A 52,011-nucleotide genomic window follows, 5' to 3' on the forward strand; every position below is an offset into this window, starting at 1 on the left:
TGCGGCGTCGAACGCGTCGTCGGTGCGGCCGGCCTGCCGGTCGACCCACCATTCCACCGCGCGCCGCGCCACCTGCGGCGGCACCGCCGGCGCTCCCGGGGCAGCCATCGGTCAGGCCGCCATCGCGAAGAAGCACTGCGTGCCGGCCTTCACGAGATAGCGTTTCACCGTCGCCAGCGACATGCCGAGTTCGCGCGCGATCTCGGCCTGCGTGAGCCCGTCGAGCTGCGCGAGCAGGAACGCCCGCTTCGCCGCGAGCGGCAGGCCGTCGAGCAAACGGTCGATTTCGAGCAGCGTCTCGAGCACGACGGCCCGCTCCTCCGGCGACGGCGCATGCGCTTCGGGGCGCAACGCGAGCGCGTCGAGATAGGCGCGCTCGATCTGCTCGCGCCGCCAGTGGTTGCTCAGCACGCGCTGCGCGACCGTCGTCAGGAACGCGCGCGGCTCGTCAGCGCCGATCGGCTCGTCGCGCGCAAGCAGGCGCATGAACGTGTCATGCGCCAGATCGGCCGCGCGATGCGCGCAACCGAGCTTCCGGCTCAACCAGCCGCGCAGCCAAGCGTGGTGGCCGGTGTAGAGGGCGTCGATTTCTCGATGGAGAGACAGCTTGTCAGCAGACATGGCCGGGTTCCGGGATGCGCAGGCGTCAACGATCTTGTAAATGAGAATGATTATTATATACAAAACCGGATCGGCGACCGGCGTTTCGGTGCGCGGTGGTGGCTGCTGCGCGCTGGCGGGCCGCGCGGTGCTGTCGGTCATCCTGGCGTAGCACACGCACGGCGTTCCAGACACCAGCGCCAATGATGAGAAATCGGTCATCCAAGCGTGAGGCTGTCGCCAAACGCGCGCCGCGTAATTAACACATTCATTACACCCCGGCCAATTCGATTCATTAAATAGTTATTTGACGGATCGATAACAATATCCCGGCCATCCCGATTCCTCCCTGAATTGCCCGAAATTGTCGCGAGATATGCAAGCCGCAATGGCTAAATCGCGAAATGTCCAATCGATTGATACATAATTTTCAACAATTCAAATCCCTCTATCGCGGAAATCGGAGGACATCCCTGTCTGCGTCAGACCACAAAAGAGAATTTCATTTTTGCCGTTTTAATCGGGCTCGGTAGTCTCCTGCCATTCCGGATCACGAACACAAGCCAATGCGCAAGGAGATGACATGAAACGCACGACCCTCTCGCTGATTTCCATCGCGTCATTCGCGGCGATACCCGTCGCGCATGCGCAGTCGAGCGTCACGCTGTATGGCGTGATCGACACGTCGATCACCTACGTGAACCATGCGCAGGGCAAGGACAACGCGTGGATGCTCGGCAACAGCAGCGCGGGCAACCTGGCCGGCAGCCGCTGGGGCGTGAAAGGCACCGAGGATCTCGGCGGCGGGCTGAAGGCGCTGTTCCAGCTCGAGAACGGCTTCGACCCGAGCAACGGCCGGATGGGCCAGGGCGGCCGCATGTTCGGCCGGCAGGCGTTCGTCGGCCTGACGAGCGACCGCTACGGCACGCTCACGTTCGGCCGCCAGTACGATCCGCTCATCGATCTCGTGCAGGGCATCACCGCCGACAACTATCTGGGCAGCGTGTTCGCGACGGCGGGCGACGTCGACAACTACGACAACAGCTTCCGCGTCGACAACGCGGTGAAGTACACGTCGGCCGTCTATTCGGGCCTGCAGTTCTCGGCGATGTACTCGTTCGGCGGCATCGCCGGCAGCACCGGCGCCGCGAATTCGTATTCGGCCGCCGTGTCGTACAACAACGGGCCGTTCAGCGTCGCGGGCGGCTACTTCCACACGACCAACAGCCCCGCGTCGAACACCCAGCGCAGCGGCTGGACCAGCTCGTCCGACGGCACGTTCGACGGCCCGGTCAACAGCGGCTATGCGAGCGCGCATTCGATCGGCATCGCGCGCATCGCGGGCCAGTACGTCGCCGGCCCGTTCACGGTCGGCCTCGGCTACAGCAACGCGCAGTACCGCCGCGATGGAAGCTCGGTGTTCGGCTCGAACGAGCACTACAACACGGGGCAAGGCTTCGTGAACTACCAGGCAACGAACGCGCTGCTGGTCGGCGTCGGCTACAGCTACACGCGCTCGGGCGGCGACACGTCGGCGACCTATCACCAGGTATCGGCCGGCGCGGACTACAACCTGTCGAAGCGCACCGACGTCTACCTGACCGCCGCGTACCAGCACGCAAGCGGCCAGACCGGCGACGGCAAGGGCGGCTCGATGGCCGCGCAGGCGTCGATCGGTTCGTACGGCTATGCGGGCACGAGCTCGCAGACGATGGTCAACCTCGGCCTGCGCCACCGCTTCTGATGCGAAACGGCCGGCTGCGCGCCGCGCGGCCGGTCGAATCCGCTTTGACCGATACGGCGGCTTCGGCCGCCGTTGTTTCCGGGTCGCCTTTCCATCGCCCTTTTCAACCCGGATATCGACTGCCGCGCGATTTCCATCCGGTTTGATTCAGCACCGATTTCACCGAACGAATGACGCGACGCGTCAGTATTCCGGCGCCGCCACTACGCCGGCATTCGCGCGAATATCCGGCCATTTTTACCGATAAAGCCTCACTGCCCCTCGTGATCGGACGCGATAAAAATGCGTGGCGAACGCATGGGCAAATGCAAAGGAAAGTTTGACGCGAGCCATTTGCGTGCGCGCTATGGCACACTTCGCGTCTGCGTAATTTCCTTGCACCGGGCGGCCGGATTCCGCCCCATCCTGCCATGCCGCGTCAGACAACCCGTTCGATCAGCCGAGATACGCTGAAAATCGCCGCGACGATTGCGATGTCGTGCGCGCTGCACGGTGTCGCGCGGGCCGATTGCCTCGACGACGCGGCCGCGTTCCAGCACGTGAGCGTCAGCCTGATGCGCGGCATCGCGCAGGTCGAGTCGGGCATGAATCCGAACGCCGTCAACACCAACACGAACGGCACGGTCGACATCGGCCTGATGCAGATCAACAGCACCTGGCTGCCGACGCTCGCGCGCGAAGGCATCACGCGGGAGAGCCTGTTCGATGCCTGCACGAATGCGTACGTCGGCGCGTGGATCCTGTCGCAGAACATTCGCCAGCTCGGCGCCAACTGGAACGCGATCGGCGCGTACAACTCCGCATCGCCCGACAAGCGCCTCGCGTATGCGCGCAAGGTCTATGATGCAATCCGGACCATGCCGGATTCGCCGGATACTCCCATGCCCATCCTTCCACCGTCCTTTACGCCACCGCAACAGGTCCAGGCGTACAACCCGTTCGCGAGCCTGAGCGTGTCCGCCCCGCAGCAGGTCACGCGTCCGCGCACGATTTCGTCGGCCCCGCCGCCTCCGCCGCCGCAGGGCGGCCCCGCCGGCCCGGCCGGCTCGTACAACTTCGGATGGACGGTCACGGGTGCGGACCAGGCGAAGCCGACCCAAGTCTTCGACGACGGCGCACGGATCTACGTGCAGTTCAGCGACATGAAGCACGTGCCGGCGATCTTCACCGAGACGTCGTCCGGGCGCGTGCTGATGTCGTGGGAGTTGCAGTTTCCGTATGCCGTCCTGACGCGTCCCGCGCAAACGTTGATCTTCCAGCTCGGGCCGTTCGAGGCGCGCGCGCAGCGTAGCGCGGGCAATGGCGCCGGGATGACGGCGCAGGCCGGGACGGGGGGCGCGGCTGCGGCCACCACGGGATCGAAGAAGTCGGCGAATGCCGTGGCGAATACGGCAGCCAGTCCGGCGGCAACGACGCCAACCGCGGTAAAACGCACGGCGTCGGCCGATGCGCTGTGGTACGTGAATACGCCTTCGACGTCGGGAACCACGACGGCCTCGCCGTCGACCGCGAACATTCCGGCCACGCTGCCCACCGCGATCACGTCGAACACGCCGCCGCCCGCGCCGGCCCAGGTGCCGGCTGCAGCCGCTCAGCCGTCGCGCGCCAGCGCGGATGCGCTGTGGTACATCTCGAAGTAGCGCGCCGCCGATCGCCCGCGTCGCGCGGCGATCATTGCTCGACGGTCGGCGGCAATTTGGGTGCGTTCATGTCATCCACCCATTGCAGTTCGGCCGTGCCGTTCTTCCTGAAATACACGCGCAGATAGCGCGACGTCGACGATTCCGGCTGCGGAATCGTCACGTCGATCGTCTTGTGCTCCGCCTGGACGCCACGCTCGATCTCGTCCAGCGGCTGCGCGAACACCCACGCGAGCTTCACTGTTTGCCCCGGCGTGACCTGGCAGCCGCAGGCGAACCCGCCGCCACCGCCGAAGGCTTCACCGGCTTCCCGCGCGGACGGATTGCCGAAGCATCCCGACTTGTGTTCGTTGTCGAGCCAGAACTCGTGAAGCTTGCGGGTGTACTCGTTATAGCCGGTGACGCAAACGGTGCGAGGCGCCAGCGATGCTGCGCCGTCATGTCGTTCGCATCCGGCCAGCATGCCGACCACGCCCAGCGCCGCCAGTGTCAGCGCGCGGGCCCCTGCCCTGGTCTGCGTCGACAGCCTCGCAAACGCGGCCATCCCGGACACCGCCCGCATGCCGACGACGTTCACCCGCGTACCCGCACGCACGCCGCCCCCCTCACCCACGCCGCACCCAGATCACCTTGCCGTCGCGAATGCCGAGATTGCGGCGTTCCTGCCGGTAATCCATCGTGCCCGGCAATGACGTGCCGTCGCGCTCGAGCACGCGCCACAGGCAGCCGTCCAGTTGCGCCGCCGCGTCGGCCTCGGTCTTGCCGACCAGCGCGTCGTCCGGCCCCGCGTCTGCCTTGCAGGCGGGCGACGTGCGTGCCGGCTCGCCATTCATCACCATGCCGCCCGCGGTCGCATTCTTCGTCTTCATGTCCGTGCATCCCGCAAACGTTGCGCCCGCAACCAGCGCCATCATCATCGCGATCGTCTTGTTCATCGGTTTTCGTCCTTTCGCGCCCGGTGGATCAGGTCCATGTACGCATGCCAGCGCCAACCGGGCGTTGCATGCATGATCGGTTCCGCACGACGCCGGCCGTTTCCGGACGGATGCCGGCCAGCGAGCCGCGGCTTCGCGCCCGCGGGCCGCGCTGCTTCTGCGCACCGGCGTCGCCGCCCCGGCCTGTCGCCGAAGCCGCCTGCATGTTACCGCACGCGGCGCGGCGTGACGCCACGCGCAAGCGCCTGACCGCGCTCGACGCCATGGTCGAACCCAGCGCGCCTTGGGGCCGTTCGCTTCATGCCACTTGACTCGCCAGACGGCTGCTCAGAACTTGTAGGTCGCGCCCACCATGCCGTAGTAGTTGCTGCGCGTCTGGACGATCGGGCTGTCGCCGTAGCGTCCGAGCAGCCGCGTGAACCCGCTGGTCGCATGCACCGACCAGTGCCGCGACATGCCCCAGTTCCACGCGAGCGACAGGGTCGCGCTGTCGACCCCGCCGCTCGTCGAATACGGCCTGAATCCGCTCGCCGCCGACTGCGCGTCGGTCACGCCGTAGAACGTCTGCATGTAGCGCCCCGTGCCGGCATGCACGCTGCCGGTCACGACGATATCGTGACGGCCGGCCTTGAACACCGGCACCGCGAGATCGACATGGCCGGACAAGCCGCGCGACGTATGCGTGACCGGCGCATCGATGGCGACGCTCAGTTCCCCGCCGTCGAGCAGCTGCACGCCCGCGCGCATGCCGACGAGCACCGAGCCGGGAATCTTGCCCATCCCCTTCAGGTGGTCAGAACCCGCGAGGTCGAAACGGTTTTCGTCGGAACGGCCTGCGGCATAGCCGAGCGCCGCCGACACGAACGCGCCGTTCGGCAGGCTCAACCGGTAGCCGGCGCCGGCCGACGTGTCGACGAAGAACCCGTTGCCGAACATCGCGGAGAACGATGGCGCGACGACGGCGCGATACTGGTTGCTGCCCTGGTAGCGCGGAGCAAACCCGCCGCCGAGCGATATCGCGTACTGGTTTTCGGCGTGAGCAACGGCGGCAAGGGTCAGGCCGGCAAGCGGCATGCAATAGCGCAACGAGCGCAGCGAGCAGAAGGATGGACTCACGATGTTGAGACAGGAGTGATGGAGCCCGAAGTCTAGGTACGATGGCGCGGCGACACTGTCCTGAATCTGCGGCAAATGTGTGCTCAATTGTGATCGTTTGTTCCCGATTGTCGTCTCGCGCCCCCGGCGGCCGCCACGCCGGATAGAATTCGCGGGTCGCGCCTTCATCAGCATGGAAACGCTGGACGCGCGCATCCGAGGAGACCATGAACGACAATCCGCTCAAATACCGTGTACTGCTGATCGAGGACGACGACCGCCTCGCGCAGCTCGTGCGCGAATACCTCGACGGCTATGAATTCGCGGTGACGGTCGTCCGGCGCGGCGACCTCGCCGTCGCGGCGGTGCGCGAGCATCAGCCGGCCCTCGTGATACTCGATCTGATGCTGCCGAATCTCGACGGGATGGAAGTATGCCGGCGCATTCGCGCGTTCACCAACGTGCCCGTCTTGATCCTTACCGCGCGCGCCGACGTGTACGACCAGGTCGCGGGGCTCGAAACCGGCGCCGACGATTACGTGACCAAGCCGATCGAGCCGCGTGTGCTCGTCGCACGCGCCCGTGCGCTGTTGCGCCGCGCGCAGCCCGCCGCCGCCGAACCGGCCGCCGACACTCCGCCGCAAGTTCTCGTGTTCGGCGAACTGACGATCTCGCCGCCGAACCGCACGGTCACGTGGCGCGGGGAACTCGTCGACCTGAAGACCACCGAGTTCAACCTGCTGCTGATCCTCGCGCGCGCGGCCGGCACCGTGCTGAGCCGCGACGACATCCTGAAGCAGTTGCGCGGCATCGAATTCGACGGGCTCGACCGCTCGGTCGACTCAGGCATCTCGAAGCTGCGCCGCCGCTTCGAGGACGCGTCGTCGGAGCCGCACCGGATCAAGACGATCTGGGGCCGCGGCTATCTGTTCAGCCCTTCTGCGTGGGACGAGTAAATGCTGCGCCCGTTGATCAAGCTGTATCTCATCGTGATCGTGAGCTGCGCCGCATCGATCATGCTGATTCAATATTCATTCAACCGGATCTTCTACGAGCGTGTGGCGCAAGCCCAGCGCGATTCGCTGACCACCTACGCATTCGTCCTGAACGACTACCTTGAACGCCATCCCGGCGCGCAGCGTGCGCTCGCGTTGCGTGAGCTCGCGCAGCATGGCAACGAGCGATTCGGCTTCGTGACGATGGCCGACGCGCGCAGCCAGTTGAGCGGTGCGCCACTACGCGATCTCGATGCCGGCAGGATCGCGATCAGCTACGATCGCATGCACTACTACATGCCGATGGCGGACGGCTCGGTACTGCATGCGAGCCCGATCCCGCCCGCCGACCTCGACATCCGGATTTACGCATACGGAATGGTCGCGCTCGCGACGCTGTTCGCGGTGGCGCTGTGGATCCACTATCACTGGCGCGACATTCGCCGGTTGCAGGAAGCCGCACGCGCATTCGGCGCCGGTACGCTGTCGACGCGCGTGAAGCTGTCCGGCAAGTCGAACATCTACGAGTTGTCGCAGCAGTTCAACGACATGGCCGAGCGCATCGAGGCGTCGATCAAGCAGCAGCGCGAAATGATGCACGGCATCTCGCACGAACTGAAGACGCCGCTCGCGCGGCTCGAATTCGGGCTCGCGCTGCTCGCCGAGCCTGACGAGACGGGACGGATGCGCGAACGCCGCGACGCGCTGCGGCGCGACGTGCGCGAACTCGACGAGCTCGTCACCGAGCTGCTGACGATCGGCCGGCTCGAACAGGGCGCGAGCCAGCTCGCGCCGATGGAAGTCGTCGTCGACGCGCTGATCGACAGCGTCGCCGGCAACGTCGCGAACGACATCGTCGATCGCGGCATCACGCTCGACGTGTCGGCGCTCGGCGCGCCCGCGACCCACGTATGCGACCCGAAGCTGGTCGCCCGCGCATTGCTGAACCTGATCCGCAACGGCGCGCGCTACGCATCGCGCACGGTGCTGCTCGCCGCCGAGCGCAACGCGTCCGGCGCGCTCGTGTTGAGCGTCGACGACGATGGCCCCGGCATTCCGGCCGCCGAACGCGCCCGCGTGTTCGAACCGTTCCAGCGGCTCGACTCCAGCCGCGACCGGCAGACCGGCGGCTTCGGGCTCGGGCTCGCGATCGTGCGACGCGTCGCGCAGGTGCATGGCGGCGACGTGCGGCTCGAGGATTCACCGCTCGGCGGCGCACGCTTCGTGATCACGCTACCCGCGCTGTCGCTCCCGGACAACCTGTTCGATTTGCCGGATACCCTCGCGCATGCCGACGCATTCGGCGGCAGCCGCGGCATGGCCATCCCGCGGCAATGAAGCGCGCGGCAGGAGGCGCCCCGGCCGCCCTCGCCTGACCGGCGCGCCGCTCAGCGGCGGCGCAGCAGCGCGACGAAGAACAGGCTGCCGAACATCGCGGTCACGATCCCGATCGGCAGATCCTCCGGCGCCGCGAGCGAGCGTGCGGCCACATCGGCCCAGACGAGCAGGATCGCGCCCGTCAGCGCGGCCACCGGCAGCAGCCTGCCATGCTCGGCGCCGACGACGCGACGGCACAGATGCGGCGTCACGAGCCCGACGAAGCCGATCGCCCCGCTCACCGCCACCATCGCGCCCGTCGCGAACGACGCGACGACGAACACCTCGCGCCGCATCCGCGCGCTCGGCACGCCGAGCGTTGCCGCGGCCACATCGCCCGACATCAGCGCATTCAGTTCGCGCCGGCGCGCGTACAACGCGCCGCCGGCGAGCGCCGCGCATACGGCCGGCACCGGCAGCAGATCCCAGCGCGCAAGCCCGACCCCGCCGAGCATCCAGAACAGCACCGACGACGCGGCGCGCTGGTCGCCGAGATACAGCAGCAGGTTGCCGAACGCGGCCATCATGAACGACACCGATACGCCCGCGAGCAGCAGCCGGTCCGATTCGAGCCGGCCGCGCCGGTAAGCGAGCGCGACGACGCAGGTGGTCGCCGCGAGCGCGCCCGCGAACGCGGCAGCCGACAGCGTGAACGGGCCGAATGCCGCACCGGCCATCACGGTGACCACGACGGCGCCGAGCATCGCCCCCGCGCTCACGCCGAGCAGGTGCGGATCGGCCAGGCGGTTCGCGGTCGCGGCCTGCAACGCCACGCCGACCACCGCCAGCGTCGCGCCGACGATCGCGGCCAGCAGCGCGCGCGGCATCCGGATCAGCCAGACGATGCTGTCGTCGCCCGCCCCCGCCGCGAACGCGTCGGCGTCGCCGAACGCCGACACGAGGTGCATGGCGACGATGCGCACCGCCGCCGGCATCGCGATCGGCGCCGGACCGAACGCGGCCGACGCGACGATCGACACGATCAACAGCAGCGCCAGCGCAGGCAGCACCACGCGCATGCCGGGCCGCGCTGCACGCACGTGCACGCTCATCGCGCCGGCCCGGCGAACGCGGCCGGATACAGCGCGCGCGCCAGCGTCTCGACGGCCGCGACGTTCTCGGGGCCCGGCGTCGCCGCATCGTACGGAATCACGATAAAGCGCCGGTCGCGGATCGCGGCCACCCGTGCGAGCGACGGCTGGCTCAGCAGGAACTGTTGCTTCTGCGCGGCCGTCACGGCCGAATAGTCGACGATCACGATCACCTGCGGATCGCGCGCGACCACGCTTTCCCAGCTCACCTGCGTCCAGCTGCGCGGCAGGTCGGCCATCACGTTGCGCGCGCCGGCCGCCGCTAGCAGCGCGGTCGGCATCGCGAGCCCGCCGGCCGTCATCGGCTTGTCGGTGCCGCTGTCGTAGACGAACACGCGCAGCGGCTCCGGATGCCCGATCGTGCGCGACACCGCCGCGAGACGCGTGCGCATCGACGCGACGACCTGCGCGGCGCGCGCGTCGACACCGAAGATCCGGCCGAGATTGCTCAGGTCGCGGAACACGTCGTCGAACGACGCGGCCGACTGCTTCATCACGTGCGAACACGATTCGGTCAGCTCGTACGCACGGATGCCGAACGGCGCGAGCGTCGCGGGCGTCACCGGGCCGCCGACATGCATCCCGTAGTTCCAGCCCGCGAGATAGAAGTCGGCGCGCGCGGCCGCCAGCACCTCGAGCGACGGATACTGGCTCGCCAATTCCGGCACGCCGCGCAGCGCATCGCGCACGCGCGCGGTGCCCGTCTTCCAGCCACCGATCCCGGTGTAGCCGACGAGCCGGTCCTTCAGGCCGAGCACGAGCATCATCTCGGTCAGGTTCACGTCGTTGCTCACCGCACGCGTCGGCGCGCGCTCGAACGTCACGTCGCGATCGCAACTGCGCACAGTGACGGGATAGGCGCCCGCATGTGCGGCCGCGCAGCCGAGCACGGTCGCGGCAAGCAGCCGGCGGAATACAGGCGACAAGGCGGAGGGCAAGACAGGAAACGGCATGGCGGTCATTCCGGATGAAGCGGCGTAATGCGCGGCCGGCCCGTGACGGGATGGCGATCGACGAGCGCGGCGACGCCGAACACGTCGCGCAGCAGCGCTTCGGTCAGCACGTCGGCCGGCACGCCCGATGCGACGACCCTGCCGTGCGCGAGCACGTGGAGCCGTTCGCAATACGCGGCCGCGAGATTGAGGTCGTGAATCGTGGCGAGCGTCGCGATGCCGAGGCGCCGCACGCGCGCGAGTAATTCGAGCTGATGGCGCAGGTCGAGATGGTTGGTCGGTTCGTCGAGCAGCAGCAGTTCGGGCTGCTGAGCGAGTGCGCGGGCCAGCAGCGCACGCTGCTTCTCGCCGCCCGACAGCGACGCGAAGCGTTGCGCACGGCGCTCGACGAGGCCGACGTCATGCAGCGCGGATTCGACGATCCGGCGATCGTCCGCCGTCTCCGCATCGAATGGCCGCTGGTGCGGCGTGCGCCCCATGCCGACCAGTTCGTCGACCGTCAGCCCGAAATCGTCCGGCGTCTCCTGCTGCAGCACAGCGACGCGTTGCGCGACCGCGCGCGGCCGCATGCGCCACACGTCCTGCGCATCGAGCGCGACGCGGCCGGCATCGGGCCGCGCGTAACGGAACACGCAGCGCAGCAGGCTCGTCTTGCCGCTGCCGTTCGGGCCGACCAGCCCGACGAACTCGCCTTTGGCCACGCTCAACGTCACCGAGTCGAGCACGGTGATCGCTCCGCCGGGAGACCAGCTCACGCGTTCGATGTCGAGCATGTGCGTCACGGGAGGCTCGGCGTACCGCATCAGAAGCGCATCGTCGCGACGAGCTCCGCCGAGCGCGACGGGCCGAGCAGCCATTGCTCGCCGCCGTTCGACGTCGTCACCGCATACGTGCGGTTCGCGAGGTTGCGCAAATACAGCGCCAGCTCCGTGCGCGACGTCGGCTGCCAGCGCAGCGACGCGTCGAACACCGTGTACGACGGCACCTGCACGCGGTTCGCGTCGTCGCCGTAGGTCGCGCCGACGTAGCGCACGCCCGCGTTCGCCTGCCAGCGCTCGGCAAACGCCCAGCCGAGCCACAGGTTCGCCGTCTGCTGCGGCACGTTGGCCGGCGCATTGCCGGCGCGCGACACCGTCGCGCTGCCGACCTTCTGGTCGAACGCGTCGTAGCGCGCGCGCAGCAGCGCGACGTTCGCGTCGACCGTCCAGCCTCGCGGCAGCCGCGCGCCGCCCGTCAGTTCGATGCCGCGCGACGATTGCCGGCCGACCTGCTGGCGCAGTGCGGGATTGAACGGGTCGGTGCTCAGCAGGTTGCGTTTCGTGATGTCGTACACGGCGAACGTCCAGTATGCGCGGCCGTCGAGCAGCGTCTGCTTGACGCCGGCTTCCCACTGTTCGCCGGTCGCAAGCCGGTAGCTCGCCTGCGAAGCGGACAGCGTCACGAGCGAGCCGAGGCCCTCCGCGCCCGTCGTGTACTGCGCATACGCGCTGAGCGTCGGCGCGACCTCGAACACGAAGCCCGTGCGCCAGCCGACGTTCGCGAAACGCTTGTCGAAGCCCGCGCCGGTTGACGCCTGCTCGCGGCTGAACGCGATGTGGTCGTAGCGCAGGCCACTCACCCACGCGAGCCGCGGCAGCACTTCGAGCCGGTTCTCGGCGAACACCGCGGCCTGCCGCGCCCGCGTGCTGAACTGCGGCACCGCCGGGTCGGGGCTCGTGAACACGCCTGGATCGAAGCCGTGCACGGGCACCGTCGATTCGCCGCCGTACGGCGAATTGTTGGTCCCGCTGAACGTGATCTGGCTGAATTCCGTGCCGACGACGAAGCGGTTCGCGCGACCGAACAGCGTGCCGTCGAAGCGTGCGCTCAGCCGATCGCCGATCTGCCGCTGGTGGTGGCCGATGTCGAGATAGTCGCTGCGCGTGACGAGACCCGTCGCGGCATCGAGCGCATACGATTCGGCATTGCGCCAGTGGCGGTTCGACGTCAGGTAGTAGAGCTGGTTGTCGATCGTCACGCCGGCCGTCGGCCGGTAGCTGGCCGACAGGCGCGTCCACTGGTCGTAATAGGACATCGTCGCATCGGCGACGTTGTAGTTGACCTTGCGCAGCGATGGATCGAGCACGCCGTTCGGCGCCGGCACGCCATAGTAGGTCGCCGGCATCTGGCGGCCATAGTCGAAGTCGAGCGTCAGCGTGAGCGTCGGGCTCACGTCGAACTTCAGCGCGCCGCCGACGGCCGTCGTATGCGTGTCGGCCCGCTCGGCGAGACCGTTCGCGCGCGCATCGCTTGCATGGAAGCGATACGACAGCTGCGGGCCGAGCGCACCCGTCGTATCGAACGCGGCGCGCTTCGCACCATCCAGGCCGACACCGACCTGCAGCGTCGTCTCGCGCGTGCGCTGCGGCCGCTTCGGCACCACGTTCACGACGCCGCCGATCGCCCCTTCGCCGTACAGCACCGACGCCGGGCCGCGCAGCACCTCGATGCGCTCGACCGACCACGTATCGAACGGGAACGTGATCGTGCCGGCGGCCGGCATCAGCCGCACGCCGTCGAGCAGCGTCATCACCGATTCCTGCCCGCTGAAACCGCGCACGCTCAACGCGGTGCCACCCGTGCCCGGCGCCATCGCACTCGAGAACCCCGCGGTGCGCGTCACCGCGTCGAGCACCGTGCGATCGCCGCGCGCGTCGATCGTGTCGGCCGTGACCGTCTCGACGCTCGCGGGCATGTCGAGGCTCGCGAGCCCGAGCCGCGAGCCCGTTTCGAGCGGTTGCGTCAGCGGGTCGGCCGGTGCGGATTGCGCGCTGACGTGGACCGCCGGCAGCGCATGCCGCTCGTCCGGTGCGGGTGCGGCCGCTTCGGCAGCCAACGCGCCGGAGGTCGCCATCGCGCAACCCAGCAGGGTCGTGCAGCCGCGTGCCGCGCGAACGCGCCAGGCGTCGGCGTTCCGGCGCGACGCGGCGTGGTGCCGCTCCCCGCGCGCCGGGGTGTGTCTGGTTTTCGTCACGTCGTATCGATCTTCGGATGGTGGCGTCGCACGCGGCCGTGCCAGGCAGCCCGGTCCACCGGTGGCGCAAACCTCAGATGATACAATATATCAACTTTGATTCGTCAGGATTTTGTCAGGTTGTCCCGGCCGGGGGTGTGTGCGGCCGGGGCCGTAAGGCGCGCCTACACCGGGCAACTGAACTGCACCCACAACTTGTCGCCCTGCGGCCGGTTGCGCACCGCGAACTCGTGCTGGTACTTCACGACCACGCCCGACGCCGGCCCCCACATGACACGCAGCTGCGGGCCGATCGCGACCGATTGCCCGCGAAAGCCGTCCGGCGCGACCTTGACGCCGTCCTGCGTATGCGGCGAACCGGATCGCGAACACCGGGCTGAACACGTATGCGTTCCTGCCCGTACGTCAGCACGACCTGGTTTCCGGGCCGCGACTGGGAGACGCAATGTAAAGCGCACGACGGCGGCGGAAAAGACGACGTTCGGGAGAACAGTTCTCCGTCACACGGAGAAATACGCGACGGCGCAGCGCCGGCCTGCGATCAGCGGCCGACTTCCTTCCATTTGCGCGCGAGCCCGAGGCGTTCGAAGCGCTCGATCAGGAACTCGGTGAACACACGGATCTTCGCCGGCTGGTGACGGCGGCTCTGGTACGCGATGTTGACGGTGAGCGCCGGCAGTTGCCAGTCGGTGAGCACCGGCACCAGTTTCCCCGCGACGATATCGTCGTGAATGATGTAGAGCGGCTGGATCAGGATGCCGAGCCCGGCAAGCGCCGCGGCGCGGATCACCTGCCCTTCGTTCGCGTCGAGCACGCTCTTGATCGTGACCGACTGCTTCTTCGCGCCGTGGCGGAAATGCAGGACGTACGGATCGTTCGCGAGGTTGTAGACCAGCAGCCGGTGGTCGCACAGCGCATCGGGCGTCGCCGGCGCGCCGTGCTTCGCCAGATACCCGGGCGACGCGGCCAGCACGCGCCGCGTCTCGGCGAGCTTGCGCACGGTAATGCCCGAATCCGCTTCATGCTCGCGCGTGCGGATCGCCACGTCGATGCCGGCCTCGATGAAATCCGGATAGCGGTTCGCCGCGACGATCTGCACGTTCAGGTTCGGGTAGCGCCGATGAAATTCGGGCAACGCGGGCGCGATATAGATCGACGCGAACGATACCGACGCGGTCACGCGCAGCGTGCCGGCCGGGTTGACGCTCGCTTCGTTGACCGCCGCATCGGCCTCCGACAGTTCCATCAGGATCGCGACACAACGCCGGTGGTATTCATGCCCGGCGTCGGTCAGCCACAGGCGCCGCGTGGTGCGCTCGACGAGCCGCGCGCCCAGCCGCTCCTCCAGCGCATTCAGGCAGCGGCTCGCCGCCGCGCTCGACATCCCGAGCCGCTCGGCGGCCTTCGACAGGCTGCCCAGCTCGGCGACCTGTACGAAAAATTCGATCTGCGTCCACTTGTCCATGCGTTCGATTCTTCCACCTGGCGGAGAACAAAACTCCTCCAAACCCTCTTTTTTTCGATCCAAGGCGGAATTAATGTTACGTCAACGCGCTATCCAACGACATCAGGAGACACCCCCTATGCGCAATCTCAACGAAGACACCATCACACAGGCCGTGATCGCGTCGCTGGGCGGCTGTCGCGACGAGCGGTTGCGCACGGTGATGACCAGCCTCGTCCAGCACCTGCACTCGTTTGCACGGGAGACGAAGCTCACCGAGGCCGAATGGCAACGCGCGATCGGCTTCCTGACGGCCGTGGGCCACATCACCGACGACAAGCGCCAGGAGTTCATCCTGCTGTCCGACGTGCTCGGGCTGTCGACCCTCGTCACCGCTCAGAATCACGCGAAGCCGGCCGGCTGCACGGAGGCGACCGTATTCGGCCCGTTCTACGTCGAAGGCAGCCGCGACTTCGGGATGTTCGACGACATCGCGAACGGGGCCTGCGGCGAGCCCTGCTTCGTGTCGGGCCATGTGCGCGGCATCGACGGCCTGCCGATCGCGCACGCTTCGCTGGAGGTCTGGCAAGCCGACGAGGACGGGCACTACGACGTGCAGCTTCCGGCCGACGACGGCTCGGTCACGCACCGCGCGCGCGGCCGGCTGCGCACGGATGCCGACGGCCGTTACGCATTCCGCTCGATCCTCGCCGAGCCGTATCCGATTCCACACGACGGCCCCGTCGGCGCGATGCTCGACGCGCTCGGCCGTCATCCGTGGCGACCCGCGCACCTGCACTTCATGATCGAGGCGCGCGGCTACGAAACGCTGATCACGCACGTGTTCCGCGACGGCGACCGCTATCTCGACTCCGATGCGGTGTTCGGCGTACGGTCGACGCTCGTCGCCGACTGGGTCCGGCACGCGCCCGGCATCGCGCCGGACGGCTCGCGCATGGACACGCCGTTCTACACGCTCGATTACGACTTCGTGCTCAATCCCGCGGAGCGCGCCGCATGATCCGCCACGTCGTGATGTGGAACGTCGCCGGCGCGAGCGAACCCGAGCGCGCGGCGGCACGCACCACCGTCAAGACCGCCTTCGAAAGCCTGCGCGGCCGGATTCCGGGCATGACGCACCTCGAGGTCGGCGCGGATTTCAGCGCGGCCGACTACGCGTGCGACCTGATTCTCGTCGCCGACTTCGCGTCGCGCGAAGCACTCGACGCTTACGCGACGCATCCTGAACACGCACGTGTACGCGACGCGCTGACGGGACTGCGCATCGCGCGCCATCAGGTCGACTACGCAACGGAGTAACGACGCCATGAACTTCATCTACCAGGCCCGCCCCGCCCGCGTGATCTTCGGCGCAGGCAGCCTCGCGCATCTCGAACGCGAAGTGCTGGAACTGGGCGCGCAACGCGCGATCGTGCTCTGCACGCCGGAGCAGCGCGACCTCGCGCAACGCATCGCCGAGCGGCTCGGTGCGCGCGCGGCCGGGCTGTACGACCGCGCGACGATGCACGTGCCGATCGAGATTGCCCGCGATGCGCAGGCGTTCGCCGCGTCGTGCCATGCCGACTGCGCGATCGCGATCGGCGGCGGTTCGACGATCGGCCTCGGCAAGGCGATCGCGCTCGAAAGCAGCCTGCCGATCCTCGCGATTCCGACGACGTATGCCGGCAGCGAGATGACGCCGATCTACGGCCTGACCGAAGGCGGCCTCAAGCGGACGGGCTCCGACGCTCGCGTGTTGCCGAAGACGGTGATCTACGATCCCGCGCTCACCGTCACGCTGCCCGTCGAGCTGTCCGTGACGAGCGGCCTCAATGCGATCGCGCACGCGGCGGAAGGCCTCTACGCGAACAACGCGAATCCGGTGATGAGCCTCGTGGCCGAAGAAGGTATTCGCGCGCTCGCGCGCGGCCTGCCCGGCGTGCGGCGCGACCCTGCCGATCTCGACGCGCGCAGCGACGCGCTCTACGGCGCGTGGCTGTGCGGCATGGTGCTCGGCAACGTCGGCATGGCGCTGCACCACAAGCTCTGTCACACGCTCGGCGGCAGCTTCAACCTACCGCACGCGCCGACCCACACGGTCGTGCTGCCGCATGCGCTCGCGTACAACGCCGCACACGCGCCGGACGCGATGCAGCGGATCGCCCGCGCGATCGGCACGAACGACGCCGCACGCGGCCTCTACGCCCTGGCGCTCGACAACGGCGCGCCGGTCTCGTTGAAGGCGATCGGCATGCAGGAAGCCGACCTCGATCGCGCCGCCGATCTCGCGGCCGCCAATCCGTACTGGAACCCGCGCCCGATCGAACGCGACGGCCTGCGCGTGCTGCTGCAGGACGCCTTCGACGGCAACCTGCCTGGCACGAGCGCGCGCTGAATCGAACACAGTGACGTCGCCATCGTCGGCTACGGCCCGACCGGCCTCGTCGCCGCATCGATGCTGGGCTGCGCCCGCCATCGCGTGATCGTCCTCGAACGCTGGCCGACGCCCTATGCGGTGTCGGCCGTCCGGACGGTCGGCACCGCGCGCGGCATTACGACTTCGCGCCGCCGTTCTCGATTGCGCCGTCGATTTCCGCGTGAGTGAAGCCGTACTTCGCCATCCGCTCGCGGTGATCGGCCGAGCCGAGATACGCGCGAAGCTTCGTGTTCACGGCCTGTACGAGCGGCCCGCTGTTCTGGCTGAACGAAAACCCGCCGACAGGTGCCGCCGCCCCCGCATCACGCTCGTGCGACACGGCCTCCAGCCGCGCGTCCGTGTCGGCGACCGCGCGTGCCCCGATCGCCGTGCTCGCGAACGCGTCGACCTGCCCTGCAAGCACCGCAGCCACCGCATCGGGTTGATCCTTGAAGATGACGATCTGACCGTCGCTCACACCGGCCGCCCTGGCTGAATCGATCTGCACCTGGTCGGTCACGCACGCCAGCCGCGCATCGCTGTGAGCCGCGATGGCCGCGTAGCGCGTCAACCGCTTCGGATTGCCGGCCTGCAGCACGAATCCGTCGCCGATCGCCCATACCGGAACGCTGAACGTCACGTGCCGCGCCCGTTCGGCCGTCACGAAGATCGGCACGTTCATGTCCCAGCGCCCGGCCTGCACGCCCGGCAGCAGCGCGTCGAACGATGTCGGGTGATATTCGATTTCCGTCACGCCGATCGCGCGCAGCACCACTTCGGCCAGTTCGATATCCGCGCCGGTCACGGAACCGTCTTCTCCGGTCCAGTAGAACGGCGGCTCCTCGAGGTACGCAATCCTTACCTTCATGGTGTCACTCCTGACGTTCAATGAGGTTCGCCGCGCCCGGACGCCGGGCACCCGATTCATGCAGCCGCTGCATCCATCGCCCGAGACAGCGCCATCAACGCAGGCGGCAGCCGCTCCAGCGGAAGATACCCGAACCCGAGCCTGAACACGCGGCTGCTTTCGCCGAACCACGTCCCTGATGCTAGCTGCACGTCGTGATCCGGCAACTTCTGCCAGAAGCGCGACACGGCCTGCTCGTCGAAAGCATCCTGACGCAACCGCACGCAGCACAGTGCGCCCGCATCGGGCCGCACCCACTCGACGCGCGCACGTTCACGTTCGCACCAGCCCGACACGATATCGAGCGCGCCCGCAAGCAGACGGCGCCGAGGCGCGAGCACGTGTTCACGGTGGCGCAACACGGTCGCAGCCAGTGTCTCGTCGAGCACCGAACCCGAGATCACGGTATTCAGCTTTGCAACGAGCAGACGCGCCCGAAGCGCCGCGTCGGCCACCGTGAGCCACCCGGTCCGCAGACCGGGCGCGCCCAGCGCTTTCGACACCGACGAACCCGTGACGATGCGCGGATCGACTGCCGCGAAACTGGCTGCCACGGCGCCATCGCCATAGCTTGCTTCGCGATAGGTCTCGTCAATGAACAGTATGGCCTCCGGACACCGTTGCGCCATCAACGCCAGCAATGCATCGATCTCGGCGCGCGATGCCTGTACGCCGCCCGGATTCTGCGGAGACGCGATGCTGACCAGCCGCGTCTTCGACGACAGGTTCGCGTCGAACTGCGCAAGGTCCAGCCGGTAGCCGTTCTCGAACGACAGCCGCACTTCCCTCACCGTCGCGCCGGCGCCGATCAGGCAGTCGCGACTCGGCGGAAAGCACGGCGTCGCGAGCACGGCCTCGTCGCCGGGACGGCACACTTCATAGGCCAGCAGAAACAGCCCGAGCGCGGTGCCTTGCGTCGTCACGATCTGCTCGGCTGGCACCTCGCAGGAATCGGCAATCGCATCGCGCAGCACGGCGGCACCCGCCGACTGACTGTAGCCGAGCTTCAGGTTGCGGACCGCTTCGACGCCGGCCAGATCCAGCAGCTCGCCGACCGTCAGGTCCTGCGACGTGCTCTCCGCCAGGTTGAAAGTCCGGTTCACGTCGAGCAGCGAGATGATTTCGTTGTACGGAAACCGTCCGCGCCACACGCCGGAATGTGCTTGTGTCGTCTGCATGAGCAAGCCTCGCAATGGTCGATCGATGGATCGAAACACCGCCATCGTAGCGTTCGCACAAAAACCATAACAGCCACAATTTTCTGCCGATTGGACCGACACAATTATGCGTGGCGAGATCGCGTCGAACGGCCGATAATCGGACACTTCCCTGCCGCTGGTACCCCATGGAAACGCAGACATCATTCCGTTACAGGCAGCTGGCCGACCTCATTGTCGGCATGATCGAGAACGGTACGCTGGCGCCGGGCACCCGGCTGCCGTCCGTGCGTGCCGTCAGCGAACAGCAGCGCATCAGCGTCTCTACCGCGCTGCAGGCATACCGCCTGCTCGAAGATCGCGGCGTACTCGAATCGCGGCCCCAGTCCGGCTTCTATGTCACGGCCGCGCGCGGCGGCACGCTCGCATTGCCGAGCGCGTCGCGCTCGCGCGCGAAAGCATCGACGGTGTCGATCAGCGGTGCGGTCGCCGCGATGCTCGAACATGCGGCCAACTCGGCACTCGTGCCGCTCGGATGCGCGGTGCCCGATCCTGCGCTGCTGCAATCGAAGCGGCTCGACCTCGCCCTCGCGCGCGCGGCGCGCCAGCATGGCACGCGCTACAACGTCTATTGCGCGCCCTACGGCGAACCGGCACTGCGCCGCGAAATCGCGCGGCGGGCCATGCGCTTCGGGCATCCGCTGTCCGCGGACGACATCCTCGTTACGAATGGCTGCACCGAAGCATTGACGCTCGCGCTGAATGCCGTGGCAATGCGCGGCGATACGATCGCGGTGGAATCGCCGACCTATTTCGGTCTGCTTCACACGCTGGAGGCACTGGGGCTGAAGGCGCTGGAGTTGCCGACCGACCCGCTGCGCGGCGTCGACGTCGGCAGGCTCGCGCAGCGGCTCGAATCGGAATCGATCGCCGCCTGCGTGCTGTCGTCGAGCTTCGGCAATCCGCTCGGTTCCGCGATGACCGAGGACGACAAACGGGCGCTGCTTGCGCTGCTCGCGCGCCATCGGGTGCCGCTGATCGAAGATGACGTCTACGGCGACATCCATTTCGGGCGGAATCGGCCGCGGCCGTTCAGCGCACTCGCCAGCGATGCCGATACGATCTACTGCAGTTCGTTCTCGAAGAGCCTCGCCCCGGGATACCGGATCGGCTGGATCGCGGCGCGCGCGCGCACTCAGCAGGTGATGGAACGCAAGCTCGCGCTCAGCCTGTGCAGCCCCGTGTTGCCACAGGTTGCGCTGGCCGACTTCCTTGCGAGCGGCGCATACGATGCGCACTTGCGCCGCATCCGGCGCGTGTTCGAGGAGAACCTGGCGCGGATGGCGCGCACGATCGAGGCCAGCTTTCCAGCCGGCACGAAAGTGAGCCGGCCAGCCGGTGGTTTCGTGCTCTGGCTCGAACTGCCGAGGCGATTCGATTCACGCGCGCTGTTCGATGCCGCGCTCGAACAGGGTATTTGCTTCGCGCCGGGCGACATCTTCTCCGCCAGTCGGCGCTTTCGCCATTGCCTGCGCCTGAGCGCGGGGCACGTGTGGAACGCACACATCGAGAACGGCGTCCGGTGCCTGGGCCGGCTCGCACAGGCACAACTCGCGCGCTAAGCGCGCGGCGACCACCGCCCCGCAATCGCGCCGCTCAACCGCCGAGCTTGAACGACGGCAACTGCTGCCCGAGCCGCGCGCCCATTTCGGCGCCCAGCGCCTGCAGCCCATTGAACGGCCGGATCATGACCTCGAATTCGACGATCCGCCCTTCGTCGTCGAAGCGGATCATGTCGATCCCCTTCAGCGCCTTGTCGCCGATGGCCGCGCTGAACTCCAGCACCACGCTCTTGCCGTCGTCGGTGACGAACTGGCGGTGATAGGTGAAATCCTCGAGGATCGTGATCACCGTGCGCAGCGCCAGCAATAGCGCGGGCGCCGGCCCGTACGGCTTGAACGCCATCGGCGAACGGAACACGGCGTCCGGATGGACGATCGATTCCAGTGCGCCAAAATCCTTGCGTTCGATCATCGCGTGCCACGTGTCGAGCGATTGCGCGACAGCAGGTTGAAGATGCAGCGGTGCGTTCGTCATCGAAGACTCCAGTATCGTCGGGCGGAAAAGAAACGAATCGGTCTCAAAGGGTGGCGGCAAGCGTCGTGCCCTGGTGAATCGCGCGCTTCGCGTCGAGCTCGGCCGCTTCGTACGCGCCACCGATCACGTGCACCTTGCGCCCGGCGGCCTCCAGTTGCTCCGCCAGTTCGCGCAACGGCTCCTGCCCGGCGCAGATCACGACGTTGTCCACCGGCAGCGTCTGCTCGACGCCGTCGATCGTCACGTGGAATCCTTCGTCGTCGATGCGCCGGTAGGTCACCGCCGACGACATCCCGACGCCGCGCGCCTTCAGCGCCGTGCGGTGAATCCATCCGGTGGTCTTGCCGAGCCCGTCGCCGACCTTCGATGCCTTGCGCTGCAGCAGATGGATTTGCCGCGCCGCCGGCTCGGGGTGCGCATGACGCAAGCCGCCTGCGTTCGCATACGACGGGTCGACACCCCACTCGGCGAAGAAGCGGTCCGCATCGACGTGCCCGGCGCCCGCACGATGCACGAGATATTCCGCGACGTCGAAGCCGATCCCGCCGGCGCCGACGATCGCAACATTGCGGCCCACTGCCTTGCCGTCGCGCAGGACATCGAGATAGCCGAGCGCCTTGGCGTGCCCGACACCGTCGATCGGCGGCGTGCGCGGCACGATGCCCGTCGCGATCACCACTTCGTCGAATTCGTGTTGCAGCAGCATCTCGGCGGTCGCACGCGTATTGAGGTGGAGCGTCACGCCCCGCAGTTCGATCTGCCGGCGGAAATAGCGCAGCGTCTCGTTGAACTCTTCCTTGCCGGGCACCTTCTTCGCGATATTGAACTGGCCGCCGATCTCGGCGCCGGCTTCGTACAGCGTCACCGCATGACCGCGCTCGGCCGCGGTGACCGCGAAGCCGAGGCCTGCCGGCCCGGCGCCGACCACCGCGATCCGCTTGCGCCGCTGTGCGGGGCGAATCACGAGCTCGGTTTCATGGCACGCGCGCGGATTCACGAGGCACGACGTGATCCTGCCGCTGAACGTGTGGTCGAGGCAGGCCTGGTTGCAGCCGATGCACGTGTTGATTTCGTCCGCGCGCCCTTCCCGCGCCTTGCGGACGAACTCGGCATCGGCGAGAAACGGCCGCGCCATCGACACCATGTCGCAATAGCCGTCGGCCAGCAGTTGCTCCGCGACTTCCGGCGTGTTGATCCGGTTGGTCGCGACGAGCGGGATGCCGACCTTGCCCATCAACTGCCGCGTGACCCAGGCGTAAGCGGCGCGCGGCACCTTCGTCGCGATGGTCGGAATGCGCGCCTCGTGCCAGCCGATGCCCGTATTGATGATCGTTGCACCGGCCGCTTCGATCGCCTGCGCGAGCCGGATCACTTCGTCGAGCGTCGAGCCGCCTTCGACGAGATCGAGCATCGACAACCGGTAGATGATGATGAAGTTCGTGCCGACCCGTTCACGCACGCGCCGCACGATCTCGACCGGGAAGCGGATGCGGTTCTCGTAGGCGCCGCCCCATGCGTCATCGCGATGGTTCGTGCGCGCGGCGATGAATTCGTTGATCAGATAGCCCTCGGACCCCATGATCTCGACGCCGTCGTAGCCCGCATGCTGCGCGAGCACCGCGCATCGGACGAAATCGGCGATCGTCTCGCCGACTTCTTCGCTGGCGAGCGCATGCGGCGTGAACGGATTGATTGGCGCCTTCAACGCGCTCGGCGCGGCGAGTGCCGGGTGATACGCGTAGCGCCCGAAATGCAGGATCTGCAGCGCGATCTTGCCGCCCTCCGCATGCACCGCGCGCGTCACGACACGATGACGCTCGGCTTCCGCTTCGGTCGTCAGCATCGCGCCGCCGGGCGCCGGACGGCCCCGCTCGTTCGGCGCGACTCCGCCCGTGACGATCAGGCCGGCCTCGCCGCGCGCACGCTCCGCATAGAACGCCGCCATCCGCTCGAAGCCGTTCGGCGCTTCCTCGAGGCCCACATGCATCGACCCCATCAGCACTCGATTCCTGAGCGACGTGAAGCCAAGCTCGAGCGGGGTCGTCAGATGCGGATAACGCGACGTCATGGGGTGTCTCCATTTTTTATGCAACAAGTTGCACAGATAGTAGTCGACCACCTTCGTTTATGCAACCCGTTGCATAAACGCATCCGTCTTCTTGTACTGTGGCCCCGATATGGCAAGATGCGGTTCATTCCGAGGCCGCCTCCGATCCGACATGTCCCTGCCCCACGCCCTCCTCACCGCTCTCGCCGAACGCCCGGGTTCCGGCTCCGAACTCGCCGACCGCTTCGATCGCTCGATCGGCTATTTCTGGCAGGCGACGCATCAGCAGATCTACCGCGAGCTGGGGCGTCTCGAGGAAACGGGCTGGATCGAATCGCTGCCGGCCGAATCGGGGCGCGGCCGCAAGCGCGCGTACCGGATCCTGCCGGCCGGCAAGAAGGAGCTGCGGCGCTGGATCGCCGAACAGGAAGACCCGACGCCGCTGCGCGAGGCGTTGATGGTGCGCCTGCGTGCGGAAGCGGTGCTCGGCCCGGCCGGCCTCGAGGACGAAATCAGGCGGCGCATCGCGTTGCACCAGGAGAAGCTCGACCTGTATCTGCAGATCGAGGCACGCGATTTCTCGGAAGCGGTCGATTCGCGCACGAAGCGCCTTCGGCACCTGGTCCTGCAGGCCGGCATCGCGAACGAGCGGTTCTGGGTCGAATTCTCGCAGCATGCGCTCGACGTGCTGCGCTTGCCGAAAGACTGAACGACTGATGGAGGACATGACGATGACGCAGAAAACCGTGCTCTGCTACGGTGATTCGAACACGCACGGCACACGCCCGATGACGCGTGCCGGCGTACTGGAGCGGTTCGCGCGCGAAGAACGCTGGACCGGCGTGCTGGCGCACACGCTCGGCGCGAGCTGGCGGGTCATCGAAGAAGGGTTGCCCGCGCGCACGACCGTCCATGACGATCCGATCGAAGGCCGGCACAAGAACGGCTTGTCGTATCTGCGCGCGTGCCTCGAAAGTCACTTGCCCATCGATGTCGTCGTGCTGATGCTCGGGACCAACGATCTGAAGACACGCTTCTCGGTCACACCCGCCGACATCGCGACGTCGGTCGGCGTGCTGCTTGCCGAGATCGCTGCGTGCGGTGCCGGCCCGTCCGGTACGTCACCGAAGCTCGTGCTGATGGCGCCTGCGCCGATCGTCGAGGTCGGCTTCCTCGGCGAGATCTTCGCGGGCGGCGCCGCGAAGTCGAGGCAGCTCGCGAAGCGGTACGAACAGGTGGCGAGCGATGCCGGCGCGCACTTTCTCGATGCCGGCGCGATCATCGAGGTGAGCCCGGTGGATGGCGTTCACTTCGCGGCCGATCAGCATCGTGCGCTCGGGCAGCGCGTCGCGGCCCTTCTGCAGCAGATTGCCTAACCCGCACGAGCGCTGAACCGCAACCGCGCGGCGTGTGCCGGAACGCGGCACGCCGCGCGCGAAAAGCCGGTCACGCGTCCGGCAGGATCACCACCTTGCCCTTCACCTGCCGGTTGGCCATCCGCGCGATCGCATCGGCCGCATCGGCCAGCGACACGCGCTCGGTGATCGCGGGTCGCACCTTGCCGGCCGCGAACCATTCGGCGAGCAGGCGCATGTTCGCGACATGCTGCTTCGGATCGCGGCGCACCGCATCGCCCCAGAACACACCCAGAATGTCGCGCTCCTTGAGCAGCGCCAGGTTCAGCGCGAGCTTCGGGATCTCGCCGGCGGCGAAGCCGACCACGAGGAACCGGCCACGCCACGCGGTCGCGCGCAACGCCGCTTCGCTGTAGGCACCGCCCACCGGATCGTAGACGACGTCGGCACCGCGCCCGCCGGTCAACTCGTCCACTCGGCGGCGCAGGTCTTCGGTCGCATAGTCGATCGTCTCGTCGGCGCCCGCTTCACGGCACAGCGCCAGCTTGTCCGCACTCGACGCCGCCGCGATCACGCGCGCGCCGAGCGCCTTCGCGATCTCGATCGCGGCGAGGCCAACGCCGCCCGCCGCGCCCAGTACGAGCAACGTCTCGCCCTCTTGCAGCCGCGCCCGCTGCTGCAACGCGTGCAGTGACGTGCCGTACGCGAGCACGAGCGCCGCGCCCTGCTCGAATGTCATGCCCGGCGGCAGCGCGGCAATCTGGTGCACGTCGGCCACGCACTGCTGCGCAAACCCGCCGTGCCCGGTGAACGCGACGACCGAATCACCCGGCCGCCACGCGGTCACGCCCTCGCCCACCGCGTCGATCACGCCGGCAAATTCCGCGCCCGGCGAAAACGGCAGCGCCGGCTTCACCTGGTACAGCCCCTGGACGATCAGCGCGTCGGGGAAATTGAGCGACGCGGCCTTCACCTGAACCCGGACCTGGCCCGCGGCCGGTTCGGGAATCGCCACGTCCTCGATGCGCAAGCTGTCGATCGGGCCGAATGCAGTACACAACAGGGCTTTCATGTTCGTCTCTCTCCTTGTGCGGCGCCGCCGCGCGTCGAGTCATCCCGCGGGACATGCCCGCATGGCCGGTTCACGCCGAATACGCAACAGCCGACGGAATCGGCATCCGCGACATCGTCTGCATTCCGGAATTTTGGTGAAGCCATGATCAGAACCACGCGTCGCGCATGTCGAGCGTCGTCGTGTCGACGCTCGCGAGCAGATCGAGCTGCGCATCCACTTTCGGCAATTCCCAGTTGAAGAAATAACGGGCCGCCGCACGCTTGCCGTCGTGGAAATCGTCGGCGTGCCCGTGCGCGGCGAGCGTCACGTCGAGCCACAGCCATGCAACGACGAGATGGCCGAACGCTTCCAGGTAGACGCTCGCGTTCGCGAGCCGCGCCTGCGGATCGCCGATCGCGCCGAGTTGCCGTGTGACCTCGACCAGCCGCGCCCACCGCTTCGCCAGCGCATCGGCCTGTTCGCGCAGGCCGGCATCGAGCGTCCGCGCGCGTTCGACGGTCGCGCCGATCCGCGCATCGAGTGCGTGCAGCAACGCACCATCGTCCTGTGCGACCTTGCGGCCCAGCAGGTCGAGCGCCTGGATCCCATGCGTGCCTTCGTGAATCGGATTGAGACGATTGTCGCGATAGAGCCGCTCGACCGCGTAATCGCGCGTGTAGCCATAGCCGCCGTGCACCTGGATCGCGAGGTCGTTCGCAGCGAGACACCACTGCGACGGCCAGCTTTTCGCGATCGGCGTCAGGATGTCGAGCAGGCGCGTGGCATCGGCGCGCACGTCCGCATCGTCGTGCGCGCGTGCTTCATCGACTCGCTTCGCGCAATACAGGATCAGCGCGAGACCGCCTTCGACGTAGGCCTTCTGCGCGAGCAGCATGCGCCGCACGTCCGGATGTTCGACGATCGGCGCCTGCGGCGCGGCGGCATCCTTGCCCGCCGGCCCGAGCGGGCGCCCTTGCGGCCGGTTGCGCGCATAGTCGAGCGCGTGCAGATAACCCGTATAGCCGAGCGCCACCGCGCCCGCGCCGACACCGATGCGCGCTTCGTTCATCATGTGGAACATGTAGGCGAGGCCGTGGTTCGGCTGGCCGACCAGATAGCCGATCGCGCCCGCACGCCCTTCGGGACGGTAGCGCGTACCCTCGCCGAAGTTCAGCAGGCAGTTGGTGGTGCCGCGGTAACCCATCTTGTGGTTCAGCCCCGCGAGCACCACGTCGTTGTGCTCGCCCAGCGCCGCGCCGTCGGCGCCCGGCAGGTACTTGGGCACGATGAACAGCGAAATGCCGCGCGTACCGGGCAGCAGCCGGCCGTGTTCGTCGGGAATCTTCGCGAGCACGAGGTGGACGATGTTCTCCGTCAACTCGTGTTCGCCGCCCGAGATCCACATCTTGTTGCCGGTCAGCCGGTAGCGCGGGCCGAGCGGCGAGTCGCCTTCGAAATCCGCGCGCGTCGCGATGTCGGACAGCGACGAACCGGCTTGCGGCTCGGACAGGCACATGGTGCCGAAATAGCGCCCTTCCAGCTCCGGGCGCGCGAACGCGTCGATCTGCGCGGCGCTGCCGTGCGCGACGAGCAGGTTCGCGTTGGCGGCGGTCAGGAACGGATAGGCGGACGTCGCGATGTTCGCGGCCTGGAAGAACAGGAACGATGCGGCTTCGACCAGCTTCGGCAAGCGCATGCCGCCGAGCGCTTCGTCATGGCCCGCGGCGATCAGCCCGGCGTCCGCGAAGGCGCGCACGGCCGGTTCGACGTCCGGGATCAGCGTCACGCGCTCGCCGTCGAACTGCGGTTCCTCGCGATCGCCACGCGCCGCATGCGGCGCGAACAGGTCTTCGGCAATCCGCTCGCTGGTGTCGAGCACCGCGTCGAACGTCTCGCGACTGTGCTCGGCGTAACGCGGCAGCGCGACGAGCGCTTCCGCGTCGAGCCAGTCATACAGCAGGAACGCGAGATCGCGTCGCGACATCAACAAGCTCATCGTGCTGCCTCCCGGGGCCGGCTTCGTCAGCCGAATGAAGGGTTGCCTGACTGAAAGTGCTGGCAGGAATTTAGCACGGTCGTTCTAAAACGACAACGACGGATCCGCTAGTCCGCGTAACCGGGATTGCGCCGATCGAGCCGGCGCAGCAAGCCGGGCCAGACGAGCGCCCCGGCGCCCATCCCGCGCGTCACCGCGGCGATCTGCTGCTTGATGCCGTCGAGAATCGGTTGCGCGATCGGCAACAGCGCCGAGCCGCCCGCCTGCGCACGGACCTGGATCATGCAGGCCGCTTCGAAGAAATACATCGCGACGAACGCGTCCGCCGGCGTCGCGCCGACGGTCAGCAGGCCATGATTGCGCAGCATCAGGTTCGTGTTGGCGCCGAGGTCGCGCACGAGGCGCGCCTTCTCGCCCTCGTTGAGCGCAATGCCCTCGTAGTCGTGATAGCCGAGCGACGCCAGCACGCCGAGCGACTGCTGCGACAGCGGCAGCAAGCCGCCTTCCTGCGCCGACACGGCGACGCCGTTGATCGAATGCGTATGCATCACGCACAGCGCGTCGTCGCGGGCCGCATGCACCGCGCTGTGGATGGTGAAGCCGGCCGGATTGATCTCGTAAGGTGATTCGGACACCTTGCGTCCGTCGAGATCGACCTTCACCAGCGACGATGCCGTGATCTCGTCGAACATCATCCCGTACGGGTTGATCAGGAAGTGATGCTCGGGGCCGGGCACGCGCGCGGAAATATGGGTGAACACGAGATCGTCCCAGCCGAACAGCGCGGTGAGGCGGTAAGCCGCCGCCAGGTTGACTCGCGCGTCCCATTCGGTGGGGGAAACTGCCTGCTTCACGCTGACATCGGATGAGGCCACGTCGACACTCCTCGTTCAAGGATGGATGCGTACCGGGCCGCACGATGCGGCCCGGCCTGGGGATTGTGTCACCCTGCCCGGGGCTTCGCGAGCTGATCGGCAACCGGCAGGCTGCGGATGCGCGTGCCGGTCGCCGCGAAGATCGCATTGGTCAGCGCCGGCGCAACGGGCGGCAGGCCCGGCTCGCCCACGCCGCCGAGCGGTGTCGCAAAGTCGTCCGGTGCGACGAGATGCACGCGGATTTCGCGCGGCGTCTCGTTCATGCGCAGCACCTGGAAGCCGTTGAAGTTGCTCTGCTCCGGATGGCCGTCCTTGAACGTGATCTCGCCGTGCAGCGCGATGCCGAGCCCCATCACCACCGCGCCCTCGAGCTGCGAGCGTACCCGCTCCGGATTGACCTGCGGCCCGCAGTCGATCGCGATGTCGACTCGCGGCACCGTGATCTTGCCGTCGGCATCGACCTGCACCTCGCACACCGCCGCCGTGTACGACACGAAGCTGCGATGCGCGGCGATCCCGAGCCCGTGCCCCTTCGGCAGCTTGCGCCCCCAGCCGGCGCCGCGCGCGACCGTCTCGACCACGCGCCGCAGCCGGCCGGTATCGATCGGATACAGCGCCGGATCCTCGCCGTAATTCGTGTTCTTCACCGTGATGTGCGGCTCGAAACGCCGTGCAGGCCCGATCAGGTCGAGCAGGAAATCCTTCGGGTCGCGACCGGCCGCGTGCGCCAGCTCCGATACAAAACTCTGGATGCCGAACGCATGCGGGATGTTGTAGACCGAGCGGAACCAGCCGATCCGCGTGTGCGCTTCCGCGGCCGGATTCTCGATCCGTACGTTCGGAATCGCGAACGGCAGGTCGGCGATCCCTTGTGCGAGTTCCCCCGGCTGCTCATGCACGACACCGGCCCTGAACGTCGACTGGATCGACGGCGCGACCGTGCGATGCTGCCACGCGACCACTTTCCCCGACGCATCGATCCCGCCGTCGAACGCCTCGAGCGACACCGCGTGAAAATAGTCGTGCGCGATGTCGTCCTCGCGCGTGAACGTCAGCTTGACGGGCGCGCCGACCGCCTTCGACAGCAGCGCCGCCTCCACCACGTAGTCGGGCTTCGACTTGCGGCCGAAACCGCCGCCGAGCAGCGTCACGTTGACCGTCACGCGATCCGTCGGCAACCCGAGCGCCTTCGCGACCTCGTCGCGCGTGGTCTGCGGCGCCTGCGTGCAGGTCCACACTTCGCAGCGGCCGTCGGCCACGCGCGCGACGGCCGCGGGCGGCTCCATCGTCGCGTGCGCGAGATGCGGGATGTAGTACGTCGCACGCACGCGCTTCGCGGCGCCGGCCAGCGCCGCCGCCGCGTCGCCGTCGTTGCGGATCACGTCCCCCGGTTGCGCGGCAGCCGCTTCGAGCGTCTGGCGATACGCGGCGGAATCGTAGTTCGCGTTGGGCCCTCGCTTCCAGTCGATCTTCAGTTGCGCGCGCGCCTGGATCGCCGTCCACGTATCGCGCGCGACGACGGCCACGCCGCCGAGCGGCTGGAAACCGGACGGCAGCGGTGGTTGCGCCAGCTGCACGACCTTGACGACACCCGGCAGCTTCTCCGCCGCCGATGCGTCGAACGACGCCACCGTGTCACCGTAGGCCGGCGGTCGCGCGACGACCGCATACAACATCCCGTCGAGCCGCGTGTCGATCCCGTAGTGCGCGCGGCCGCCGACGATGTCGCGTCCGTCGATCAGCGCCGTCTTGCCCTTGCCGATATAGCGGAATTCGGTCGGCGCTTTCAACGCCACGCCTTTCGTATCGGGCACCGGCAGCGCGGCTGCCTTCGCGGCCAGTTCGCCGAAGCCGAGCTTGCGTCCGGTTTTCGTGTCGACGACCTCGTGCACCGTCGCCTTCACCTGACGCACGTCGACGCCCCACGTCGCTGCCGCGGCCTGCTCGAGCATCGTGCGCGCGGCCGCGCCCGCGCGGCGCAGCGCCGCGAAGCTCTGGCGCAGGCTGCGCGAACCGTCGGTGTTCTGGTTGCCGTAGCGCGGCTCGTCGCCGACGGCCTGCGCGACCTTCACGCGCGCCCAGTCGGCGCCCAGCTCGTCCGCCACCACGAGCGCGACGCTCGTCCGCACGCCCTGCCCCATCTCGGAACGGATGCAGGTCACGGTGACCGTACCGTCCGGTGCGATCGCGACGAACAGGTGCGGATCGTCGCGCAACCCGTGCGGCATCCCCGCGCCGCCATACTGCGGATTCGCGCTGACGGGTGGCTGCACCGATGTCGCCGCGTGGACGAGCGACGGCACGCCGAACGCGAGCAGCAGCCCGCCGGATGCGAAGCCGAGCAGCAGCGCGCGACGGCTTTCGTTATGGACGGAGAGTTCCGGCGCGCTCATGCGGCACCTCCGCGGCGTACGGCCAGGCGGATCGCCGCACGAATGCGCGTGTAGGTGCCGCAGCGGCAGATGTTGCCGGACATCGCATCGTCGATGTCAGCGTCGGTCGGATGGGGATTCGTCTTCAGCAGCGATGCGGCCTGCATGATCTGCCCGGACTGGCAGTAGCCGCACTGCGCGACGTTCAGTTCCTGCCAGGCCTGCTGCAACGGATGATCGACGTCCGTCGACAGTCCCTCGATCGTCGTCACGCGCTTGCCGGAAGCGGCCGCGACCGGGGTGATGCACGAGCGGATCGCCACGCCGTCGAGGTGCACGGTGCAGGCGCCGCACAGCGCCATGCCGCAGCCGAACTTGGTGCCGGTATGGCCGAGAACATCGCGCAGATACCAGAGCAACGGCATGTCGGGATTGCCGTCGAAGTGTTGCTCGCTACCGTTGACGGTCAGCGTGATCATCGTTCACCTCCTGGTCGAGGCGCCCGCATCGCACCACGGGTGCCGGTGGGGATTCGAACGGCGGCGGGTGCGCTCTGCTGCGCCGGTCCCGCGCCGTCTTGTGGACTGCCCCGCCGGCAGGACCGGCGGTCAATGCGTCGTGATCGGCGCGGCGGGCTGGGGATGGCCATCGGGCATGCGATCCGGATGGATAGCGGGCACGCACCCGCCCGGATTCTGCCCCATGCAAACCGTCACGCCGGCAACGCGATCATGTCGGAACTGCCAGAAAGGGCGACCCGGATCGCGGCACCTGCGTGCCATGTCCGGCCCCGGCAGCTTCGACATTGCTCACGGGAGCCAGAATCGTATGCGGAATCGCCCGGGCTCCAACTCTAACTGATGTGCGGCAGTTTTGCGTCGCCGGTGCATGTCGGCACGGGCGAGTGACAAACCGGGGAGAGGTTGAAAGGGAATCGATGACGCATGACGCTCGTCACGCGAGTGGGACCCACTGACGCGCCCGTCCCGGCGGGCGATGAGGGGGCGACGCTGGTGCGTCACATGGCGCTGACGTCGAGCGCCAGTGCTTCAAGCCGATTGCACGCGCTTCAATGGATTGCCAACGCCGGCCGGGAACGATGCCGCGCCGGGCTACCCGGTACGATTCCCGACCAGCGTGGCCTCGATCGGCGCTCCAGTGATTGCGGGCACCCCGCTCGTACGGCATGCGGGTGCCCAGCCACGCTCACGGCGATCTCAACGCCTGCAACCCCAGCGTGAGCGCATTGAACGGCATCTCCGACGACCGCATCGAAAAGGTCGTTGCCTTCGCGGGTGCCCCCGGATTACGCATCAGCGCGTGAACGATCCGCTCGCTCGCGTGACCGTCGCCGTATGGATTGCTCGCCCGCGCCATTTCCCCGTACGCGCTGTCGCTATCGAACAGCCGTGATGCCTCCCACACGATCCGTTCCTGATCGGTACCGACGAGCCGCGCGGTGCCGGCTTGAATCGCTTCGGGCCGCTCCGTCGTCTCGCGCGTAACCAGCACCGGCTTGCCCAGCGCCGGCCCTTCTTCCTGAATGCCGCCCGAATCGGTGATGATGAAATGCGCGCGAGACATCAGGAATACAAACGACAGATACTCCTGCGGCTCGATCAGGTAGATGTTCGGCAGGTGGCCGAGCCGGGTGCGCGCCGGCTCTCGCACGTTCGGATTCATGTGCAGCGGATAGACGAACTGCGCGTCGGGATAGCGGTTCGCGAGCGTGCACAGCGCATCGCAGAAATTCTGGAACGGCTCGCCGAAACTTTCGCGACGATGCCCGGTGATCAACACGACGCGCCGCGACGGTTCGAGAAACGGAAACTGTCCCGCAACCTTCTCCGACAACGCCGTGGTGTGATCGAGCATGCGCTTGACGTCGTGCAGCGCATCGATCACGGTATTGCCGGTCAGCACGACCGCCCCGCCCGATACGCCCTCGCTGAGCAGGTTGTCCCGTGCCTGCCCGGTCGGTGCGAAATGCCACGACGACACGGCATCGGTCACGCGGCGGTTCAGCTCCTCCGGCCAGGGCGACCAGATGTCACCGCTACGCAAGCCGGCCTCCACGTGCCCGACCGGCAGATAGCGGTAAAACGCCGCGAGACTGACCGCGAGCGTGGTCGTTGTATCGCCGTGGACCAGCACGACGTCCGGACGCAATTCGTCGAAGACGATGCCGATTGCCTGCAGAATGCCCGTCGTCACGTCGGTCAGCGTCTGACTTCGGCGCATCACGTTGAGATCGTAGTCGGGCTTGATGTCGAACAGCGTCAGCACCTGATCGAGCATTTCGCGGTGCTGCGCGGTCACGCATACCCTGGCGTCGACACCGGCTTGTGCCTTCAAAGCACGCACCAGCGGTGCCATCTTGATGGCCTCCGGCCGAGTCCCGAACACAAGCAAAATCTTTTTCATCGTTATCCTCGTTGAACCGTTTCGCGCTGAATGAACCTGCTCGCGGTGCGAAGCATGTATTCAGGCGGCGCCTCCCGTACTCGCACACGGTCGACACGCTGCGGTGTCGCGGAGCGAGCACGCCACCTGGTTCGCGCGGTCTGCGCCACGCGAATCGTCGTACTACCGGCGTCCCGTTGCCACTTGATCAGTCACGTCATGAGTCGTTCCTCGCTTGGCCAGGCGTCCCGTCTGTTCGTCACGTCTTTTCCTTACAGCAATATTCAAACCAGCCGCCCTGCGACCGTGTCCAGTTCACACTGCATGCACCGCGCACCCACCGTGCGCGACGGAATGTTTCACAACTGCTACGTGTGTCGCAGCGCCACCCAGGCGCGATACAGGCAAATATCCGGGCAGTCGCACGGTCCCTTCGACGACGTCGTCCGAGGAATCTCGAATGCATGCCGAGCGTCCGTTGCGCATCGAATCGCTCGCATCCGTCGAAACGCGTTGCGCTTCCTCGCTCCGCCACTTTTGTCTGTGCAGCCGACGGCGCGAGCGATCGTCTGGCCGTGGTCATGCTCGACGGATCAATTCGACACGCAAAGTCATTCACGTCGCACGAATCGACGGGGTGGGAAATGTTGCGAATGTGTAACGCGGATCCGGAACGGGGTTGTCGCATCGGCGTCCGGCCCATGCAACGCACGCGCCCTCATGGAATGCGCCGGCATTCCGGTCGATGCACACGCAACGAACGACTCGATGCGCATCGGCGCGCGGCGTCGCACTGCCAAGGCGGCGCAGGTTCGGCAGACAATTCGCTCGACGCTCGACACGTACATGCTGCGACGCCGATCACGTGCGGGCATCCGGCCGGGGGGGGCACACTGATTCTTCGATGAATCAAAAATCTCCGCCGTCGTTCGCGCCATGCGCGCACCCTCCACCCCCGCTCCTTGCTGCGCGTGGCATCGCGGCCGATGGCTCACGCCTTGCTTGATGACGGACACGTGTGCCCCGAAACACTCGCCCGGCAGCGGACGAACGAGGGCGCCCGGGCAACGAAACAGGAAGGAAACGCGACGCGTCCGCGTGGGGCGTATGACGAGTGCTCCAGCGTGCCGACGCGCCCTGTCGAAGTACGCGTGATCCACGAGCCTGGTTCCCGCTCCGAAGCAAGGAACCGGCCCGTGAACGCAAACATAGGTACCAGCCTCGGGTTCACCCGCACTACGGTGACCCGAGCCACAACGTCGACACGTCAGCCAGGCGCGACACGGCCAACGCCGCGCCCGGCGACGATTGCACAGGACCACCGCGCAGGAGCCCAAGACCATGAACCGGCCCGCGCTTTGCCCGACCGTACGCTCGCGCGTAGCGGCCACCGTCGCGCTGTGTCGCCTGTGGCACGTCGCCTGCTGTATCGCTGCGTGCGGTTTCGCGCTGCACGCGAGCGCCGCCGAACTTCGCCTCAACGGGCTGTACCAACGCGCCGACGGTGCGATCACCGTGCGCCTGAACGGCGTCGGCATCGACCCGTATTTCGCGGCGAAGGCGCTGCTCGCCGCGTCCGACGCGCAACTTGATGCCCGTCAGGCTGCACTCGCGTGGATCGCATGGCTGCTGCCGCGCCAGCGCCAGGATGGCGGCTTCGATCGCTACTGCATGAAGAATGGCCGCTACCGCGCATGCGCCGACGCGGAAACCGACGACGCGATGATGGCGACCTGGATCGAACTGCTCGCCCGCTTCGCGCCGCCCGACGGCTTGCCCGCCGCGTGGGAACTCAGCCTGAACCGCGCCGGTTCGCACCTGGACACCCTGCTCGACAAGCCCTCCGGCGTCTATCAGATCTCGTCGTCGCTGCATGTCTCATTGCTGATGGACAACGTCGAAGTACACAGCGCGTTCCAGGCCCTCGCCGCGTACTACGTCCGACGCGCCGACTACACGCATGCGGGTCCGTGGAGCCAGCGTTCCGACCAGCTGGCATCCGCGATCCTGAAGGTCTTCTGGCGCGGCACCGGATCCGGCTTTCGTGCGAGCACGCAGCAGATCAGCGATACGAGTTTTTATCCGGCGAAGATCGCGCAGATCCTCCCGCTCCTTTCCGGTATTCAGGTACCCGAACAATCTGGCGAGACGATCTACGCGCAGTGGATGCGGAAGTACGGCAAGAGCTGGCCGCAACTCGCCAACACCGATTATCCGTGGAGCTTGATCGCGCTGGTTGCGCTCAAGATGAACGATTGGGGCACCGTCGCCTGCTGGCAAGCACGATCGGGCCCATACCGGCACGGCGCGCACTGGAACGTACTGGAGGAGTCGCTTTATCTGGCATTCGAACACCGGACGGCCGCGCCCGTCATCCCCGCTCGATGCGGATTCACGACGGCAGCGGCAACCGCATCGCGCTGACGCAACGGCGTGCGCGATCCATGATGACTGACAGGTAGGAGACGTGTGATGTGTGGCATCGTCGGCGCAGTCGCGCAACGGGACATCGTCCCGATTCTGATTGAAGGTTTGCGTCGCCTCGAGTACCGCGGCTACGATTCGTGCGGCGTGGCGACGATCGTCGACGGCCAGGCGCGTCGCGAACGCAGTGTGTCGCGTGTCGCCGATCTCGACGCGCACGTGCGCACCACCGGCCTCGCCGGCAGCACGGGCATCGCGCACACGCGCTGGGCGACGCACGGCGCACCGGCAACCTGCAACGCGCATCCGATCTTCTCGCGCAACGAAATCGCGCTCGTGCACAACGGCATCATCGAGAACCACGAAACGTTGCGCAAGCAACTTTCTGACGCACACTACGAATTCGACGGCCAGACCGACACCGAAGTCGTCGCGCACCTGATCCACAGCCAGTATCGCGGCGACCTGCTCGCCGCCGTGCGTGCAGCGACATCACAGCTTCACGGCGCGTACGCGATCGCCGTATTCAGCAAGCACGAGCCGCAGCGGCTGATCGGTGCGAAGGTCGGCTCACCGCTCGTCGTCGGCTTGAAGGACGGCGAATGCTTTCTCGCCTCCGACGCGCTCGCGCTTGCCGGCATCACCGACCGCTTCATCTTTCTCGAGGAAGGCGACATCGTCGAGTTGACGCCGGGCGGCGTGCGCATACTCGATCGCGGCGGCGCGCCGGTCGAGCGCGCGGTACAAACCATTTCCTCTGCGCAGGCCGCGGTCGAACTCGGACCGTACCGGCATTTCATGCAGAAGGAGATTTTCGAGCAACCGAAGGCCGTGGCCGCGACCCTCCCGGATGCGGGGCTGTTCGACCCGGCCGTATTCGGCCCCGACGCCGCGCGGGCGTTCGAGCAGATCGACAACGTGCTGATTCTCGCGTGCGGCACGAGTCACTATTCCGGCCTGACCGCGCGCCGCTGGCTCGAAACGATCGCGCGCGTGCCCGCGCAGGTCGAGATCGCGAGCGAATACCGTTACAGCGACGCGCTCGCGATACCGAATACGCTGGTGGTGAGCGTGTCGCAATCCGGCGAGACCGCCGACACGCTCGCCGCGCTCAAGTACGCGCAGGCGCTCGGCCATATCGACACGCTGGCGATCTGCAACGTGCCGACCAGCGCGATGATGCGGCAGACCGGCCTGCGCTTCCTGACGCGGGCCGGCCCTGAAATCGGCGTCGCGTCGACCAAGGCGTTCACGACGCAGCTGGTCGCGCTGTTCATTCTCGCCGTCACGCTCGGCCGGCTGCGCGGCTACGTCGACGATGCGCAGCTCGCGCGCTACACGATGCAATTGCGGCGGCTGCCTGGTGCGCTCGAGGATGTGCTCGGGCTCGAGCCGCAGATCGAGCGCTGGGCGGCGGAATTCTCGCAACACGAGAATGCGCTGTTTCTCGGGCGCGGGCTGCACTACCCGATCGCGCTCGAAGGTGCGCTGAAGCTGAAGGAGATTTCGTATATCCACGCGGAGGCGTATCCCGCGGGTGAGTTGAAGCACGGGCCGCTGGCGCTCGTGACGCACACGATGCCCGTCGCGACGATCGCGCCGAACGACGCGCTGCTCGAGAAGCTGAAGTCGAACATGCAGGAAGTGCGGGCGCGCGGCGGGCAGCTTTACGTGTTCGCCGATGCCGATACGCGGATCGACAACAGCGAAGGCGTGTCGGTGCTGCGGATGCCGGATTACTACGGGCTGTTGTCGCCGATCCTGCATGTGGTGCCGTTGCAGTTGCTCGCATATCACGCGGCGTGTTTGCGTGGCGCGGATATCGACAAGCCGAGGAATCTGGCGAAATCGGTGACGGTCGAGTGAGGGGGTTGGGTAAACCGGGGGCGGACTGGTGAAGGTCTTCGAGGGATCAAGCTGGCCCGCCCTACACAATTCGAACGTGTGACCTACGTTTTGGAAGGCCGTTGCTCGTGTCGCGCCGCGTCTTGCTGGGTGCAGCTTGCATCCAACTCGCCGGACCTGCACGACTTCATCAGGCATGCTGTCGCTAGGGGAATGCGCCGGGGCGAGCTAGCGTCCCTTTGCTGGGAAAACATAGACATGGAACGGCGTGCCGCGTAATTGCCAGTCACGAAAACGGACACGCCGTGAACCGTACCGCTGTCCAGCGTCGCTACGGCCGTGCTATAGGCCCGCAGGGACACCGGGTATGTCGTGCCCTTCGCCGTCATTGCGAACGCCCTTACGCGAGCTTTCTGCCGTGCAGTATGCAGTGTGGCGAGCGCAGAAATTGCGCAAGTAACGAGGATGGACAATCGGCAGATCAAGCGCGACCGATCTCCTGACGCCGCGCACCTTCACCGGTCCACCAGCCCATCGCCATCGCTGAATTGTCCAGCGCACATCGGCTCCGCAGTCCCGCGCAGAAATCTCTATCGAGTTTTGGCCTGGAGCGGGCGACCAACTATGAGCGCGGCGTCATAACGCAGGCGACACTGGTCGATTGTTCGGAAGGCATCGAAATACATGCGAATGCTCCGCCGTGGTTGAATGCTGAAACCGGCTGCCCTATGGACGCGTCGGCATCGCCCCTCATAAGGCTTAGAGACGCGAGAAAGTCCGTATTCGCTTTTTTATCCGAGCCCGGATTCAGCATGTTATTGACTATGCCCACGGCACCGACAAAGTGCATAAGATTGACGGGATCGGATCGGTCCCCTACCACGCCAATCCTTGTAATCTTGTCAGCACTGTTGACGTAGAGGTGAATTCCGAGCTGGCTCTCAAAGTGCCCATTCGCCAAATCGAGCTTCTTCAGTTCAGCTATCCCTCGTTGAAAACGTTCGTCATTAAGCGTTACTTCGATTCCATCTTTTGTCTTGCTCATCCGCCGGATCGTATCATTCCCGTCGGCCGTTGCCAGCTCGTCATACTGCTTTCGGAATGTCTCTGGTTTAAGGTCGATCCAAACGTCTGCTGACTGCGGCTGCGCGCTAACAGCCGAAACTGCTGGCGCATTAGGGCTAGACACTGGCGATACCGTAGGCGATTGGTCCGATTCACTACACGCAGTCAGAGCAACGACAGCCGAGCATACCAACATCAACGCTTTCACGATTCCCCCGTAATATGGTTTCGAATTATCCGCTCACAGTCTGACTCAATTGCGCAACATACCGCAACTTCCAATTCAAACCCGGGAAAAATGATGGTGGACGGCAATGCAGCGTTGATCGCGTTCATTGGCGTGCTCGCTGGCGGCTACCTCAACATTTCTTGGCAGAGGACTATTGCCGGTTTCGTGACGGTACTAGCTGGGGAATTAGCCTCACACATGGCGGTATTTCCCCATGCTGCGGGACATGTTGAATGGCATGATTGTGGCGATTGAGCAGGGATAGCGCCTTTGCCATAGCGTTTTCCGACCACGAGAAAATGAGCAATGACGAAATTAAGGCGCGGCTTACAGGATGCCTTGACACGGTCAACAGAGGAGACCAACGCCTTCATGAACTGATCGCCAACCTTAAGGCATTCGCCAACCAGCAGTACTTGGATGCCAGAACAAATCTGGCTGCGCGCAATATTCTCGTCAATAGGCTGACTTCGGTCTGCGATTGGTACGCAACATCGCGAGCAAACTAGAATGCGAGCACACTCTGAGCATGGTGAGTGCAGTTCCGCGCGCTGATCGGGGCACAATCAAACGGTGCGCTCGACTCGAAACTCGTTGATCTTTCAGGAAATTGCTGGCCCGCCCTACACGATTCGAACGTGTGACCTACGGCTTAGAAGGCAGCACCAATCTTTTCCGAGTTCGTCCTATGAGATCCGGTCATCCGTACAAATATCGTTACGAAACAATCGCTTAAACAAAATTTACTTCCCTTGTGTTCCGCCGAATTTCGCGAGCTTCCGCCTGATTAGTGTAGACCTAGTGTAGACTTGAACCGTCGCTTTGCCAGTCGGAGTGGAGGCGAAAATGCTGACGGAACGGACCATTGCTGCGGCTGTCCAGGAAGCCCGTCGATCGGGAAAAGTGCGCTGGTTGCATGAGTCGCGCGGGCGAGGACAAGGCGCGTTGTCGCTTAAGATCGCCGCATCGGGTACGGCCGCGTGGTACTACCGGTACGCTGTAGAACGGAAGAACAAATATTTCCCACTCGGCGCCTATGGTGACCAATCCGATCGACTGACCCTCGCCGACGCACGGTTCCGCTGCAGCGAGGCAGCAGCGAAGCGCCAGGACACACTTGATGGCAATTTACATGCTAGCGAGCGGGCCAAAGTGACTGCGGAGCGCACGCGGAGAGAACACGAAGCACGTGCAGCAACTGAGGCCGCGACCGAAGCCCTGGCAAAGGCAAAGTTCACGCTCAAAGCCCTGATGGACGCTTACGTTTTGCATCTGAAAGGCGCAGGTAAGCCGAGTGCCGGCGATGTCAGACGGATGGTCACTCTGCACGTTTACGAGGCATTTCCGAAATATGCATCGTCACCGGCGAAAGACTTGACGCGAGAGCAAGCAACCGAAATTTTCCGAAAGTTGGTTGAAGCCGGCAAAGGCCGAACGGCGGGTAAAGTACGCACGTCTCTACATGCTGCTTATGAGCTGGCACTGGGGATCGATGGCGATGCGGCCGCTCCGTCAACCATGACAGGATTCGGAATTGCATTCAATCCAATCGCGGCAACGAAAGCTCTGAACCAGTTCAACCGGGCGGGTCAGCGCCATCTGTCCGCTACCGAGTTCCGAGCGTTCTGGTCCCGTGTTTCGGCAACAGAAGGGCTTGCAGCAGAGGCGATAAAGGTCGCCGTGCTCTGTGGCGCGCAGCGCATTGCGCAACTCTTGCGAGTCACCCGACGGGACTATGACCCCGATGCAGCAATCCTGACACTATTCGACCGCAAAGGGCGGCGGCAAGTGCCACGCCGTCATGACATCCCATTGCCTGCGGGAGCTGTCGCTATCGTCAGACAATGTTTCTGCCTGATCGAGAAGGACGCGGAGGACCAAAGGATATTCGGCACGACGGTGCCCGATACCGTGAGCGACGTAATATCGAAAATTTCCGCCGCAATGGTTACCAGCGGCGAAGCTGTGGCGGGGTTCGGGTGGACCGATATACGGCGCACGGTCGAAACACTTCTGATCGAGGAGTTACGTGTGTCGAAAGATCTACGTTCACAGATTCTCTCTCACGGGATTGGCGGCGTTCAGAACCGGCACTATGACCGTGCTGACTATACCCGCCAGATTCGGCCCATCTTGGCTCGCTGGGCGGCGTGGATCACAAACAAGAAAGGCAAAGGCACGAAGCTCGTATTCCGAGTCCAACCCGGACGCAAAAGGCAACTGAAAAACCACCGTACCCAAGCGAAGCTGCAATGAGAGGAAGATCGATCCCCTTGCGATATAGTCGATCCGCGAACGTGCGATGCCCAGCCAGCGCGTGTTCCTCGTCGATGTCAGCCCGCGAATGCAAACGGCGAAAAACCTGGCTCAGTGCGCCGCAAAAATAGCTGATCTTGCTGCTTGATGCTTTCCGATTTTCGAGAGTCGCTTATCCCGTCCCATCGCCACCCAATCTCATGGGGCAAGCGGCTCGTCAAAAGGCGCCTGACCGACCGCGGGTCGTTTCGATACGCTTTTGCCGACGTTCGACGGGTGTACTTTCGGTGGTCTCAGGTCGGCGACTTTCGCAACGCCCCGCTCGTTATAGCCAGCGCCAATCCGGTGGAAATTAGGGAATCAATCCAGCGACTATCTTTGCGATGTCGGCCAGCGTCTGGCCGTTGGTAGGGCCTTTTTTTACGTTGAATTTGAAATCAAGCTTCCCGTCCGTGCGATGAATCTCGATCTCAACGGACGTCTGCAGCCACGCGATCAGTGCCCCCAAAACTACCGCCCCTGAAATTGCCAGTTCAACCGATTTTTGTGAGTCGGTAGGCGGATTTTCTATGGACTCTGCAGTGGCCTTCTGCGTCTCAGGGTCGGTCAACAGCAGTTCCAGAACTTGCCGAGCTACTGCCGGTTCCCATCGATCATCAGCGAGAATGGATTCCGAACCACCCGAAGTAACAGCCTGCTGTTCAAGCAAGGAGGCGATTGCAGCACGCGCCTCCGATGAAGTCGCGATCGTCGAGGCTTCCGAGTGCGGCAGTTGTTCACGCAGATCAGTCGTCACCTGGCTCAAGATTCTCAAGACAGCACGATCGTCGAATTGTTCGATTGGATTTTGCACGCTACCTCCAACTTCCGATTAAGCTAAACGGCGCCCAATGATAAGGGTGTGCCAGATTACCACCGCATTCGATCAACTCTTTCTGTGCAACCTGGAGGGCCTTCCATTTCGGCAGTCCTCGCACAGACCAGTTCCGGTAAAACCGGGAAAGCAATTCACCTGACGACGATTGATCCACGTTCCACATGGCCAGCAGAGCAGATCCGGCACCCGCGCGAAGAAGTGCCCTGGCAAATCCCTCCAGTTCGTCGCCGGCATTGCGGTCACGCTGCAAGCCAGTCGAGCACGCGCTAAGCGTCACCAGTTCGGCTTCCAGTTCCACACGCATCAGGTCACGCACAGTAACGATAAAAGACTGCCGCTCCATGAACGAAAGCCTCGACAGATCGCGCGGCGCTTTCAACTCCCCGTTGGTTAGAACCAGTCCCGAGCTCGGTGGATTTCTGGCGTTGAAATAGGCGTGGCAGGAAATATGGACCACGCGCTGTCCGCGTAGCCCTGAAATAATCGCCTCGCGGTTCGCGCCCTCCACTCCCACGGCAGTTTGCAGCTCCCAAAAGTCCGGGTTAAACAGTGCCACATCACCTTCAAAGCGTTCGGGATGTGTATCGTCTGCGGACGAAACCCCAGCCACCAAAGCACGCTGCTTTCGTCCAAAAGGCGCGATGTTGGTGTTTGCTCGCTGCGCCATGTTCCATGCAATGCTTAGACTGGGTGTATATACGACTGCATGCTTTTCTGCAAGGTACTGCCCTCCTGGAAGCTGAAGGGCGTGTAGAGGTATGGTGTGCAGGGGGCCGTGGGGCGCCACGCAAATCAACTCGACTCCTTCCAGACAGGTGAATAGCGGACTCACGGCTGCGCTAAGGCGATCAAGAAAGTCGAGTTTCCGCCTGAACGGCATGTCACCGCGAATCGGAGGGTATGGCGGAAATTCCTCAGGCGCTCCATTGAAAGCGCGCTGTAGGTAAAGTGCTGCATGGGTTACGTCGGTTTCGCGCAGCGGAATCGAAATCATGATCGGCTCGTCGCAATCCGTTCGCATAACGAAGCAATAAGTCGCATCGATCCCCACGAAGAACGAGACAAGAGCAGTCTCGACCGTCGAGGTAGCGCGCAATGCTTCGTGAATCTCTTCAAACGTGTATGGCTCGTTCGAGCGTGCCCGGACATAGTTTGGGGCGCTTGTCCGCATGCGCTCCCAGCAGTCCTTCAACGCCTGCCTTATGTGGCTGAGCTTCTCATAGCGTTGCTCTTCGGATCGGACCTCCTGCTCCTGCCACTTCCGTTGCTCGGCCAGCAGTGCCGATTCCATCTCCCGGAGTTCGATTGGAACGACGGCCGGTGGCGCGAAAGTCGCGGCGCCCGCTACATGGGCCAGCAGGCTCCTCGCCTTCGCTGACTCATGTAGATCGAATGCGAACGTCTGAGGCGAGCGGTGTTCGACTGCCCGAGCGGACGGCGAACCCAGCAGTTCGAGCAGTGCGCCGTAGACTGGGCGTACCGAACCAGCGATCTCCCCTAGCCGGGCGTCGATAAGCGTCTCATCCATTTGCCGTTCTGCGGCCTTCAATCTTGCGAGCAAGAGCGCGAATGCCTCCGGCCAGCACTCTGCGCGTGCGGCGAGCAACCGAGCATATTCCATGCTGACAACAAGCAGTCCTGCGATTTCGGAATCGCCGCTTCGCGATTCCAACAGCGCGCGGCACTCAGCCATCGCCTCGTCGATCTGCCCGGCCTTCTTCAGCAGCGCAGCGATTTGCTTCACAAGCAATGCTTCGAGAAGGGGGTGCGCTTGATCACGCACCATATGGCGGACTCTTCGGATAAATTCCACCTCTTCCGCAAAGTCGCCTTCGACTTTATTCTCATCGACAAGGGCGAGTTGAACCTGGGCAATCAAAGTCGCATCTCGACTCTCCAACGCGGGGATCATAGCTGCCACATAGGAGGCTTCTGCCATATCCGGATTTCCCAGTTCCTTTTCGCAGTCGCCGAGCCCCAGGAATGTGATCACCTCGCCGGCCTTGTCGTGCGAATTGATCTTGGCATGCAACGCCTTGCCGAACTCGGCGCGAGCGGCCCCGTAGTTCTCCATATCGAGCAACGCGTGTCCCAGATTGTTGTGTGTCGACGCCACCATGCGAAGGTTGCCCCATCGCTCAGCCATGTGCAGGACGTCCAGGAACGCATGATAGCCTTCCCGGGGCATTTTCCGTTTGAGCAGTGATGCTGCGGCGTTCGTCATTGCGCTGAACTGCTGTGATCGGTCTCCCTCGTCCGCGGCAATTTTGGCAGCTTTGGCATAATCCATCGCTCCGATCTCGTAACGCCCCAGATCTTCGTAGAGCAGTCCACGAAAATTCAGCGCTTCGCTCATTTTTCCCGGGGATTTATCCGCAACCGCGATTAGCCGGTTCACCGCATCCAGCGCCTTCGCAGTCTGGCCGAGCGCCCGGTAGCACGATGCAAGACCGTTGGCAAAGCTAGCCACGATTAACGCGCCATCCGCAGTGGCGCCAGCGAGCGCGAGCCCCTCTTCGAGCATTACGCACGCGTCCTGGTACCGGTTCATCGCTCGATACAGTCCCGCTTGCGCGCCCATGACAGTCAAACGGATGTGCGGATCGTCAAGGTCCGTCGCCAATGCCGACGCATGTTGAAAATGACGTTCGGCATGGGATATCGCCTTATTCTGACGACAGAAAGCGCCCCACATAAGAAGCCCAGTTACTATTTCGTTGCGGTCGCCAATCGCTCGTGCAATCAGATACATCGCCAGGCAAGCTTCTTTGCTGGGCGAGGTCGGCCCCGCCGAAACCACTGCCGCTCGTGCAGCGTTGAGCAGATCACCGTTCACCCATTTTCGATGCATAGCGAGAGCCGTACGCATTTGAAGCGCATTTTGCGTATTCAACAGAAATTCCAATAACGATGACGTTCCGCTGATGGAATCCGCTTCCGGAACGGGCCCCGGCAGGTAAGAACCGATGAGAGTCTTGACGTAATCGAGCAGTTGCACCTTAGCGCTGTAGCCCTCTCGTTGCCATTCAGCAGCAAGATTCGCCATAACGCGCTCAAGCGTAGGTGGATGCAAACCGGGCATGGTTGCGACGGATTGGCGGATCTCCCTGACCGTTGGCAGAAAGACGAGGTTCCGCACGAAGCTGCCGTAGCTGGCTTCCTCGGCTTCGCGAGCTAGGTCTTCTCGATATCCGAGATAAGATTCCATGCGTCGCTCCTTTCCTGTTCGTTAGTCGCATATCTGGCAGCTAATTCCAGATGTGCGCGCCCTTTCACATGGTCGCCGATGTAATAGAAAATCTGTCCGATATTGAAATGGAGGCTATGCGAAGGCTCATCCACATCGTAGAGAAGATATGCCTGCCGTGCCACTTCCTCGCGGTCGCCACTTACCATTAACGCAAATGCGTAATGCATTCGATAATCGGGGTTTTGTGGATATTGCTCGACGATGTGGCGCAAATCGGCGAGCGCCGGCTCACGCAGGGCTGCATCGTCGCCCATTACGAGTTGTAGTAGATGGGAGACGCGCTGTCCCATGTCGCGGCCCCAGTTGGAGGGGTCCTCACGCGACGTCTCCGCGAGCAACTTGAGAACTTGTGAGTCCGGCGCCAGTTTTTCGAGCCGCCGCATTGTCTCGTCTAGCCGGCTTTCGGGGTCGCTTCTTAGATAGGCGTTGACCAGATGCTCCAGCACCCCAACGTCTTGCGGATGTACCAAGACAGCCGCCTCAAGGATCTCACGGCTCTTGTCCAAATAGCCGGCACGCATTTCGAGCTGGGCTGAGCGCCAGAAAATTCTCGCAAAGCGGAGAAAGTCCTCAGCAGGGCAGCCCTCGAATGCCGTGGCTTCGCGCAAGGCTTCAATCTGCCGTTTCTGTAGCTCGATGTCGGCCTCGGTCAAGCCGATGAATTGCTCGTACCCATCGAGCTGCTGGCGGCCCGTTTGCCGGCTTTCCTCGGTGCTGCCGTGTTCGGCGAGATACTTCAAATGACGGCGGCAAAGCGCGACCTGCGCAACCTGGGAGTACGCCGTTGCGAGACTCAGACGTATATGGTCAGCGTCGGGATACAGCCGAATCAGCTGATCGAAAATGGAAATTGCCTCGTCAAATCGTCGTGCATTAAACAACGCCACCGCGACCTCATTCCAGTCGCGCTTATCGTTGGACTTCTCGGCGCGCTCAGCCAGCTTCGAGATCTCGGCATCCTGCTCGAGTGGGTCACCTGCCCCGATGCTTTCCATCGATAGATCTCCCGCCGCTTTGAATGGACTCGAGCTCGATTGCCTATGGCCATATGACGCACCGGCATGGCGTTGCTCCCGGATACATCACAAGAGCTTGCCCCGCCCACCAGTGTCGCAATTCGTGGACGCTGATGACTGGGCTTCGTCCACGTTTCGACAGGCGGGAGTGTGCATCGGAAACCATTCCATGCTAGACCACGATGCGTTCGAGATCCAGGACGAGACGTATTTCTCACAATTTCCGCAACAGTATCGAGCGGTCAAAAATAACAAAACATCAAGATTGGAAACTGGGGATGGACGCTGAAGTTGAAAGCGCGCGGCTGGCAAGAGTAACTAATGATGCGAAAACCGATCTGATACGCCGAACGTCTGTTTCTAGGGAAATGATATGAACGCCTCCCACCCGTGAGCGGCAGGAGCGAAGATGAAGGTGGACTCTCACGGGCCGACGGCATCAGAGTGCCCAAGGTGGAAGATCATGACGATTCTTCACAGGCAAACCGGAGGGTCCGAAATGAAGCTTACGACAGTGGGTGTGGACATTGCAAAGAACGTGATGCAGCTCCATTACATCGACGCGGAGACCGGCGAGATCGTGAACAAACCCGTGAAACGGGCAGCGTTTCTCGAACATTTTGCGAACCGGTCGCCGTGCCTGATCGGAATGGAGGCGTGCGGTGGTTCACAACACTGGGCTCGCAAGCTGATCGCGATGGGTCATCAGGTGAAGTTGATGCCGGGGAAGTTCGTCAAGGCGTTCGTGATGGGCAACAAGAACGACGCGACTGATGCGCGAGCAATCTGGATGGCGGCGCAACAAGCGGGCAAGTCGGTCGCGGTGAAGACGGAAACTCAGCAGGCGGTACTGGGGTTGCACCGGATGCGCGAGCAACTGGTGAAATTCCGCACGATGCAGATCAACAGCCTGCGTGGCTTGCTAACTGAATACGGTGAAGTGATGGGCAAGGGGCGGGCTGCACTCGATAAAGCGATGCCGGATGTCTTGGAACGGCTGGTGGACCGTTTGCCGAGAATTCTACTCGACACACTGCGGGAGCAATGGAACGGTTTGACGGAACTGGATAAGCAGATTGCCGAAATCGAACGGCGTCTACAGGCGTGGCTGAGAGAGGACAAGGCGTGCAAGGCAATTGCTGCGATACCGGGCGTCGGCCTGCTGACGGCAACCGCGGCAGTCGCAACGATGGGAGATGCGAAGACGTTCAAATCGGGGCGTGAGTTCGCGGCCTGGATTGGATTGGTCCCGCGGCAGACGGGCACGGGCGGCAGGGTCCAGTTACTGGGGATCAGTAAGCGAGGCGATATGTATCTACGCAAGGTATTGGTCCACGGTGCCCGCAGCGTGCTGTGTCTCGCGAAGGAGCCTGGGCCATGGGTCGAAGGGATCAAAAAGCGGCGCCCGCTAAATGTAGCTGTCGTGGCGCAAGCGAACAGAATGGCCCGGACCATCTGGGCAATCCTGGCGCATGACAGGGTGTATGAGAAGGACTACGTGAGTGTGAAACCGGTTTGACCGGTGAGCGTTGCGTAGAAGGAAGATCAATTTTTACAGGATGACACGTCGAAAGGTTGCGCTGGCAATCGTATGTAATGACAAGACAGGTCGGACCGGGACTCGCCAAGCCTGAATCAGTGGCAGAGCTTCGAGCTCGCTAGGGAAATGAGGCGCGAGTCAGCGGATTTCATAGTGGGCCGCAGCGAATCGGGCTGCAACAAGCCCGGATATAAAGCTGCAACCCATCCTGTCGCAGTCAGAACACACGAAAAACCGTCGCAAACGGGAGGCGTTCATATAAAACACTGATTTATCCTGACCTGCTCCCCGCGTTTAGTACGGTGACAGTGTAGAGTCCGTTCCAAGAGAGGAACGGCAATGAAAAAGCGATTCACCGAAGAACAAATCATCAGCATCTTGAAGGAAGCTGAGGCTGGCCTGAAGCCGGCGGAGCTGTGCCGCAAGTACGGCATCTCCGAAGCGACCTACTACAACTGGAAAGCGAAGTTCGGCGGGATGACGGTCTCCGAAGCGCAGCGCCTGAAGGAACTGGAGCAGGAGAACAACAAGCTCAAGCGCCCGTTGGCCGAATCAATGCTCGACAACGCCGCGCTGAAGGACCTGCTGGCCCGAAAGTAGCAAGCCCGCAGGCCAAGCGCGAAGCGGTCCGAATCTTGATGACCGAACGCGCCATGGGTGTTACCCGGGCCTGCGGGCTGGTAGGGATTTCGCGCTCGCTGTTCCACTACGAATCACGTCGCCGATCTGACGACGAAGCGCTGACTGGCCGGATGATGGCCATCGCCGCGCAGAAGCGCCGCTATGGCTATCGCCGGATTCACGTGCTGCTGCAGCGGGATGGCTGCTTCGCCAACCACAAGCGCATATGGCGCCTGTACAGCAAGGCGGGACTGAGCATGCGCAAGCGGCGACGCAAGCGTATTGCGGCTGTCGAGCGCACGCCGCTGCCGTTACCAACAGGCCCGAATCAGAGCTGGTCGATGGACTTCGTTTCTGACGGGCTGGCCTATGGTCGGCGGTTTCGATGCCTGAACGTGGTCGACGACTACACGCGCGAATGCTTGGTCATCGAGGTCGATACTTCGCTGCCGGGCTTGCGAGTGCAGCAAGTGCTCGAGCGGCTCAAGGAGATGCGAGGCTTACCCGCTTCCATCACGGTCGACAACGGGCCGGAGTTCGCTGGTAAGGTGCTGGGCATGGGCCTACGAGGCCGGTGTCACGCTGTCGTTCATTCGGCCTGGCAAGCCGGTGGAGAATGCCTATATCGAGAGTTTCAATGGGCGGTTCCGCGATGAATGCCTGAACGAGCACTGGTTCGTCTCAATGCGCCACGCCAAGCGGCTGATTGAGGAATGGCGTATCGAGTACAACACCGAGCGGCCTCATAGCTCGCTCGGCTATCTGACGCCCGTGCAGTTCGCCCGGGCGCACGACGCGAAGCAACAATTTTTAACCTCGGACTCTAACTGCAGTTCGGACTAAAACCGGGGGCAGGTCACTTGGAACGTATAAGGTGCTCGGACGGGTAAGCCAGTACATCGTCGCCGAGCGCCTGATCCATGTCCGTCGCGCATGGCCGGTCATCTCTTCCCAGGCTGTGCTCAACTACGGAGACGATCGAGGGACGGTACCCGTCCCTCGTGAAGGATGGTTGTACCAGTCCGATGACCACGACTTTGGCTTGATCAATCCCGACGTCAAACTCAAAGGTCATCTCGAGATTGGCAATGAAGAAGAGGTCCTGTCTGGAAACTGGAGTGAACGTTACGATCGATGGACGCTGCTTCTCGCCGCGCTACCTCCGGTGCTATCGCTGCTGGCATTGCTGGCCTTTGCGGCCACAGCCGGTGGCCTCGAGCATTGGATCTCCAACGCCCTGATCGGCGCCGAAACCATCTTGCTGCTGCTGGGCGCGGGTGTCGTCTGGTGGATTCGCAAGGATCGTTGGCTGTTGAAGTCGAGCATCGTGTCGGGCCAGGCGCTGTGCCGCCGCTTTCAGGCGGCAGTCGAGTTACTGGGCGAATCCGCTTCGAACGACTTTCCCGGAATGTCATTGTGGCGATGCGCACAATCCCAAGGGGGCGTCGAGACCGAAGCCCAAACGGCTCCAGGCGCAACCCAACGCAGCGCCAACACAGATCGCTACGCGCAGCTGAAGGCGGAGATTGGCTCGACGCTCGACGAACTCGAGGAAGGGATCGGGCAGTATCACAACAGAGAACGATACACCGGCTGGACAACGTACATCGCGTTCCTGATCATTCTGCTGGTCAATCTCGACTTGCTCGCGGTGGCGCATCGTCCGCTCGTGGAACTTCTCGGCATCCGGTTGCCCGCACTGATCTCCGCGATCCACGTATTCAACTTCAGGCGTCGGACGGCCGATCGCATCGGCGCCATGAAAGAATTCAAACTGCAGCTCCGCTTCATACAGACACGCTTGTTCGCAACGGCTTCCCAAACTCAGCGGACAAACGACGTTGAACGGGATCGAGCGGCAACGTTGAGGCTTCTGTGTGCGATCGTCGCACAACAGAGCCAACGGGAGTTTTCCTTCGCGCTGGCGAACGAGGCGAATTTCCCCGTGTAATTCACGTCGGATCAATGTGATCCGAGGTAATGAAGTCGGTCAAGTCAGCCTCTCGTAGGTTGCCGTTCTTTCTGGAGAAACCTCGCCGACGATACTGCGGGCCAAAGTCAGTCTCAGAGTGATGTAACTTTGCACGAATGCGACTCAACTCTCAGCCTGCTCGGACAGTTTGTGTGGGTCCGGCACGAGCAGTACGCGCTGCATTGCTGGGTCTGCTCGTCGCCGCGCTGGCGAGCGCATCTACCGCTCGGTGTTTAGCAGGTTATCAATCGACAGTCCGCTGTTGTAAAATGCCGGCGCACAGCATCGGGGCGCCGATCCGTCAGTCCACTGGCCGGCTGCCGGAGTGTGAGAATGAGCCCCGAACTGCAGTATCTTCAGGCCAAATTTGCCGCGTTGATGTCATATGGGCTGACCGTCCGCGTACTGGAGGAGGTGTTACCGCTCGGGCACGTTCTGGCGGCCACCACGATCCGGCGTCAGGTCGCCGCGCTGGGCCGTCGCATCGAGAACACGGGTGCCGATGCGATTGCGGTTGAGCAACGGCCACATACATAACTCACTGCAGGCCGGCCCGACACTCATCAACACAGCCCAGTGCGCGCCGTCGGCATCGACGGCGGTTATATCCGGCTCGCTGGACACAGCAGCCGGCAGGACGGCTGGTTTGAATTCATCGTCGCAAAATCACTGCGCGATGACAGTCGCGGACACAGCTTCACATACGTTCATACACTCGAGCACGAGCCCATCGATCGCATGCTGGCGTTTCTCTCTCAGGAAGGTGTCGGCGCGGGTCAGCCAGTGACTTTCCAGTCCGATGGCGGCGACACGGTGCGCCGCGCCCAGATTGACTTCGGCGATTGTGGTGAGAACATACTCGACTGGTTCCACGTCGCCATGCGGATACAGAATCTCGAACAGATGATCAAGGGGCTGCCGATATGCGACGAATGGCTGTGCGGCGATGCGCTGATCCGTACGCTGCATCGGGCCAAATTGCACCTCTGGCGCGGCTGCCCCTACCCGGCACTGAGATGACTCGAAAGCCTAGGCTGGGAGCTCGCGGCTGATGGCAGTCCTGAGGAGGTCAAGCTGGTCGCCAGACCGGAGGAGTTCATCGGCTACCTCGAGAACAACCAGAACTTTATCGTGAACTACGGGATCCGCTACCGCCACGGCGAGCCGATCACTTCAAGTTTCGTCGAATCGGCGGTCAACCAGATGGTCAGCAAGCGTATTGTTAAGAGGTCAGTTCAAAAACCCCGTGAGGGGGCTGTTTACTTCCTCGGCGAGCTGTTAACCTTGGGCACCAGAACAACGGAAGCCCAAGGATGGAAGCGCCGATCATTGACGACGAACTGTGGATAC

Annotated in this window: 40 protein-coding genes and 4 pseudogenes; 19 read left to right on the forward strand and 25 right to left on the reverse strand. The window is 64.5% G+C overall.

Annotation, left to right across the window (positions count from 1 at the left end):
* Positions 1–108: pseudogene (locus F3J15_RS37830) on the reverse strand (iron dicitrate transport regulator FecR); the annotation flags it as partial.
* Between the two features lie 3 nt (positions 109–111).
* Positions 112–621 carry a sigma-70 family RNA polymerase sigma factor gene (locus tag F3J15_RS23935; RefSeq protein WP_166894452.1) on the reverse strand — a complete coding sequence of 170 codons (510 nt, stop codon included), beginning with the start codon at positions 619–621 and terminating at the stop codon, positions 112–114.
* Between the two features lie 562 nt (positions 622–1,183).
* Between F3J15_RS23935 and F3J15_RS23940 the strand changes: the two genes are divergently transcribed.
* Together F3J15_RS23940 and F3J15_RS23945 are read left to right on the forward strand one after the other, a co-directional pair.
* Positions 1,184–2,344 (forward strand): porin, encoded by a 1,161-nt coding sequence (locus F3J15_RS23940; protein ID WP_166894454.1) that lies wholly within the window; start codon positions 1,184–1,186, stop codon positions 2,342–2,344.
* Between the two features lie 410 nt (positions 2,345–2,754).
* On the forward strand, positions 2,755–3,984 hold the full coding sequence (locus tag F3J15_RS23945) for a transglycosylase SLT domain-containing protein (RefSeq protein ID WP_166894456.1): 1,230 nt from the start codon (positions 2,755–2,757) through the stop codon (positions 3,982–3,984).
* Between the two features lie 31 nt (positions 3,985–4,015).
* On the opposite strand, the gene F3J15_RS23950 is transcribed toward F3J15_RS23945, so the two are convergent.
* The 3 genes from F3J15_RS23950 to F3J15_RS23960 form a co-directional block, all read right to left on the reverse strand.
* Positions 4,016–4,579 (reverse strand): hypothetical protein, encoded by a 564-nt coding sequence (locus tag F3J15_RS23950; RefSeq protein WP_345891964.1) that lies wholly within the window; start codon positions 4,577–4,579, stop codon positions 4,016–4,018.
* A 10-nt stretch (positions 4,580–4,589) separates the two neighbouring features.
* Positions 4,590–4,919 carry a hypothetical protein gene (locus F3J15_RS23955; RefSeq protein ID WP_166894458.1) on the reverse strand — a complete coding sequence of 110 codons (330 nt, stop codon included), beginning with the start codon at positions 4,917–4,919 and terminating at the stop codon, positions 4,590–4,592.
* A gap of 327 nt (positions 4,920–5,246) precedes the next feature.
* Positions 5,247–5,993, reverse strand: coding sequence for a MipA/OmpV family protein (locus F3J15_RS23960; RefSeq protein ID WP_166894507.1), 747 nt, complete (start codon positions 5,991–5,993; stop codon positions 5,247–5,249).
* A 248-nt stretch (positions 5,994–6,241) separates the two neighbouring features.
* Between F3J15_RS23960 and F3J15_RS23965 the strand changes: the two genes are divergently transcribed.
* Together F3J15_RS23965 and F3J15_RS23970 are read left to right on the forward strand one after the other, a co-directional pair.
* Positions 6,242–6,970, forward strand: coding sequence for a response regulator (locus tag F3J15_RS23965; protein ID WP_166894460.1), 729 nt, complete (start codon positions 6,242–6,244; stop codon positions 6,968–6,970).
* A complete protein-coding gene (locus F3J15_RS23970; RefSeq protein ID WP_166894462.1) occupies positions 6,971–8,347 on the forward strand; it encodes an ATP-binding protein in 1,377 nt (458 codons plus the stop codon).
* Between the two features lie 50 nt (positions 8,348–8,397).
* Here the strand turns inward: F3J15_RS23970 and F3J15_RS23975 are convergent, their stop codons facing one another.
* The 6 genes and pseudogenes from F3J15_RS23975 to F3J15_RS24000 form a co-directional block, all read right to left on the reverse strand.
* Positions 8,398–9,438 (reverse strand): iron ABC transporter permease, encoded by a 1,041-nt coding sequence (locus F3J15_RS23975; RefSeq protein ID WP_166894464.1) that lies wholly within the window; start codon positions 9,436–9,438, stop codon positions 8,398–8,400.
* Positions 9,435–10,439: an ABC transporter substrate-binding protein gene (locus tag F3J15_RS23980; RefSeq protein WP_166894466.1), complete on the reverse strand. Its 1,005-nt coding sequence runs from the start codon at positions 10,437–10,439 to the stop codon at positions 9,435–9,437. The genes F3J15_RS23975 and F3J15_RS23980 overlap by 4 nt, the downstream gene beginning before the upstream one ends.
* Positions 10,436–11,233 (reverse strand): ABC transporter ATP-binding protein, encoded by a 798-nt coding sequence (locus F3J15_RS23985; RefSeq protein ID WP_166894468.1) that lies wholly within the window; start codon positions 11,231–11,233, stop codon positions 10,436–10,438. Before F3J15_RS23985 ends, F3J15_RS23980 begins: the two co-directional genes overlap by 4 nt.
* Entirely contained in the window at positions 11,233–13,323 is a 2,091-nt protein-coding gene (locus F3J15_RS23990) for a TonB-dependent receptor (protein WP_166894509.1), read from the reverse strand. Before F3J15_RS23990 ends, F3J15_RS23985 begins: the two co-directional genes overlap by 1 nt.
* Before the next feature lie 284 nt (positions 13,324–13,607).
* Positions 13,608–13,790 (reverse strand): annotated as a pseudogene (locus F3J15_RS23995) (transporter); the annotation flags it as partial.
* A 194-nt stretch (positions 13,791–13,984) separates the two neighbouring features.
* On the reverse strand, positions 13,985–14,908 hold the full coding sequence (locus F3J15_RS24000; RefSeq protein ID WP_089430918.1) for a LysR family transcriptional regulator: 924 nt from the start codon (positions 14,906–14,908) through the stop codon (positions 13,985–13,987).
* 118 nt (positions 14,909–15,026) lie between these two features.
* Between F3J15_RS24000 and F3J15_RS24005 the strand changes: the two genes are divergently transcribed.
* Genes F3J15_RS24005 through F3J15_RS38230 form a run of 4 tightly spaced genes read left to right on the forward strand, consistent with a single transcriptional unit; the run spans position 15,027 to position 17,492 of the window.
* Positions 15,027–15,908, forward strand: a complete 882-nt coding sequence (locus F3J15_RS24005; protein ID WP_089445379.1) for an intradiol ring-cleavage dioxygenase — start codon at positions 15,027–15,029, stop codon at positions 15,906–15,908.
* Positions 15,905–16,207: a Dabb family protein gene (locus F3J15_RS24010; protein ID WP_166894470.1), complete on the forward strand. Its 303-nt coding sequence runs from the start codon at positions 15,905–15,907 to the stop codon at positions 16,205–16,207. The genes F3J15_RS24005 and F3J15_RS24010 overlap by 4 nt, the downstream gene beginning before the upstream one ends.
* A 7-nt stretch (positions 16,208–16,214) precedes the next feature.
* A complete protein-coding gene (locus F3J15_RS24015; protein ID WP_166894472.1) occupies positions 16,215–17,282 on the forward strand; it encodes a maleylacetate reductase in 1,068 nt (355 codons plus the stop codon).
* Positions 17,283–17,492: an FAD-dependent monooxygenase gene (locus F3J15_RS38230; RefSeq protein ID WP_345891566.1), complete on the forward strand. Its 210-nt coding sequence runs from the start codon at positions 17,283–17,285 to the stop codon at positions 17,490–17,492.
* On the opposite strand, the gene F3J15_RS24025 is transcribed toward F3J15_RS38230, so the two are convergent.
* Complete coding sequence (locus tag F3J15_RS24025) at positions 17,440–18,171, reverse strand: transporter substrate-binding domain-containing protein (RefSeq protein ID WP_166894474.1); 732 nt, start codon at positions 18,169–18,171, stop codon at positions 17,440–17,442. The genes F3J15_RS38230 and F3J15_RS24025 overlap by 53 nt on opposite strands.
* 56 nt (positions 18,172–18,227) lie before the next feature.
* Positions 18,228–19,388 carry a pyridoxal phosphate-dependent aminotransferase gene (locus F3J15_RS24030; protein WP_166894476.1) on the reverse strand — a complete coding sequence of 387 codons (1,161 nt, stop codon included), beginning with the start codon at positions 19,386–19,388 and terminating at the stop codon, positions 18,228–18,230.
* Positions 19,389–19,555: 167 nt separating this feature from the next.
* Here F3J15_RS24030 and F3J15_RS24035 point away from each other — a divergent pair, with 167 nt between their 5' ends.
* Positions 19,556–20,989, forward strand: a complete 1,434-nt coding sequence (locus F3J15_RS24035) for a PLP-dependent aminotransferase family protein (RefSeq protein ID WP_166894478.1) — start codon at positions 19,556–19,558, stop codon at positions 20,987–20,989.
* A 34-nt stretch (positions 20,990–21,023) separates the two neighbouring features.
* Here the strand turns inward: F3J15_RS24035 and F3J15_RS24040 are convergent, their stop codons facing one another.
* Entirely contained in the window at positions 21,024–21,464 is a 441-nt protein-coding gene (locus tag F3J15_RS24040) for a nuclear transport factor 2 family protein (RefSeq protein ID WP_166894480.1), read from the reverse strand.
* Positions 21,465–21,507: 43 nt separating this feature from the next.
* Complete coding sequence (locus F3J15_RS24045; protein WP_166894482.1) at positions 21,508–23,532, reverse strand: NADPH-dependent 2,4-dienoyl-CoA reductase; 2,025 nt, start codon at positions 23,530–23,532, stop codon at positions 21,508–21,510.
* A 151-nt stretch (positions 23,533–23,683) separates the two neighbouring features.
* Here F3J15_RS24045 and F3J15_RS24050 point away from each other — a divergent pair, with 151 nt between their 5' ends.
* The gene (locus F3J15_RS24050; protein WP_205190935.1) at positions 23,684–24,220 is read left to right on the forward strand and encodes a PadR family transcriptional regulator; all 537 of its coding nucleotides are present in this window, start codon (positions 23,684–23,686) and stop codon (positions 24,218–24,220) included.
* Between the two features lie 22 nt (positions 24,221–24,242).
* Complete coding sequence (locus F3J15_RS24055) at positions 24,243–24,887, forward strand: SGNH/GDSL hydrolase family protein (RefSeq protein WP_166894486.1); 645 nt, start codon at positions 24,243–24,245, stop codon at positions 24,885–24,887.
* A 70-nt stretch (positions 24,888–24,957) separates the two neighbouring features.
* Here the strand turns inward: F3J15_RS24055 and F3J15_RS24060 are convergent, their stop codons facing one another.
* The 6 genes from F3J15_RS24060 to wecB form a co-directional block, all read right to left on the reverse strand.
* A complete protein-coding gene (locus F3J15_RS24060) occupies positions 24,958–25,938 on the reverse strand; it encodes an NADPH:quinone oxidoreductase family protein (protein WP_069247686.1) in 981 nt (326 codons plus the stop codon).
* Positions 25,939–26,086: 148 nt separating this feature from the next.
* Positions 26,087–27,916, reverse strand: coding sequence for an acyl-CoA dehydrogenase (locus F3J15_RS24065; protein WP_166894488.1), 1,830 nt, complete (start codon positions 27,914–27,916; stop codon positions 26,087–26,089).
* 107 nt (positions 27,917–28,023) lie between these two features.
* Positions 28,024–28,791 carry a class II aldolase/adducin family protein gene (locus F3J15_RS24070; RefSeq protein WP_166894490.1) on the reverse strand — a complete coding sequence of 256 codons (768 nt, stop codon included), beginning with the start codon at positions 28,789–28,791 and terminating at the stop codon, positions 28,024–28,026.
* 68 nt (positions 28,792–28,859) lie between these two features.
* Positions 28,860–31,184, reverse strand: coding sequence for a xanthine dehydrogenase family protein molybdopterin-binding subunit (locus tag F3J15_RS24075; protein WP_166894492.1), 2,325 nt, complete (start codon positions 31,182–31,184; stop codon positions 28,860–28,862).
* Positions 31,181–31,642: a (2Fe-2S)-binding protein gene (locus tag F3J15_RS24080; protein ID WP_089445366.1), complete on the reverse strand. Its 462-nt coding sequence runs from the start codon at positions 31,640–31,642 to the stop codon at positions 31,181–31,183. The genes F3J15_RS24075 and F3J15_RS24080 overlap by 4 nt, the downstream gene beginning before the upstream one ends.
* Positions 31,643–32,369: 727 nt before the next feature.
* Positions 32,370–33,587, reverse strand: a complete 1,218-nt coding sequence (gene wecB, locus F3J15_RS24085) for a UDP-N-acetylglucosamine 2-epimerase (non-hydrolyzing) (RefSeq protein WP_089445365.1) — start codon at positions 33,585–33,587, stop codon at positions 32,370–32,372.
* 1,320 nt (positions 33,588–34,907) lie between these two features.
* Here wecB and F3J15_RS24090 point away from each other — a divergent pair.
* Both F3J15_RS24090 and glmS read left to right on the forward strand, forming a co-directional pair.
* Positions 34,908–35,990 carry a hypothetical protein gene (locus F3J15_RS24090; protein ID WP_089445364.1) on the forward strand — a complete coding sequence of 361 codons (1,083 nt, stop codon included), beginning with the start codon at positions 34,908–34,910 and terminating at the stop codon, positions 35,988–35,990.
* A gap of 48 nt (positions 35,991–36,038) precedes the next feature.
* A complete protein-coding gene (gene glmS, locus F3J15_RS24095) occupies positions 36,039–37,856 on the forward strand; it encodes a glutamine--fructose-6-phosphate transaminase (isomerizing) (protein WP_089445363.1) in 1,818 nt (605 codons plus the stop codon).
* A 601-nt stretch (positions 37,857–38,457) separates the two neighbouring features.
* On the opposite strand, the gene F3J15_RS24100 is transcribed toward glmS, so the two are convergent.
* On the reverse strand, positions 38,458–38,880 hold the full coding sequence (locus tag F3J15_RS24100) for a hypothetical protein (RefSeq protein WP_144020638.1): 423 nt from the start codon (positions 38,878–38,880) through the stop codon (positions 38,458–38,460).
* Between the two features lie 321 nt (positions 38,881–39,201).
* Here F3J15_RS24100 and F3J15_RS24105 point away from each other — a divergent pair, with 321 nt between their 5' ends.
* On the forward strand, positions 39,202–39,384 hold the full coding sequence (locus F3J15_RS24105; RefSeq protein ID WP_143750883.1) for a hypothetical protein: 183 nt from the start codon (positions 39,202–39,204) through the stop codon (positions 39,382–39,384).
* 591 nt (positions 39,385–39,975) lie between these two features.
* Complete coding sequence (locus F3J15_RS24110) at positions 39,976–41,385, forward strand: integrase family protein (RefSeq protein ID WP_166894494.1); 1,410 nt, start codon at positions 39,976–39,978, stop codon at positions 41,383–41,385.
* 352 nt (positions 41,386–41,737) lie between these two features.
* Here F3J15_RS24110 and F3J15_RS24115 read toward each other — a convergent pair whose 3' ends face one another.
* Genes F3J15_RS24115 through F3J15_RS24125 form a run of 3 tightly spaced genes read right to left on the reverse strand, consistent with a single transcriptional unit; the run spans position 41,738 to position 46,507 of the window.
* Entirely contained in the window at positions 41,738–42,238 is a 501-nt protein-coding gene (locus F3J15_RS24115; protein WP_166894496.1) for a hypothetical protein, read from the reverse strand.
* A 1-nt stretch (position 42,239) separates the two neighbouring features.
* On the reverse strand, positions 42,240–45,470 hold the full coding sequence (locus tag F3J15_RS24120) for a CHAT domain-containing protein (RefSeq protein ID WP_166894498.1): 3,231 nt from the start codon (positions 45,468–45,470) through the stop codon (positions 42,240–42,242).
* Positions 45,437–46,507 (reverse strand): tetratricopeptide repeat protein, encoded by a 1,071-nt coding sequence (locus F3J15_RS24125; RefSeq protein WP_166894501.1) that lies wholly within the window; start codon positions 46,505–46,507, stop codon positions 45,437–45,439. The genes F3J15_RS24120 and F3J15_RS24125 overlap by 34 nt, the downstream gene beginning before the upstream one ends.
* 520 nt (positions 46,508–47,027) lie before the next feature.
* Here F3J15_RS24125 and F3J15_RS24130 point away from each other — a divergent pair.
* The 4 genes and pseudogenes from F3J15_RS24130 to F3J15_RS24145 all read left to right on the forward strand — a co-directional run.
* Complete coding sequence (locus F3J15_RS24130; protein WP_166894502.1) at positions 47,028–48,047, forward strand: IS110 family transposase; 1,020 nt, start codon at positions 47,028–47,030, stop codon at positions 48,045–48,047.
* A 360-nt stretch (positions 48,048–48,407) separates the two neighbouring features.
* Positions 48,408–49,532: pseudogene (locus tag F3J15_RS24135) on the forward strand (IS3 family transposase).
* A gap of 31 nt (positions 49,533–49,563) precedes the next feature.
* Positions 49,564–50,640 (forward strand): hypothetical protein, encoded by a 1,077-nt coding sequence (locus F3J15_RS24140; RefSeq protein WP_166894504.1) that lies wholly within the window; start codon positions 49,564–49,566, stop codon positions 50,638–50,640.
* A gap of 238 nt (positions 50,641–50,878) precedes the next feature.
* Positions 50,879–51,891: pseudogene (locus tag F3J15_RS24145) on the forward strand (ISKra4 family transposase); the annotation flags it as partial.
* Between the last annotated feature and the right edge of the window lie 120 nt (positions 51,892–52,011).

The organism is Burkholderia sp. Ap-955 (assembly GCF_011753045.1).
Classification (GTDB): Bacteria; Pseudomonadota; Gammaproteobacteria; order Burkholderiales; family Burkholderiaceae; genus Burkholderia; species Burkholderia lata_D.

What these genes read in the sequence shown, in the direction of transcription:
- F3J15_RS23935 (WP_166894452.1), bottom strand. Translation starts at nt 621, where the DNA reads ATGTCTGCTGACAAGCTGTCTCTCCATCGAGAAATCGACGCCCTCTAC.
- F3J15_RS23940 (WP_166894454.1), top strand. Translation starts at nt 1,184, where the DNA reads ATGAAACGCACGACCCTCTCGCTGATTTCCATCGCGTCATTCGCGGCG.
- F3J15_RS23945 (WP_166894456.1), top strand. Translation starts at nt 2,755, where the DNA reads ATGCCGCGTCAGACAACCCGTTCGATCAGCCGAGATACGCTGAAAATC.
- F3J15_RS23955 (WP_166894458.1), bottom strand. Translation starts at nt 4,919, where the DNA reads ATGAACAAGACGATCGCGATGATGATGGCGCTGGTTGCGGGCGCAACG.
- F3J15_RS23960 (WP_166894507.1), bottom strand. Translation starts at nt 5,993, where the DNA reads ATGCCGCTTGCCGGCCTGACCCTTGCCGCCGTTGCTCACGCCGAAAAC.
- F3J15_RS23965 (WP_166894460.1), top strand. Translation starts at nt 6,242, where the DNA reads ATGAACGACAATCCGCTCAAATACCGTGTACTGCTGATCGAGGACGAC.
- F3J15_RS23970 (WP_166894462.1), top strand. Translation starts at nt 6,971, where the DNA reads ATGCTGCGCCCGTTGATCAAGCTGTATCTCATCGTGATCGTGAGCTGC.
- F3J15_RS23975 (WP_166894464.1), bottom strand. Translation starts at nt 9,438, where the DNA reads ATGAGCGTGCACGTGCGTGCAGCGCGGCCCGGCATGCGCGTGGTGCTG.
- F3J15_RS23980 (WP_166894466.1), bottom strand. Translation starts at nt 10,439, where the DNA reads ATGACCGCCATGCCGTTTCCTGTCTTGCCCTCCGCCTTGTCGCCTGTA.
- F3J15_RS23985 (WP_166894468.1), bottom strand. Translation starts at nt 11,233, where the DNA reads ATGCGGTACGCCGAGCCTCCCGTGACGCACATGCTCGACATCGAACGC.
- F3J15_RS23990 (WP_166894509.1), bottom strand. Translation starts at nt 13,323, where the DNA reads ATGGCGACCTCCGGCGCGTTGGCTGCCGAAGCGGCCGCACCCGCACCG.
- F3J15_RS24000 (WP_089430918.1), bottom strand. Translation starts at nt 14,908, where the DNA reads ATGGACAAGTGGACGCAGATCGAATTTTTCGTACAGGTCGCCGAGCTG.
- F3J15_RS24005 (WP_089445379.1), top strand. Translation starts at nt 15,027, where the DNA reads ATGCGCAATCTCAACGAAGACACCATCACACAGGCCGTGATCGCGTCG.
- F3J15_RS24010 (WP_166894470.1), top strand. Translation starts at nt 15,905, where the DNA reads ATGATCCGCCACGTCGTGATGTGGAACGTCGCCGGCGCGAGCGAACCC.
- F3J15_RS24015 (WP_166894472.1), top strand. Translation starts at nt 16,215, where the DNA reads ATGAACTTCATCTACCAGGCCCGCCCCGCCCGCGTGATCTTCGGCGCA.
- F3J15_RS24025 (WP_166894474.1), bottom strand. Translation starts at nt 18,171, where the DNA reads ATGAAGGTAAGGATTGCGTACCTCGAGGAGCCGCCGTTCTACTGGACC.
- F3J15_RS24030 (WP_166894476.1), bottom strand. Translation starts at nt 19,388, where the DNA reads ATGCAGACGACACAAGCACATTCCGGCGTGTGGCGCGGACGGTTTCCG.
- F3J15_RS24035 (WP_166894478.1), top strand. Translation starts at nt 19,556, where the DNA reads ATGGAAACGCAGACATCATTCCGTTACAGGCAGCTGGCCGACCTCATT.
- F3J15_RS24040 (WP_166894480.1), bottom strand. Translation starts at nt 21,464, where the DNA reads ATGACGAACGCACCGCTGCATCTTCAACCTGCTGTCGCGCAATCGCTC.
- F3J15_RS24045 (WP_166894482.1), bottom strand. Translation starts at nt 23,532, where the DNA reads ATGACGTCGCGTTATCCGCATCTGACGACCCCGCTCGAGCTTGGCTTC.
- F3J15_RS24050 (WP_205190935.1), top strand. Translation starts at nt 23,684, where the DNA reads ATGTCCCTGCCCCACGCCCTCCTCACCGCTCTCGCCGAACGCCCGGGT.
- F3J15_RS24055 (WP_166894486.1), top strand. Translation starts at nt 24,243, where the DNA reads ATGACGCAGAAAACCGTGCTCTGCTACGGTGATTCGAACACGCACGGC.
- F3J15_RS24060 (WP_069247686.1), bottom strand. Translation starts at nt 25,938, where the DNA reads ATGAAAGCCCTGTTGTGTACTGCATTCGGCCCGATCGACAGCTTGCGC.
- F3J15_RS24065 (WP_166894488.1), bottom strand. Translation starts at nt 27,916, where the DNA reads ATGAGCTTGTTGATGTCGCGACGCGATCTCGCGTTCCTGCTGTATGAC.
- F3J15_RS24075 (WP_166894492.1), bottom strand. Translation starts at nt 31,184, where the DNA reads ATGAGCGCGCCGGAACTCTCCGTCCATAACGAAAGCCGTCGCGCGCTG.
- F3J15_RS24080 (WP_089445366.1), bottom strand. Translation starts at nt 31,642, where the DNA reads ATGATCACGCTGACCGTCAACGGTAGCGAGCAACACTTCGACGGCAAT.
- wecB (WP_089445365.1), bottom strand. Translation starts at nt 33,587, where the DNA reads ATGAAAAAGATTTTGCTTGTGTTCGGGACTCGGCCGGAGGCCATCAAG.
- F3J15_RS24090 (WP_089445364.1), top strand. Translation starts at nt 34,908, where the DNA reads ATGAACCGGCCCGCGCTTTGCCCGACCGTACGCTCGCGCGTAGCGGCC.
- glmS (WP_089445363.1), top strand. Translation starts at nt 36,039, where the DNA reads ATGTGTGGCATCGTCGGCGCAGTCGCGCAACGGGACATCGTCCCGATT.
- F3J15_RS24100 (WP_144020638.1), bottom strand. Translation starts at nt 38,880, where the DNA reads ATGAGCAAGACAAAAGATGGAATCGAAGTAACGCTTAATGACGAACGT.
- F3J15_RS24105 (WP_143750883.1), top strand. Translation starts at nt 39,202, where the DNA reads ATGGTGGACGGCAATGCAGCGTTGATCGCGTTCATTGGCGTGCTCGCT.
- F3J15_RS24110 (WP_166894494.1), top strand. Translation starts at nt 39,976, where the DNA reads ATGCTGACGGAACGGACCATTGCTGCGGCTGTCCAGGAAGCCCGTCGA.
- F3J15_RS24120 (WP_166894498.1), bottom strand. Translation starts at nt 45,470, where the DNA reads ATGGAATCTTATCTCGGATATCGAGAAGACCTAGCTCGCGAAGCCGAG.
- F3J15_RS24125 (WP_166894501.1), bottom strand. Translation starts at nt 46,507, where the DNA reads ATGGAAAGCATCGGGGCAGGTGACCCACTCGAGCAGGATGCCGAGATC.
- F3J15_RS24130 (WP_166894502.1), top strand. Translation starts at nt 47,028, where the DNA reads ATGAAGCTTACGACAGTGGGTGTGGACATTGCAAAGAACGTGATGCAG.